Below are 52,385 nucleotides of genomic sequence, written 5' to 3' on the forward strand. Positions count from 1 at the left end.
GTCGGTGTGGCCGCGGTCGAACCGGAGGGAGGAACTCATGTTCTTCACTGTAACCAGGCCCGGCCCGGACGATTCACCGTAGTGCCTCCAGGGCCGCCGCTATCCTCCCGCGACGGCGGCGGAGGGCTTCTCACCGTTCTGCGCCTGCTGGGCGCGCTCGGCGAACACGGCGGCGAACTCCTTCACCTCCTGGTCGGAGACGGCCTCCTTGCCCCGGTTCCCGGTGCTGATACCGAGCACGGTCGTGCCGACCCGGAGCTGGGTGATGGTGGCGGGCCCGCCCATCGTTCCCATCTCGGCGCGGTTGGCCTCGCGTGCGTCGCCGGGCTCGCCGATGTCGACCGGCACCGCGCCCACACCGACCCGGTCCCCGCCGTAGTACTCGGCGATCGCGTCATAGGCGGCGCCGGCGGTCTTCTCGTCCGGGTAGGCGAGCACCCAGTAGTTGAGCGAGGTGACGTCGGGTTTGCGCACGTAGGCGGCGACGCCGTAGTAGGCGATCTTGCCGCAGGCCGTGGCGCGCTTCGTCCTGTCCGTCGTCAGGCAGACCGTCGGCGGGTACTCCGGGACCGGCTTCTGGGCATCGGGCTCCAGCTGCGTCCGCCAGCCCGGCATGGCCTTCGCGTCGGGCAGGACCGAGGAGACCTCCGCCTTGCCGAGCGCCTTCGCGGCTCCGCCGCCGTCTTCCCCGCCGCCGCAGCCTGCGAGCAGCAGCAGGGCCGCCCCCGCTGCCGCGCCCCGTATGTACCTGTGCCCGTCCACTCGGCTCATGCGCCGGCCTCCCCCTCGTCAACGAGGTCCGATCATAAGGAAGAAGGCCCGCGCGCGGTGGCTGCCGCGGCGCCGCCCGTACGACACGGCACCGCCACCCGACAGCGTGTCCGGGTGGCGGTGCCGTGTGGGCGATCGTGAGTGGTGAAGCCTAGAACGCGGCCTCGTCCAGCTCCATCAGCGAGTTGTCGACGGCCTCGGCGAGCGCGCGCTCGGCGCCGACGCCCGGCAGGACGTTCGCGGCGAAGAACTTCGCGGCGGCGATCTTGCCCTGGTAGAAGGCGACGTCCTTGGCGGAGGCGGTCGGCAGCTTCTCGGCGGCCACGGCCGCGCCCTTCAGCAGCAGGTAGCCGACGACGACGTCGCCGGAGGCCAGCAGCAGGCGGGTCGAGTTGAGGCCGACCTTGTAGATGTTCTTGACGTCCTCGCCGGTCGCGGTGAGGTCGGTGATCATCGTGCCGACGATCGCCTCCAGGTCCACGGCCGCCTTCGCGAGGTGGTCCAGCGCGCCGGACAGCTCCTCGTTGCCCTGGGCGCCCGCGAGGAACTTCTTGATCTCCTCGGAGAGCGCGTTGAGCGAGGCGCCCTGGTCGCGGACGATCTTCCGGAAGAAGAAGTCCTGGCCCTGGATCGCCGTCGTGCCCTCGTACAGCGTGTCGATCTTGGCGTCACGGATGTACTGCTCGATCGGGTACTCCTGGAGGTACCCGGAGCCGCCGAACGTCTGGAGCGACTGCGCCAGCTGCTCGTACGACTTCTCGGAGCCGTAACCCTTCACGATCGGGAGCAGCAGGTCGTTGAGGCCGTGCAGCGCCTTCGCGTCCTCGCCCGCGGCCTCCTTCTCCTGGATCGCGTCCTGGACGGAGGCGGTGTACAGCACGAGGGAGCGCATGCCCTCGGCGTACGCCTTCTGCGTCATGAGCGAGCGGCGCACGTCGGGGTGGTGCGTGATGGTGACCTTGGGGGCCGTCTTGTCCATGAACTGCGACAGGTCGGTGCCCTGGACGCGCTCCTTGGCGTACTCCAGCGCGTTGAGGTAGCCCGTGGAGAGCGTGGCGATGGCCTTCGTGCCGACCATCATGCGGGCGAACTCGATGATGCGGAACATCTGGCGGATGCCGTCGTGCTTGTCGCCGATCAGCCAGCCCTTGGCGGGGTGCTGGTCGCCGAACGTCATCTCGCAGGTGTTGGAGGCCTTGAGGCCCATCTTGTGCTCGACGTTGGTCGCGTACACGCCGTTGCGCTCGCCCAGTTCGCCGGTGGTCCAGTCGAAGTGGAACTTCGGGACCATGAAGAGCGAGAGGCCCTTGGTGCCGGGTCCCGCACCCTCGGGGCGGGCCAGCACGTAGTGGATGATGTTCTCGGACATGTCGTGCTCGCCCGAGGTGATGAAGCGCTTCACACCCTCGATGTGCCAGGAGCCGTCCTCCTGCTCGACGGCCTTCGTGCGGCCCGCGCCGACGTCGGAACCGGCGTCCGGCTCGGTCAGCACCATCGTCGAGCCCCACTGCTTCTCGACGGCGATCTCGGCGATCTTCTTCTGCGCCTCGTTGCCCTCGTCGAAGAGGATGCCGGCGAAGGCCGGGCCGGAGGAGTACATCCACACGGCCGGGTTGGCGCCGAGCAGCAGCTCCGCGTAACCCCAGATCAGGGAGCGGGGCGAGGTGGTGCCGCCGATCTCCTCGGGCAGGCCCAGACGCCAGTACTCGGAGTCCATGAAGGCCTGGTACGACTTCTTGAAGGAGTCCGGGACCGGTGCGGTGTTGGTCTCCGGGTCGAAGACCGGCGGGTTGCGGTCGGCGTCGGCGTAGGAGTCGGCAAGCTCGTTCTCCGCGAGGCGGGTGACCTCGTCGAGGATGCTCTTCGCGGTCTCGACGTCCATCTCCGCGAACGGTCCGGTGCCGTACAGCTTGTCGCGCCCGAGGACCTCGAAGAGGTTGAACTCGATGTCGCGGAGATTCGACTTGTAGTGCCCCATGGGAAGGCTCCGTAATCAATAGCAGTGGCGCGCAGCGCCCCGTGGAGGGGTGGCCCCGGACTTACGGCCTCACCCGGCCGTCATCACCTGACCCTTACGATGATGCTACCCGTCAGTAATAAGACGCAACCCCTCAAGGGGTGGATGTGTCCGATTACTCTTTGCTCCATGTACGGCTACGACCAGAACCAGGGCGCACAGCAGCCGATGGGTGGCGGCTACGGCGAGCAGCCGCTGTATCCCGAACCCTCGCCGCCCTCGCTGGGCGACGCGGTACGGGCCTTCACGACCGGCTCGCTGGCCGCCGAGGACTTCCAGCAGATCTTCGCGACGTCGAAGGTCTACTGTCCGCGCGGCGACAATCCGGGCTTTCTCGCGCTGCACAACACCCAGCAGCCCGTGATCCCGATGTTCACCACGCTCAAGGAGCTGAGGCTGTACGCGGGCAAGGAGTCCAAGTACTTCGTGATCACCGGGGCCGAGGTGATCGATCTGCTGCCCACGGGCTACGGCTTCGTCCTGGACATGGAGGGCGAGCACCGCATGGTCTTCGACGCCAAGGCCGTGGAGCAGATGGTGGACTTCGCGATGCGCCGTATGTACGGCTGATCCGCAGGCCTTCGAGAAGGGGTCCGTGCCGCTGGGCGGCACGGACCCCTTTCTGCTGCTCCGGCCGGCGCGGGAATGGATGACGCCTTGCAGGATGTTCACCATTCAACTAAATTGGTTCCAGAACAGTCCCCCGGAGGTGGCTCAGATGCCCGCAGTGACCGTCGAAAACCCGCTGACCCTGCCCAAGGTCGTCGCCGCCGGCGACGCCGCGGCCCGTCCCGTGCTCGCCGTGACCACGGCGCCGAGCGGGTTCGAGGGCGAGGGCTTCCCGGTCCGCCGCGCCTTCGCGGGGATCAACTACAAGCACCTCGACCCGTTCATCATGATGGACCAGATGGGTGAGGTGGAGTACGCGGCAGGAGAGCCGAAGGGCACCCCCTGGCACCCCCACCGCGGCTTCGAGACCGTGACCTACCTGATCGACGGCACCTTCGTTCACCAGGACTCCAACGGGGGCGGCGGCACCATCCAGAACGGCGACACCCAGTGGATGACAGCCGGTTCCGGGCTGCTCCACATCGAGGCGCCGCCGGAGTCCCTCGTCATGTCGGGCGGCCTGTTCCACGGCCTCCAGCTCTGGGTGAACCTGCCCAAGGCCGACAAGATGATGGCCCCGCGCTACCAGGACATCCGCGGCGGCCAGGTCCAGCTGCTCGCCTCGCCGGACGGCGGCGCGCTGCTCCGGGTGATCGCGGGCGAGCTCGACGGCCACGAGGGCCCGGGCGTCACCCACACCCCCATCACGATGATCCACGCCACCGTGCGCCCCGGCGCCGAGGTGACGCTGCCCTGGCGCGAGGACTTCAACGGCCTCGCGTACGTGCTCGCCGGCCGCGGCACCGCCGGCGAGGAGCGCCGTCCCGTCCACATGGGCCAGACCGCGGTCTTCGGCGCCGGCTCCTCGCTGACCGTCCGCGCGGACGAGCAGCAGGACGGGAACACCCCGGACCTGGAGGTCGTGCTGCTCGGCGGCCGTCCCATCCGGGAGCCGATGGCGCACTACGGCCCGTTCGTGATGAACAGCCAGGCCGAACTGAAGCAGGCCTTCGAGGACTTCCAGGCCGGCCGCCTCGGCACCGTGCCCGCCGTCCACGGAATGTGAGCCCCGCTGCCGCCGTATGACGGTTCATCACTCGTACGGCGGCGCGGGCGGGACACCGGTGCCTCGGCGTGATCGGGTGGGAGGGTGCAGACCCAGAAGCCCCTCCTGCCCGATGCCGCCCGGCGTACGGCCGCGTGGTGCGGAGTCGTCCTGCTGGTCGCGGGTGTCGCCGCCGTCCTCGTCTTCCTCTGCATCGTCTTCAAGACCGCCGTCACCCCGGTCCTCCTCGCACTGCTCGGTACGGGGCTGCTCGGGCCGGTCCACCGCCGGATGACCGACCACGGGGTGAACCGCTCCGTGGCCGCCGGGCTCACCTGCGCCGTGCTCGTCGCGGTGGTCGGCGGTGCGGGTTACATCGTCGTCACCGCGCTCGTCGACACGGGCGCGCAGATCGTCGAGTCGCTGAAGGACGCCGGGCAGTGGGTCATCGACCACTTCGGCATCGAGGGCGGCGCGAACGTGGACGACCTCGCGGCCAACGCCAAGACCCTGGTGGAGAAGTTCGGCGCGAGCGCCGCGGGCGGGCTCCTCTCCGGCATCAGCCTGATCGGCTCGCTCGTCGCCACCGCGGTCCTCGCCCTGCTGCTGACCTTCTTCTTCCTGCGCGACGCCGACCGGGCCGGAAGACTGGCGCACTCCGTCGCCCCGCGCGGCTGGGGAGACCTGGTCGAGGCGATGGGCCGGCGGGCCTTCGAGGCCATCGAGGGCTTCATGCGCGGGACGACGCTCATCGCCCTGATCGACGCGGTCTGCATCACGGTCGGCCTGCTGATCCTGGGCGTGCCCGGCGCCGTGGGGCTCGGCGCGCTGGTTCTGGTCGGCGCCTACATCCCGTACCTCGGCGCCTTCATCTCCGGGGCCGTCGCGGTCCTGGTGGCGCTGGCGGACCGGGGGCTGGTGATCGCGCTCTGGGCGCTCGGGGTCGTCCTCGCCGTCCAGGTGCTGGAGGGACACGTCCTCCAGCCGATGATCCAGAGCCGCACGGTCCAGATGCACCCCGCCATGATCCTGATCGCGCTGACGGCCGGCGCGAGCGTGGCGGGGATCCTCGGGATGCTGCTCGCGGTCCCGCTGTGCGCGGCGGCCTTCGGCATCCTGGGCGAGATGCGCAAGGGCGGCCCGGACTCTCCGGAGGCGCCCGAAGCGGCGGCCGGGGAACCGTCGGCGTAACGCCCGCGCGTAGCCGCTTACGGCTCCGAGGGCTCCGCCGACTCGTACAGCTCGAACCAGATCGACTTCCCCGAGCCCCGTGGGTCCACCCCCCACGCATGGGCGAGCATCTCCATCAGCACCAGGCCGCGCCCGCTGGAGGCCATCTCGCCGGGCCGGCGCTTGTGCGGCAGTTCGTCGCTGCCGTCGGACACCTCGACCCGCAGCCGCCGCTTCCCGTTCTCACCGGTCGCCTGCGCGACCATCAAGGCGTCGCCGTCCGTGTGGACCAGCACGTTCGTGGCCATCTCGGACACCATCAGCACCGCCGAGTCGACCTGCTCGGCGTCCGCCCAGTCGTGCAGCATCTCGCGCAGCAGCGACCGGGCGGCGGCGATCCGTTCCGGTTCGGCCTGGGCGATGGTCAGCGCGGTCCGGCGGGGCGCGGCCGGGTGCGTCGTGGAGGCCTCGCGCCGCAGCAGCAGGAGCGCTATGTCGTCCTCGCGCCGGTCGGCGAGCGGCCCCGTCGTGTGGTGCGAGGCCGGTCCGTGCACGGCCTGCACCAGCTCGTCCGCGAGCTTCTCCAGATCGTCGGTGTGCCGCTCCAGGATCGGCCGGAGCCGCACCCAGCCGGTGGCCAGGTCGTGCCCGCCGGTCTCGATCAGGCCGTCCGTGCACAGCATGATCGTTTCTCCGGCCTCCAGCGTGATCCGGGTCGCCGGATAGTCCGCGTCGGCCTCGATCCCGAGCGGCAGTCCGCCCTCCGTCCGGCGGATCACGGCGGTGCCGTCGCCGGTCATGACCACGGGGTCCGGATGACCGGCCCGCGCGATGTCGAGGGTGCCGGTCTCCGGGTCCGCCTCCGCGTACAGGCAGGTCGCGAAGCGGGCCTCCGGCTGCTCGCCGTCCTCGTACGCGTCGGTGAGCCCGGACAGGAAGCGCGAGGCGCGCGAGAGCACCGCGTCCGGGGGGTGGCCCTCGGAGGCGTACGCGCGCAGGGCGATCCGCAGCTGGCCCATCAGCCCCGCGGCCCGCACGTCGTGCCCCTGGACGTCGCCGATGACGAGGGCGATGCGGCCGCTGGGCAGCGGGATCATGTCGTACCAGTCGCCGCCGACCTGGAGGCCGCCCCCGGTCGGGACGTAGCGGGCGGCGACCGTCATCCCCGGGATGTCGGGTCCCAGGGACGGCATCATCGAGCGCTGGAGCCCCAGCGACAGCTCCCGCTCCGTCTCGGCGACCCCCGCCCTGGTGAGTGCCTGGGCGAGCATCCGGGCCACGGTCGTCAGCACCGACCGCTCGTCCGGGGAGAAGGAGACCGGGTGGCGGAACCCGGCCATCCAGGTGCCCATCGTGCGTCCTGCCACGATCAGTGGCAGAAAGGCCCAGGAGCGGCGCCCGAACCGCCGGGCCAGCGGCCAGGTGGCCGGATAGCGGTCGCGGTAGTCGTCGGGGGTCGGCAGATAGACGGCCCGCCCGGTCCGGACGACCTCGGCGGCCGGGTAGTCCGTCTCCAGCGGCATGTCGCTGAACGGACCCTCGTCGCCCATGTTGTGCCCGTGATGGCCGACGATCGTCAGCCGGTCGCCGTCGACCCCGAAGACCGCCAGCCCGTCCGGCGAGAAGCCGGGCATGGAGAGCGAGTAGGCCACCCGCAGCACCTCCGCCGTCGACCGGGCCTCGGCCAGCGCCCGTCCCGCGTCGAGCAGGAACGCCTCGCGGGAGCGCCGCCAGTCGCCGGTGATCGGGGTGTGCGCGCCCGTGGTGCCGGGCTGCGGTTCGGCGACCTCCTGGAGCGTGCCGACCAGGACGTAGTCGGACGCGGAGCCGTCCTCGGGCAGCATCGGCTTGGAACGGCTGCGGACGGTCCGCAGCACCCGGCCGCGCTCGTCCACGATCCGTACCCGGGCCTCGGCGAGGGTGCCCTCGGCGACGGCGAGGTTCACGACCCCGTAGATCTCGTTCCAGTCGACGGGATGGAAGCGGGAGCGCACCTCCGACTCCCGGAAGACGCTGTGCTCGGCGGGCAGGTCCAGGAGCCGGGCCGCCTCCGCGTCGAGCGTGACCGTCCCGGCTCCGTTGTCCCAGCGCCAAAGGCCGGTCGCCGTCGCGGCCAGGACTTCCTCGGTGCGCATTGCCCCACTTTAGACCGGCATGTGTACGCAAGGCAGCGCCAGGAGCGCACCGACGATCTTGGTGCGGACAATGACAATGAAACGGTCCGGTCGCGGGCGGTAGCCTGGGGTGGCTGAATCATCCCCAACCGCGAAGACTGGATGAACGACGATGCATCGGTACAGGTCCCACACCTGCGGCGAGCTCCGCGCCTCTGACGTCGGCACCGACGTCCGGCTGAGCGGCTGGCTGCACAATCGCCGAGACCTGGGTGGCATCCTCTTCATCGATCTGCGCGACCACTACGGTCTGGTGCAGCTCGTCGCCCGTCCCGGCACCCCCGGCAACGAGGCCCTGGCGAAGCTGACCAAGGAGACCGTCGTACGGATCGACGGCAAGGTCTCCGCCCGCGGCGCCGACAACGTGAACCCGGAGCTGCCGACCGGCGAGATCGAGATCGAGGTCACCGAGGTCGAGGTGCTCGGCCAGGCCGCCCCGCTGCCCTTCACGATCAACGCCGAGGACGGGGTCAACGAGGAGCGGCGCCTGGAGTACCGCTTCCTCGACCTGCGCCGCGAGCGCATGCACCGCAACATCATGCTGCGCTCGTCCGTCATCGCCGCGATCCGCTCCAAGATGGTGGCCCTCGGCTTCAACGAGATGGCGACCCCGATCCTGGCCGCGACCTCTCCCGAGGGCGCCCGTGACTTCGTGGTCCCGTCCCGGCTGAACCCGGGCAAGTTCTACGCCCTTCCGCAGGCGCCGCAGCAGTTCAAGCAGCTGCTGATGATCTCGGGCTTCGACCGCTACTTCCAGATCGCGCCCTGCTTCCGCGACGAGGACGCCCGCGCCGACCGTTCGCCGGGTGAGTTCTACCAGCTCGACGTCGAGATGTCGTTCGTCGAGCAGGAGGACGTCTTCCAGCCGATCGAGAAGCTCATGACCGAGCTCTTCGAGGAGTTCGGCAACGGCCGCCCGGTGACGTCGCCGTTCCCGCGCATCCCGTTCCGCGAGTCGATGCTGAAGTACGGCAACGACAAGCCGGACCTGCGGGCCCAGCTGGAGCTCGTCGACATCTCCGACATCTTCGTGGACTCGGAGTTCAAGGCCTTCGCCGGCAAGCACGTGCGCGCCCTCCCGGTGCCGGACACCGCGGGCCAGTCCCGGAAGTTCTTCGACGGCCTCGGCGCGTACGCGGTCGAGCACGGCGCCAAGGGCCTCGCCTGGGTCCGCGTCGGCGAGGACGGCACGCTGGCCGGTCCGATCGCCAAGTTCCTCACCGAGACGGACATCAAGACCCTCACCGAGCGTCTGTCCCTCGTCCCCGGCCACGCCGTCTTCTTCGGCGCGGGCGAGTTCGACGAGGTCTCCAAGATCATGTCCGTCGTCCGCGTCGAGGCCGCCAAGCGCGCCGGCCACTTCGAGGAGGGCGTCTTCCGCTTCTGCTGGATCGTCGACTTCCCGATGTACGAGAAGGACGAGGACACCGGCAAGATCGACTTCTCGCACAACCCGTTCTCCATGCCCCAGGGCGGCATGAAGGACCTGGAGGAGAAGGACCCGCTCGACATCCTGGCGTGGCAGTACGACATCGTCTGCAACGGCATCGAGCTGTCCTCGGGCGCCATCCGTAACCACGAGCCCGATGTCATGCTGAAGGCCTTCGAGATCGCCGGCTACGAGGCGGAGACCGTCGAGCGGGAGTTCGCGGGCATGCTGCGCGCGTTCCGTCTCGGCGCCCCGCCGCACGGTGGCATCGCCCCGGGCGTCGACCGCATCGTGATGCTGCTGGCCGACGAGCCCAACATCCGCGAGACCATCGCCTTCCCGCTCAACGGCAACGCCCAGGACCTGATGATGGGCGCCCCGAGCGAGCTGGACGAGACGCGCCTGCGCGAGCTGAACATCCAGCTCCGCAAGCCGGTCGCGCAGGCCAAGGAGAAGGCCGAGGCCAAGGACTCCGTGGCGAGGGACACCGGCGCGAAGTAGGCGTCCGTCTCCCCGCCGAGACGAAGGGCCCGGCACCGGACATCCACCCCGGTGCCGGGCCCTTCGTGCTGCCCACGGACACATGGCTGCGTGCATACAAGTACACGAATCACCCGAACGGTGTGACCCGGATGGCCCCCGCGCCGGATTGGCGGACGGCGACTGCGGCAAAGACTGCCTGGGCCGACCCCGGCGCAGAGCGGACCCCGGCCCGTGTCCGCTGAGCCCCGGACCGGCCACCTACCGCTGAGGAGCCCTCCGTGCCCGTGCCCCGTCCGCGCGTTCCGCTGCGCCTCCCGTACGTCGTCTGCGCCGCCCTCCTGCTGCTGCTCGCCGGGTGCGGGGCGGGTCCGCTCGCCGGGATGGACGGGAGCGGCGCCACCACGAAGGCCGCCGGCGCCTCCGGCGTACCGGGACCGCCCGGGGCCGCCGGCGCACCCGGCGCCCCCGCACCGTCCCGGGCCGCCGTGCCGCCCGCGCCGCCGCGGGAGATCCCGGGGCTGGGGCCGCAGACCCGGGCGCAGATTCCGGCCGGGGCCCACCAGGCGTTCGTCGTCACCGGCCAGTCACCGGACTCCAACCGCTCCACGGCCGTGCTCTACACGCGGGACGACCCGGCCGTCGGCTGGCGGGCGGCCCTGGCGCCCTGGCCCGCGCACAACGCCCTGAACGGCTGGACGGCCGAGCACTGGGAGGGCGACCTGCGCTCGCCCGTCGGCGTCTTCACCCTGACCGCGGCGGGCGGCCGCCTCGAACCGCCGGACACCGCCTTCCCGTACGACCTGAGCCCGGACTTCAAGGTGGAGGGCGAGGGCTTCCACGGGGAACCGCTGGAGGGCTCCTTCGACTACGTGATCGCCATCGACTACAACCGCGTCCCCGGCACCTCGCCCCTGGACCACACCCGCCCCCTCGGCCAGGAGCGGGGCGGCGGCATCTGGATCCACGTCGACCACGGCGGCCCCACCCAGGGCTGCGTCTCGGTCACCGAGGACCGGATGAAGGAGCTGCTGGGAGTCCTCGACCCGGCGAAGGAGCCGGTCATCGTGATGGGGGACGCGGCGTCGCTGAGCCGCTGAAAGGGACGACGCGCCCGGTCCGTGGCCCGTAATCTGGACCTTGCCCGACCGATTCCGAGGAGGCAGGCGTGACCGTGGTCGACGAAGGTGTGCTGACCCAGGAGGTCTTCGAGGACTTGGCCCGTCATGCCATACGCGCGGACGAAGCGCTGCGTCTGGAATTCGTGAACGGGAAACTGGGAGTCAAGGCTGTGCCGGACGGGGACCACGCGCAGATCATCGAGTGGCTCACTCGGCAGTGCATGCAGGCAGACCCCGGTCGCTGGCTCTACGCCGAACAAGGGCTGCGGATCGAGACGTATCGCAAGGGGAACGCCAGGCTGGATGGGGCGTTCGCTCGCAGTGGTACCTTCGCCGGCCAAGGCGAATGGGCAAACCCTGACGGCGTTCTGATGGCCGTCGAGGTGACCTCGTACGACGCGGACACCGACCGCCGGGACCGTGTCGAGAAGCCGCGCGCGTACGCGGAGACGGGCATCCCCGTCTACCTGCTCATCGACCGCGAGACCTGTGAGGTCAAGGTGCACTCGCAGCCCGACGGGGTGCGGTACGAGACCGTGGTGACCGTGCCGTTCGGCAAGACGGTCCGGCTCCCCGACCCGGTGGGCTTCGAGCTGGACACCGAGCCGCTCAAGAACTGGGTCCGCTGACAGGAGCCACTAGGGAGGGGCGGGATCGCGTGCACGCGATCCCGCCCCTCCCTAGTACGCGGACCCGTTTACGCGGGCTTCTCCTCCAGGCGCGGGAACAGCACCGCGCCCTTCGTCACCGTCGCACCCGCGGGCAGCCGGCCCCAGGTGGCCGCGTCCTGCACGCGCTGGTCGGACAGCGCGCCCAGGGACTCCTCGGCGCCCAGGGACTCCCAGAGCTTCTGAGAGGTGTCCGGCATGACGGAGTTCAGCAGGACCGCGACCCCGCGCAGCGCCTCGGCGGCCGTGTACAGGATGGTCGCGAGGCGGGCCTTGCCCTCCGGCGACTCGTCCTTGGCGACCTTCCACGGTTCCTGATCCGTGATGTAGCCGTTGACCTGCTTCACGAAGTCGAAGACCGCCAGGATGCCCGCCTGGAAGTCCAGCTCCTCGCCGATCTTCTGGTCGGCCGTGGCGACGGCCTTGGCCAGCCCTTCCCGGACCGCCTGCTCGGCCTCGCCCGAGGCCGTGGCCTCGGGGAGCGCGCCGCCGTAGTACTTGCCGACCATGGCGGCGAGGCGCGAGGCCAGGTTGCCGTAGTCGTTGGCGAGCTCGGAGGTGTAGCGGGCGGTGAAGTCCTCCCACGAGAACGAGCCGTCGCTGCCGAAGGCGATGGCGCGCAGGAAGTACCAGCGGTACGCGTCCACGCCGAAGTGCGAGGTCAGGTCCTGCGGCTTGATGCCCGTCAGGTTCGACTTCGACATCTTCTCGCCGCCGACCATCAGCCAGCCGTTGGCCGCGACCCGGCCCGGCAGCGGCAGGCCCTGCGCCATCAGCATCGCCGGCCAGATCACCGCGTGGAAGCGCAGGATGTCCTTGCCGACCAGGTGCACGTTCGCCGGGAACGTACCGTCGAACTTCTCCTGGTTGGCGCCGTAGCCGACCGCCGTGGCGTAGTTGAGCAGGGCGTCGACCCACACGTAGATGACGTGCTTCTCGTCCCACGGGACCGGGACGCCCCAGTCGAACGTCGAGCGGGAGATCGAGAGGTCCTGGAGACCCTGCTTGACGAAGTTCACGACCTCGTTGCGCGCGGACTCCGGCTGGATGAAGCCGGGGTTGGCCGCGTAGAACTCCAGCAGCTTCGGGCCGTACTCGCTCAGCTTGAAGAAGTAGTTCTCCTCCTTGAGGATCTCCACCGGCTTCTTGTGGATCGGGCACAGCTTGACGCCGGCCTCGTCCTCGATGAGATCGCCGGGGAGCTTGTACTCCTCGCAGCCCACGCAGTACGGGCCCTCGTACCCGCCCTTGTAGATCTCACCCTTGTCGTGCAGGTCCTGCACGAACTCCTGCACACGGTCCGTGTGCCGCTTCTCCGTCGTACGGATGAAGTCGTCGTTCGCGATGTTGAGGTGCTCCCAGAGGGGCTTCCACGCCTCCTCGACGAGCTTGTCGCACCACGCCTGGGGCGTGACGTTGTTCGCCTCGGCCGTGCGCATGATCTTCTGACCGTGCTCGTCCGTGCCGGTGAGGTACCACACCTTCTCGCCGCGCTGGCGGTGCCAGCGCGTGAGCACGTCGCCTGCGACGGTCGTGTAGGCGTGGCCCAGGTGAGGAGCGTCGTTGACGTAGTAAATGGGGGTCGAGACGTAAAACGCCGTCGCCGCCTGCTTCTCGGATCCAGTGGCCGCCATGGTCGAAATCCTAACGGTCCGGGGGAGATCCACTCACACCGATAAACCCGGCCGGGAGTGCGGAGACCTTTGCGAAACATCTGTTCCGGTAGCAAAGACGCATCCTGGGAGGGAGTGGACACGCGTGCACGAGGCAGGGGACATCACGATGCGGGTACTGGTCGCCGAGGACGAGGAGATTCTGGCGGAACTCGTCGCCACCGGACTGCGGCGGGCCGGGTTCGCCGTCGACACGGTGTACAGCGGTGACGCCGCCCAGGCCTACCTGGGGCTCCACGACTACGACGTCGTCGTTCTGGACCGGGACCTGCCCCGGGTGCACGGCGACGACGTGGCCCGCGGACTGGTCGCCTCCGGCTCCCGGACCAGGATCCTGATGCTGACGGCCGCCGGGTCCATGGAGGACCGCGTCTCCGGGCTCGACCTGGGCGCCGACGACTACCTGGGCAAGCCGTTCGAGTTCCCCGAGCTCGTGTCGCGGGTCCGCGCCCTGCGCCGGCGCAGCGCCCGCCCCGTACCGCCGCAACTGGTGCGGCATGGCATCCGGCTCGACACCGTGCGCCGCACCGCGACCCGGGACGGCCGGGAGCTGGACCTCTCGCCGAAGGAGTTCACCGTGCTCCAGCTGCTGCTGGAGGCCGACGGCGGGACGGTCAGCGCCGAGGAGCTCCTGGAGCGGGCCTGGGACGCCAACGCCGACCCCTTCACCGGAGCCGTCCGCGTCTGCATGAGCAAGCTGCGCGGGAAGCTCGGGGAGCCGGCTGTCATCCGCACCGTGCAGGGCGTGGGGTACGCCCTGTGAAGCGGTTCCGGGTCCGGGTGCCGCACGCCACGATCAGGACCCGGATCGCGCTCGTGTACGGGGGCGTCTTCCTGGTTCTCGGGACGGCGCTCCTGGCCACGGTCAACCTCGCCTCCCGGGCCGGTACCGACTCCCAGGCCCGCGCCATCGCCCGTACCGCCGCGGTCGTCCAGCCCGGATACGCCGTCAACGGGCCCCTGGTCACCCGGCGCAGCCTCGGGCCGCCGACCGTCTACGACCTCACCGACGATGTCAGCAACGCGGCCGGGGACCAGCTCCTCAACTGGTCCGCGGCCGCCCTGCTCGTGATGACGGCGTGCGCGGTGGGCGTGGGGTGGTGGACCGCCGGGCGGCTCCTGCGGCCCGTCCACGAGATGACCGCGAAGGCGCGCCGGCTGTCCGCGCACACGCTGCACGAGCGGATCGCCTCCAGCGGGCCCGACGACGAGCTGAAGGAGCTGGGCGACACGCTGGACGCGCTGCTGGCCCGGCTGGAGAAGGCCTTCGACAGCCAGCGCCGGTTCATCGCCAACGCCTCGCACGAGCTGCGCACCCCGCTGGCCACTCAGCGGGTCGCGATCCAGGTGGGCCTGGAGGACCCGACTCCGGACGATCTCGTACGCACCCGGCAGACGCTCCTGGACAACAACCGGCGCAGTGAGCGGCTCATCGAGGGCCTGCTGGTGCTGGCGCGCAGCGAGCGCGGCCTGGAGCGGAGCGAGCGGGAAGCCGTGGACCTGGACCGGGTGGTGGCGGAGGAGGCGGGCCGGTATCCGGGGGTGGCGGTCGGCGCCGAGCCCTGCGTGGTGCGGGGGAGCCGGCTGCTGCTGGCCCAGCTGGTGGCCAATCTGGTGGCCAACGCGGCGACGTACAACGTGCCCGGCGGGAGCGTGGCGGTGTCCTTGGTGCCGGCGGGCGCGGGGGTGCTGCTGGAGGTGCGCAACAGCGGTCCGGTGGTGGAGGCGGCCGACATCCCGGGCCTGTTCGAGCCGTTCCGGCGCGGCGAGGGCAGGGACCGGATGGGGGCGGGCTCGGGGCTCGGTCTTTCGATCGTCCGCTCCATAGCCCTGGCGCACGGCGGTACGGTCACGGCGGTGCCGGGCCCGGAGGGCGGGCTCGCCGTGACCGTACGACTGCCGGTGGATCAGGCGTTGGCGGCGACCCAGGCGGGCAGTGCGGCCAGCACCTCGCGGTAGAACGCGGCGTCCGCGACCTCGCGCGGGGCGGGGCCCGCGTGGAAGAAGCCGGCGTTCGGGGCGTTCAGCTTCCGCAGGAAGTCGAAGCCCTTCGCGTCCTCGTCGCCGAACGCGACGAACTGGAAGAACAGCGGCAGCCGTGCCGCGTCGTCGATCGCCTGGCGGGCGGCCTGCTTGACGTCCGGCGGGCCGTCCGTCTGGAAGACCACCAGGGCCGGGCCGGTGGCCCCGGACTTCTCGTAGTGCGCGACGACCTCCTCGACGGCGCGGTGGTAGTTCGTCCGGCCGAGCCGTCCGAGGCCCGCGTTCAGCTCGTCGATGCGGCCCTCGTGGCCGTCCAGCCCCACCGTGCCGGTGCCGTCGATGTCCGTCGAGAAGAACACCACCTGGACGGTGGCGCTCTCGTCGAGGTGCGCGGCGAGCGCGAGCGTGCGGTCGCCCAGGTGCTGGGCGCTGCCGTCCTTGTAGAACGGCCGCATGGAGCCGGAGCGGTCCAGGACCAGGTAGACGGTGGCGCGCAGGCCGGTGAGCCCGTGCGCCTTCAGCCCGGCCTGGGCGGCCTTGTACGCCCCCACGAGCTCGGGCGCGCGGGCCTTGACCTTGGCGAGGGTGAGCGCGGGCTTGCCGGCGGGCGCGGCGGGGGCCGCCTCGGCCCGGGGCTCGGGGACCGGTTCGGGTTCCGGTTCCGGGGCCGGGTCCATGTCGATCGTGATCGGCTCGGGCTCGGCGACCGGCTCTGCGACGACCGGCTCGGGCTCGGCGACCGGCTCTGCGACGACCGGGGCCTCGGCCACGGCCGGCTCGGGCTCGACCGCTGCGGCAGGGACCTCGGCCGGCGCCTCCTCGGGCTCCGGCGTCACGGCCACGGCCTCGGGCGTCAGGGCCTCCGCTTCCGCCGCCACGACCGCCGCCACGGGCTCCGCTTCGGCCTCCGGAGCGGACGCGGCCTCCGGCTCAGCGGCCACCGGCTCCTCAGCCTTCACCGTCTCCTCGGCCACCGTCTCCTCGGCCCCGGCCTTCACGGGCTCAGCGGCCTCAGCGGCCTCAGCAGCCTCAGCGGTCTCCGTAGCCTCCGCCGTCTCCACGGGCTTCGTCCGGGACCCCGATCCCTGTGACGGCACCGTGGGAGCGGTCTTGGGAGCGGGAGCGGCGGCCTTGTCGAAGGCCGCGGCCACCAGGTCCGCCGCCACCCCGCCGTCGTCCTTCGTGGACCGGGACGTGGTGGACGGGACCGGCTCCGAAGAGGCCGGGGCCGGTACCGACACCTTGACGGCCGGGGCGGGCTCGGCCGCGGGCTCGTCCACGGTCACCGGCTCCGGGGCCAGGGTGCGCTCGCCCTGGGCCGGGACCGTGGCCGTCGTCGGCTCGTCCTGCTCCGTGCGGTCACGGCCGAACACCTTGCGCAGCAAGCTCCGAATGCCCATGGGCGAGGCCTTTCGCATGAGTTGGGTGCGATGAATGTCCGTACTGCGGGAATTGATCCCTGGCCAGGGCGGATACGTAAGGTTAGCGGCCGGATCCGGCCCTTCGTCGGCGCGGCCCGCCCGTGGGAGAACTGAACCGCAACCGATCCCGTACCGAGTCCTGTGATGGGGGTGTGCGGACCTCATGGATGTCATCGGCAAGTCGTTCGCACACGCCTCCGAGGTGCCCGTTCGCATTGCTAGCGTGAGCGGCCGGTGCGTCTGACGAGCAGTCAGGGGCACCGTTTCCGTTATCCGCAGATGTGAAAAGAAGGGCTCTCGTATGACGAACCCATCCCGCCGAATACGTCTCGCGGCCTGCGCGGTGGCGGCCGGGGCGATGCTTTCCGGCCTCACGCCCATGGCCGGTGCGAGTGCGGCGCCCCTCGCCGGACCGGCCACGGGGGTTCCGTCCGCGGATGATCCCGTACCGGATCACGAAGGCATGCCGGACGACGGCTTCGAGGACGAACCCGAAAGCGAACAGGACGACTTGGCCGGGGCCGCGACGTCCGGCGCGAGCAGGAGCGCCGTCGCGGCAGCCCCGGTGCCGGGGCGCCCCGCCGACTTCAAGCTGGCCAAGGGCACGGACCTGTCCGGGCTTGTGACGAAGCTGGACGCGGGACTCCCGAAGCAGGGCCTCACGGAACTGCTGGAGCAGGCCAACCGGCCGGCCGCGGACTGCGGAAACACCGGTATCTACGGCCCCGACCTGGCCGTCAGCCACCGCATCTGCTGGAAGGCCGACGACGACGCCACGTCCAAGGAGTGGGTGCCGCAGGCCATCTCGGGTGTCTCGGACGCGCAGGAGGACGAGGACTGGGGCACGTCGAACGCCGAGCCGGTCGCCGTGGGCGGCTACGACGCGGTGAACCCGGGCCGCAGCGACTACATCGCGGGGCGCGACAACTGTCTGGAGAGTTCCGCCTCGGACGCCTGCAACGAGAAGGGCATCCGGGTCACCTTCTTCAACCAGGCGACCAAGATGTACCGGCATGTGCTGCTGGTGTGGCCGTACATGAACTCCAAGGACCACATCTCCTTCGACGCCCTGCACGCGCGCGAGGGCCGGTGCAACCCCGTCATCGTCACGGGCTGCGCCGCGCAGAACGGCATCCACGCGGGCGGCATGGTCTGGTACGGCAACTACCTCTACGTCGCCGACACCGCCAACGGCATGCGGGTCTTCGACCTCCGCAGGATCATGGACCTCAACCCGGACAACGACGCGGCCGTCAACGACCCCACGCCGGACGGCCTCGAGAGCGACGTCCAGGACAAGAAGCAGATCGGCAGGCAGAACAACGTCTGGTACGGATACGGCTACCGCTATGTGATGCCGCAGGTCGCCACGCTGAAGTTCACCACGGCGAAGAACGGCGGTACCACCAGCGGGAACCAGTGCTACGCCACCGGCCGGCCCAAGGCCTCGTACATCTCGCTGGACCGCACCGGGACCGACCACATGGTCCTCGGCGAGTACTGCAACACCAACAACGGCGGCAGCAGTCCCGGCCGGGTGGGCGCCTATCCGATGAGCGCGCTGACCGCCGCGGTCGATGGCGCCACGGGCACGGCCGCGAGCGCCGACGAGGCCTACGGCCTGCCCACCGGGGCCGCGTTCGGCAACGAGGACCTGTGGCACAAGATCCAGGGCGCGATGCGGTACGAGGGTAAGTGGTACTTCCACCGCAGCAACGCCTACGACAACGGCCGGCTGCTCCAGGCCACCCCGGGCACGGTCGGCGGAACGACGCAGTTGGTCGGCAACGCGAAGACCCTGCAGTCGTCGTTCGGGCCCGAGGACCTCTACCTCGCCCACGGGCGCGGTGACGGCTTCGCGCCGCAGCTCTGGTCGCTGAGCGAGCACGCGCCGGACGCCGAGAAGTGCCCGGTGTGCAAGCGGGAGGTCTACCGCTACGACATGGCGGAGGTCATCAGCGACTTCGGCTGAGGGGCCGGGCGTCCGCCGCACTACAGTCGGACCCATGGTTTCCGGTGAGGCGCCGCAGGCGGCAGGCAGCGTTCGGGTCGATGTCTGGATCTGGTCGGTCCGGCTCACGAAGACCCGGGCGCAGGCCGCCGCCGCCTGCCGCGCGGGTCATGTGAAGGTCGCGGGCGAGCGGGCCAAGCCGGCCCAGGCGCTGCGCGTCGGCGACGAGGTGCGGCTGCGGCACGACGGCCGCGACCGGGTCGTGGTCGTCTCGAAGATCGTGAAGAAGCGGGTCGGGGCGCCGGTGGCGGCGGAGTGCTTCGTCGACAACAGCCCGCCCCCGCCGCCGCGCGAGGCCGCGATCCAGGTTCCGGTACGGGACCGGGGCGCGGGACGGCCGACGAAGCGGGACCGGCGCGAGATGGACCGGCTGCGGGGCGCGGGGCCCGAGTCCGCGGAGTAGCGGCCGCGGCCGCGCGGGGCCGTGCCCGGACCGGGCCTACGGCTCGGGCGAGGCGATGGCCCGTGCGGCCGCCACTTCCTGGCGCAGGGGCGCCAGGACGCCCTCCTCGTCGCCGGGGAGTTCGGTGCGTACCGCGACCAGGACCTCGCTCGCCCGCACTCCGTCGGCCAGTTCGCGGAGCTGGGCCTGGACCGCGGCGACCTCCGCCGGATCCGGTTCCTCGGCCCCGTGGTTGACGCGGACACGGGCCGCCGTCGTGGCGTCGACGATGCGTTCCACGGCCACGACCAGCGGCCACCACGCCGCGGCGCGGGTTCCGGTGGGGGGCGGCTCGGTCAGGGCCCGCTGGAACTCGGAGCGCACGGACGACAGATCGCGGTAGATGCGGCGGCGGGCGCGGACCCGTTCGGCCCGGTCGCCGTCGCCGCCCGGCTCGAACGCGACCCCCACGTAGTCCGCGATGTCCGCGACCGCGTCGGCCAGCCGGCGGCCGATGCGGGAGTGCCAGCTCTCCGGCCACAGCAGATATCCGGCCACCAGCACGATTGCGCAGCCGATCAGGCTGTCCAGGAAGCGCGGCCAGACCAGGTGCACGCCCTCGTGGTTCAGCAGGTCCGACAGGAGCAGGATGACCGGAGTGACGGCCGCCGTCTGGAAGGCGTACCCCTTCGCCGTCAGCGCCGGGATCAGCGCGGCGAGCAGCACCATCACCGGCACGTCCCACCAGCCGACCGGCACCTCCGCGAGCACCGGGGCCGCGATGACGAGCCCCGCGGCCGTGCCCACGGAACGCAGCACGGCCCGGGAGAACACCGAACCGAAGTCGGGCTTCAGCACGAAGGTGACGGTCAGCGCCACCCAGTACGAGCGCGGCACGTCGATCAGCGAGGTCAGCGCCTGGGCCAGCCCGATGCAGAGCGCGAGGCGCAGCCCGTACCGCCAGGAGGGCCCGGACAGCACGACGTTGCGGGTGGCGCGCCGGACGCGGACCCCGAGGGCAGCCGGCCGGCCGAGCCGGTCGTCGACGTTGTACGGGTCGGGGTCGGCCTTGTGCACGACGGCGGCGGCATGGCGCAGCGCGCTGTCCACCGCCCGGGTGGCGGGTGAGCCGGGCGGTGGCAGGCGGGGTTCCTCGCCGCCGGTGCGGGTCTCCTCGATGTCCTCGGCCAGTGCCCGGACCGCGGCCGGGATCTCGTCGGGCAGCGGGATCCGTCGTACGTGCACCGCGGGCGCGGCCTCGACCAGCGGGATCACCACGTTGAGCTGGGAGAGCATCCGCACCATGGTGCCGCTGCGGCCGTGATAGCGGGCGCGGCGGGCGAGGACCAGGTCGTAGGAGGTGTTGAGCGAGTCGGTGACGGCCTGCCGCTTCTCCTCGTACGCCTGGGTGCCGGCGGCGGCGAGCAGATCGGCGACCGCGAGATAGGTGTCCGCGACCGCGACGCGTTCCGGCAGTTTGCGGCGCAACGGCCAGGCCAGCAGCGTCAGGGCGAGGACGAACAGTCCGCCCAGCGTCAGCAGCAGCGGCGCCACCCACCACGGGTCCGGCATCGGGAGTCCGGCGCCCACCACCGAGTTGAGCAGGAGCAGCAGGCCGGACACGGAGGCGACCGCCCCGATCGTCGACATCATCCCGGAGACGAGGCCGACGACCGTGAGCACGGCGACGGCCGCCCAGCCGGTCCCGTACACGAGCGTGCCGGTCATGATGCCGAGAGCGCCGAACAGCTGCGGCACGGCGATGTTGAGGATGCGCATCCGGTACGCGTCGGCGGTGTCGCCGATGACGCCGGAGAGCGCGCCCATGGAGGCCAGCGCCCCGTACATCGGCCGGTCGGCGGCGAATCCGGCGGCGAGCGGCGCGGCCAGGGCGATGCTCGCGCGGGCGACGGCGGCCCAGGGCACGGGCGTGGGCAGGGGGCGCAGTCCGTAGCGCAGCCAGACGGGCGGTGTTCCGCGCCGGTGTGCCGCGGTGGCGGAGGAGCCGGTTCGGTCGGCCCTGCTGCCGGTCAATGCGTCCCCCTCCGGGCAGCGGTCAGCTGCGGTACCCCTCGACCTCGTCGGCCGGGCGGACCCGGGCCTGTGCCGGGTCCTCTCCGTACTCGCTCAGGGCCCGGCGTTGCCGCAGCAGGTCCCAGCACTGGTCGAGCCGGACCTCCACGGTACGCAGTCGTGCCTTCTCCCCGTCGGTCAGGCCGGGTTCCCGGCCGTTGCGGTCGCGCAGGGCGCGTTCCTCCGCGACGAGTCCGTCGATGCCGCCGATGATGTCGCGTTCCTGGTCGTCCATGGCGTGTCCTTCCCGGCCGTGCCGGACTCAGCAGTGCCCGTGCTCCTTCAGCACGATGACGGTCTTGCCGCGTGCCCCGCCGGTCCGGTTGCGGTCCAGGGCCTGCGGGGCCTTCTCCAGGGGCAGTTCGATGTCGATGGGGACGCGCAGGACGGCGTCCGCGGCGCCGGCGGCCAGCACGTCCAGCAGGACCGGGCTCGGGTCGAGCCGGAAGTCGACGCCCCGCACCGTCGCGGGGAGCGCCGCCCCGGCCGCGACACCGCGGGTGGAGAGCGCGACCGCGCCCGGCCGGAGCGTCGCGGCGTACGCGGCGAACGCCCCGGGCGTCGCGGACGCCAGGTCCGCCAGCGCGTCGACGCCGTCCGGGCATGCCGCCCGTATCGCGTCGGCCGCCGGGTCCTGTGTGACGTCGATCGTGACGGCGGCGCCCAGCGACCCCATGCGGGAACGCTCGTCACCGCGCACCGCGGCGATCACGCGCACGTCCCGGGCCTTGGCGAGCTGGGTCAGACAGCTGCCGATCCCGCCCGCCGCGCCGACGACCAGCAGGCTCTCGTGGCCCCGGAGCGACACCGCCTCCAGGATCTGCGCGGCGGCCATCCCTGCCGACGGCAGCGCGGCCGCGATCCGGGCGTCCAGCCCGCGCGGGACGAGGGCGATGGCGGAGTCCTGCGGCACGCAGACGTAGTCGCCGTACGTCCCCGCACCGGCCGCCGGCCCGCCGGCCCGGCCGAAGACGTGGTCGCCGACCCGGAAGCGGTTGTCGCCGCTGCCGATCATGTCCACCCGGCCCGCGTAGTCCACGCCGATGACGAGGGGGAACGCCTGGGGCGCGAGGCCGTCCAGGGTGCCGTCCGCGAGCTGCCAGTCACCGGGGTTGAGCGAGGCGTACTCGACCCGCACCCGGACCTCGCCGGGTCCCGGATCCGGCTTCGGGACGACGACGAGGGCGGGATCGGCCCGGAGTGAGCTGACGGCGATGGCTCGCATGCGCACGACCTCCCAGTAGCCCCCGCGGTCACCTCTTCCACTCTTGCCCGGCCCGGCGGCGCCCGCACGTCGGCGAAGGCGCGCCCGGACAGCGCCCGGCTCAGCCCCCGGTCGACGGGGCCGGCAGCACCCGCCCGGCCCAGATCCGTGCCGCCATCGCGCACACGGCCAGCGCCAGGCCCGTACCGAAGACGATCCACACCGTGGTGCGCAGCGACCCCGTCAGCGCGTCGTACACCGCCGCCGCCCCGTCCGTCTCGCTGCCGGGCACCTCGTCCAGCACCCGGTCGCGCGCCAGCGCGATCGCCCCGCGCAGCACCAGTGCGCCGAGCGCGAAGCCCGCCCCGGCGACGGCGGTGGCGGCGAGCGCGGCCAGGGCGGAGCCGCGGCGTCCCGGCCCGCCGCGCACCCAGGCCAGGACGACGGAGAGCAGCGCGAACACGAGGGTGCCGACGGCCGGCCAGATACTGGCGGCCCGCAGCCACCGGAAGCTCTGGCGCATCTGGTCGGCGCGGTCCGCGGAGATGATCCGGATGTCGGTGTGCTGGACGGGGATCTGGTCGGCGAACGGCACCCCGTTGTCCACCAGGTTCTGCTTCACCTTCTCCGTCACGGGGGCCAGATCGATGGTGACGCTCTCGCCGCTGTCCCCGTCCAGTGCCGCGGTGACGGCCTCGTGGGCGGTGCGGTTGGCGGCGTTCCAGGCGGCCTGGAAGGCGTCGGTGGTGGTGAAGGACAGCACGGCCTCGTGGAGGAAGTCGCGGATGGTGCCCTGGAGCGGGCCGACGTCGATCTGCTTCATCGCCTCGTCGGTGATCAGGTCGGCGACGGTGTTCTGCACATCGGGGTCCGAGGCGAGCGGCGCCACCGCGGCCACGTAGCGGTCCGTGTCGTCGATCTCCAGATCGACCCAGGCGGACAGCGCGCTCACCGGCACCAGGACGGCGAGCAGCACCAGCAGTGCCACCGAGAGAGCCGCCGAGAAGTAGGTCCGCACCTCACCAGGGAACCGCGGATGGCGGGGCCGCGCCCCGGGCGGTGGGCCATCCGAGTTGCCGGGGCCGACGGCCGGGTGTGCCCTGGAAGAGAACGTGCACAGACAGCGGGGGCGACGGAAGGAGCTTCCTGCCATGGCCGCACACGCTTCGGTGCAGGCACGCGGAACGCGTGCGCGTGCTCAGCACCATTCCCGTTCCACGATGAGCTGGGCCGTGCCCGTCACGCTCGGTGTGATCCTCGGCTGGTACGCGACGTCCATCGTCCGGGGCGGCGGTGTGCTCACCGGCACGCAGCTCGCGCTCGGACTGGTCTCCGGCGCCGTGCTCGCGGCGCTCTGCTTCGGCCTGGGCCGGGTGCAGATGCGACTGCCGGCCCAAGCCGCAGCGGCCGCGTACGGTGCGCTGTTCGGCGGCTCGGTCGGCTTCCTCTACAGCCTCTCCGGCAAGAGCGTGCTGGCCGCATCGGTGCTGGGTCTGCTGACCGGAGCGGGCATGCTGATCCTCGCGTTCTACTACTTCTACACGCGGGGGGACTGAGTCCGCCGCTGTGCCGGTACGGGCCCGCGCGGGCCCGTACCGCTGTGTGCGGGGTCGTCGTCAGCCGCGGACCACGGTCACCGGGCACGGGGCGTGCTGGGTGACGTGCAGGCTGACCGATCCGAGCAGGGTCGCCTTGAGGGCGCTGCGTCCGCGCGCTCCGACCACCAGCAGATTCGCGCCCTCGGACCGGTCGAGCAGGGCCTGGGCCGGGTTGCCGATCACGACGACCTTGCTGATCTCGGCCGCGCGCGCACCGCCGACGGCCTCCTCCAGCGCCTCGGTCAGGGAGACCGTGGCCAGGGCCTGCGGATCGAAGTCCTCCGGCATCCCCGGCATCATGGACGCCCAGCTCGTCGCGGGGTACTCCCAGCTGTTGACGGCCTCCACCGTGTCCCCGGTCAGCTCCGCCTGGCGTACGGCCCAGTGCAGTGCCTTGATCGACGACTCCGAGCCGTCAACGCCCACCACGATCCTGCCCATCTCTGCCTCCCGCTCGCTTGCGCTCGGTCATGCCGGTGCGTCGTGCGGGATGCCCGCAGGACGCACCTTCTCGTGCAACTGTAGTCAAACCGGACGAAAGCACAGCCGCTGGGTCGGTCAGGCCGTCCGGAGACCGGCCAGCTGCTGCTCGAAGGGGACCACCTCGTCGTCCAGGCCGAGGGCCTTGGCGGCCCCGGAGACCGCCCGGCCGCCCGTGACCGCCTGGGCGAGCTCGCCGCCCGCGCGCCGGATCCGGGCCGGCAGGCCCTCGGTGTACTCGTCGCCCGACGAGCCCCAGTCCTCCGAGGCCGCGTACACCGACGTCGGCAGTGTGACGGCCCGCAGATAGGCGAAGAGCGGCCGCATCGCGTGCTCCAGCACCAGCGAGTGCCGGGCGGTGCCGCCGGTCGCCGCGACGACGACGGGCTTGCCGGTCAGCGCGGTGTTCTCGACCAGATCGAAGAACGACTTGAACAGGCCGCTGTACGAGGCGGTGAAGACCGGCGTGACGGCGATCAGTCCGTCGGCCCCCGTCACCGCGCCGATCGCCTCCTCCAGCGTGGCCGACGGGAAGCCGGACACCAGGTGGCCGGCGATGTCGACGGCCAGATCGCGCAGCTCGATCACACGGACCTCGACCGGGCGGTCCTGCTCGTGCTCCAGCCGCTCCCGGGTGGCCGCGGCCAGCCGGTCGGCCAGCAGCCGGGTCGAGGAGGGGCTGCTCAGGCCGGCCGCGACGGCGACGATCCTCAGCGGTTCGGTGGTGAACACGGTCAGCTCTCCTTCGCGGCAGTGGCGGTGGTGGCGGCGGCGGTGACGGCCGGGTGCAGCGGCGCGGACTCGGGCACCCCGGCGGGCCGCAGGCCGGCGAACTCCTTGCGCAGCACGGGCACGACCTCCTCACCGAGGATGTCGAGCTGCTCCAGGACCGTCTTCAGCGGCAGTCCCGCGTGGTCCATCAGGAACAGCTGGCGCTGGTAGTCACCGACGGCGTCCCGGAAGGACAGCGTCCGCTCGATGACCTCCTGCGGGGAACCCACGGTCAGCGGGGTCTGCTGGGTGAAGTCCTCCATCGAGGGCCCGTGCCCGTAGACCGGCGCGTTGTCGAAGTACGGGCGGAACTCCCGTACCGCGTCCTGCGAGTTCTTCCGCATGAACACCTGGCCGCCCAGACCCACGATGGCCTGCTCGGCGGTGCCGTGGCCGTAGTGGGCGTAGCGCTGCCGGTAGAGGTTCACCATCTTCTTCGTGTGCTCGATGGGCCAGAAGATGTTGTTGTGGAAGAAGCCGTCGCCGTAGTACGCGGCCTGCTCGGCGATCTCCGGGGAGCGGATCGAGCCGTGCCAGACGAACGGCGGGACGCCGTCCAGCGGACGCGGGGTCGCGGTGAAGGACTGCAACGGCGTACGGAACTTCCCTTCCCAGTCCACGACGTCCTCGCGCCACAGCTTGTGCAGCAGGGCGTAGTTCTCGATGGCGAGCGGGATGCCCTGGCGGATGTCCTTGCCGAACCAGGGGTAGACCGGTCCGGTGTTGCCGCGGCCCATCATCAGGTCGACGCGGCCGTCGGCGAGGTGCTGGAGGGTGGCGTAGTCCTCGGCGATCTTCACCGGGTCGTTGGTGGTGATCAGGGTCGTCGAGGTGGACAGGATGATGCGCTCGGTGCGGGCGGCGATGTAGCCGAGGGTGGTCGTCGGCGAGGACGGCACGAAGGGCGGGTTGTGGTGCTCGCCGGTCGCGAACACGTCGAGCCCGACTTCCTCGGCCTTCCGCGCGATGGCGACGGTGGCCTTGATCCGCTCGTGCTCGCTCGGCGTCGTGCCGGTCGTGGGGTCGGTGGTGAGGTCCCCGACGGTGAAGATCCCGAACTGCATGGCGCCCGCCTCCAGGCTCATATGGTTGAACGTTGAACTATCTGAACACACCCTACAACGGAGTGCCCCTCCTCCCTATTCCGCGGCCCCCGCCGGGCTCGGAGCCCGTACCGGAAGAGGGCAGAGAAGAGGGCCGTCCGTAACGAACGGCCCTGGTCCCGCGCTGAAGGGACGCCGGCCGTCACCCCGGACCCCGCTGCGTACGCTGGACGGGGACTGAGGCCGCCCGAGGCCCCGGGCGGACGGAGGCGCGCATGAGCGGGACCGGAACGGGGAGCGGCGGCGGAGCCGTGCCCGGGCAGGGGCGCGAGGGCGGGGGCGGCGGGAGCGAAGGGTGGAAGGAGCGCGGCGTCGCGCTGCGCGTCTTCGTCTACGTCTTCGCCACGCATATGTTCGCGGGCTTCGTCTGGATCCTCTTCTACGTGGGCGAGCACGCGAAGAAGTAGCCGGGCGGGCACGGCCTGGCGGGGGAACGGCATCCGGCGAGTGGCGGAAAGTCCTCGTGCCTCCGCCCCGGCGTCCCGCTAAGCTCGCCCCATGACCTCCGTACCGTGCCGCAACTGGTGGCGCTCCTCCTAGGAGCGGCCACCTCTTCAGCGCGGGACCAGGGCCGTTCGTTACGGACGGCCCTCTTCTCTGCCCTCTTCCGGTACGGGCTCCGAGCCCGGCGGGGGCCGTCCTCCACGCACACACCATCGCGAGGAGAGACCAGCCATGACCACGACCTGCCCCGGCAGCACCGCCACGCTCGACGAGCGGATCCACGCGGACCCGGCAGCCTTCCGGGTCCTGACCGGCGACCGGCCCACCGGGGCGCTGCACCTCGGGCACTACTTCGGCACGCTCCACAACCGGGTGCGGCTCCTGGAGCTCGGGGTGGAGGTGTTCGTCCTCGTCGCCGACTACCAGGTGCTCACCGACCGGGACGTGGCGGAGCGGCTCACCCCGGTCATGGAAGGGCTGCTGCTGGACTACCTGGCCGCCGGCATCGACCCGGAACGGGCGGTGATCTTCAACCACAGCGCCGTACCCGCGCTCAACCAGCTGCTGCTGCCGTTCCTGAGCCTGGTCTCCGTCGCCGAGCTGGGCCGCAATCCCACGGTCAAGGACGAGATCGCGCACTCCCGGCAGGCGGCCGTCAGCGGTCTGATGTTCACCTACCCGGTCCACCAGGCGGCCGACATCCTGTTCTGCAAGGGCAATCTGGTGCCGGTCGGCCAGGACCAGGTGCCCCATCTCGAAGTGACCCGGACCGTCGCCCGGCGGTTCAACGAGCGCTACGGGCCGCTCTTCCCGGAACCCGAGGCGCTGCTCTCCGCCGCGCCCCTGCTGCTCGGCACCGACGGCACGAAGATGAGCAAGAGCCGCGCCAACTCCCTTGCCCTGAGCGCCGACGAGGACACCACCGCCCGGCTGATCAAGGGGGCGACGACGGACGCCGAGCGGCACATCACGTACGACCCCGAGGGCCGGCCCGGGGTGTCGGGTCTGGTGCGGCTCGCCGCGCTCTGTCTCGACCGGGACCCGCATGACGTGGCCGAGGAGATCGGGGGCGGCGGCGCGGCGGCCCTCAAACGGACCGTGACCGACGCGGTCAACAGCCGGATGGCGCCGATGCGGGCCCGGCGCGCGGAGTACGCACGGGACATGGGCTACGTCAGGTCCGTGCTGCGGGCCGGCAACGAGCGCGCCAACCACATCGCCGACGCGACGCTCGCCGAGGTCCGGGAGGCGATGGGCGGCCTGCTCTAGAGCCCGTCGCCCGGCGGCGCGTTCCGGATATCGCCGTGCGGCCGGGTTCGGCCGCTGTCACTGCCGGGTCAACGAGCCGCGTCTGCGCAGGAGTTCGGCGAGGCCGCGGCGGGTGGCGGCGATGACGACGCGGTCGGTGGGCCGGAGCACGTACCCCGGGTGCAGGTTCCAGACCAGCCCGGCAGGCCGGCCCTCGGCGCCGTCGGCCGTGACCGGCGTGGCCAGGTCCGGCCGGCGGTCGGCGGGCCGGGCCACGTCCAGGGCGAGGACCCGCCAGGCCCCGGCCCGGAACGCCTGCTCCACCGTCCGGCCCTCCAGCTGCGGGTGCCCGGCCACGTCGACCGCGGCGAACAGCATCACCTTCCGCTCGACCGGCACCGCCCCGAGGATCTGCCGGCCCATCATCGCGACGGCGAACGAGGGCGCCGCCAGATGCGAGACCGACCGGGAACGGGTCAGCGCCTGCGGGTGGGCGGTGCGCAGGGTGCGGTAGACGGCGGTGGCGAACTCGTCGTCGAAGAGCCGCAGCGTCACCCGCAGGTCCGGCTTGACCGAGCGGGCGTACAGCGCGGCCTCCAGGTTCGTGGTGTCGACGCTGGTCAGGGCGAGCAGCGCGCGGGAACGCCGGATCTTCGCCGCCTCCAGGACGCCCTCCTGCGTGACGTCCCCGAGCACCACCGGCACCCGCAGCCGCCGCGCCACGGGGATGCCGCGGGCGTCCGGGTCGTCCTCCACGCACACCACGGGGATGCCGAGTTCACGGAGCTGGACGAGGACGCGCGTACCGATCTTGCCGAGACCGAGCAGCACCACGTGCCCCGACAGGCCGCGCGGCGGTCTGCGCAGGGCGGAGGCGGTGCGCAGCGAACCGAACGCCTCCAGCACCCCGGCCACCAGCAGGGGCAGCAGCATCAGCCCGGCGACCCCGGACAGGATCTGGATGACCTGGCGGGCGGTCGGGTCACCGATCGCCGGGTCGCCCATCGCGAACAGGTCCAGCAGGGTCAGATACGCGGCGTGCACCGGCTCGTCGCCCGTGGTGAACGTGGAGGCCACCGCGAGCCCCAGGACCGCCGTGCCGACGCCCAGCGCGGACCAGCGCAGCCGCCGCGAGAAGACCTGGCCGAGCGGGGCGCCCCTGCCTCCCATCCGGCGCACGCGGCCGGTGGGGCCCGGCCGGCTGACGGCCTCCAGGACGATCGTCCCGCGCCCGGTCGCGGCGGCCACCTCTGCCTGGTCGGGCAGGAGCCGGGGGCCTTCGTCGCCGCTGCTGTCGGAGCCCTCGGTGCCGGCCGGGTCATGGGTGGTGGAGGAGAGCAGGGCCAGCGTGCACAGGGCCGGGCGGACGGTCTGGCCGTCCCGGGGCGGGGTGCGCTCGGCGGCGCGCAGGAGCAGGCCCTCCGCCTGGATCACCTTGCTGGAGCCGGAGAGGGCGGTCGCGGCGAGGGCGGGCGCCGCGGTGTCGGCGTCGGACAGGACCGTGGTGGAGGCGTCGAGCACGGTCTGGTCGATGCCGGGCGAGGCGACGGCCGCCGCCTGGTCCAGCAGGGTCTCCAGATGCTGGCCCAGCTTGCGGTTGTAGAGCCGGATCACCAGCCGGACCCGGGGATTGAGCCTGCGGGCGGTCAGCGCGGCACGGATGTTGCGTTCGTCGTCGTCGTAGACGAGGGCCAGCGCGGCGGCCGTGGTGACGCCGGCCTCCTCGAAGGCCTCGTCGGAGGGTTCGGCGGCCTGGAGGATACGGACCGCCTCCACGCCGGCGTTGGTGTCGCCGTCCCCGTTCCCGGCGCCGTTGCCCCCGTTGCGGCTCATCGCCGACGACATCCGCCCGAACAGGGCCGCCGCCCGCCCGCGTCCGGTCAGCGGCAGCTCCGGCCCGCTCCTGCGGGGCTCCGGTGGCAGGACCAGGGTGACCCGCTCGCCGTAGACATACCGCAGCTCGACGGCGAGCCGCTGGGCGAGCGCGTCGTCGCCGCAGACGACCATGTGTCCGGAGACCGGGGAGCGTTGGGGCTGCTGGGGAAGAGGAGGCACATGTCCCAGCATGCCCTGCTCCCTTCTGATGATCCGTCGGGTCAGTGGCCCTCGTGTGGTGCGGACGGCGGGCGGGAGAGCAGATGGCGGGGGTCGGCGGCCCTGCTGATCGCCGTCTCGACGGCCGCGATCCGGTCCGCGAGCAGCCCGAGCGCGGCGACCGCGCGGGTCAGCGGATCGCCGTCGGGACCGCCGAGCGCCTGGGTGCGGACGTACGAGGCGGTGACGGCGGCCCAGCGCTCGGCCTGCTCGGCGGTGAGCGTTCCGCGCAGGGCGGCGAGCTTCAGCAGCGCGGCCTCGGCGCCCGTGGTGAGCGTCTGCGCCTCGCCCGTGTAGTGGTCGTCGATGACGGCGGACAGTTCGGCGTCGTTCATCACGGGCACGATGCGCTCGGCGATGCGGTTCAGGTTGCGGTACGAGCCCTGGAGGCGGAACGGCGGCTCGGTGCGCGTCGCGTCGGTCTGCGCGGCCGAGGCGATGTACGCGGCGTTGACGGCGAGCACGGTGTCGCGGGCGTGCAGCAGATGGCGGAGGACGGCGGTGATCCGCTCCACTTCGGGTGCGGTGTACGGGTGTCGCAGCCGGTCGACGCGGGCGTCGGCGCCGGAGGCGAGCCGCAGCAGCAGGGCGAGGTCCTCGCGGGACCGGCCGGCGAGCGGCGCCAGTACCGGGTTGGCGGTCAGCGCGTTCTCGACGAAGCTCAGCGCGAAGACGTCCTCGCGCCCGCTCAGTACCTCACCCAGGTTCCAGACGTCGGCCCGGTTGGCGAGCATGTCCGGGACCTGGAAGCGCGCCCCGGACTCGGTGTACGGATTGCCCGTCATGCACACCGCGAAGCGCTTGCCCCGCAGGTCGTAGCTGCGCGGCTCGCCGTCCCGTACGCCTTCGATCCTGCGGGTGGCGTCGCAGAGCGGGATGAACTTCTGGAGCAGTTCCGGCGAGGTGTGCTGGATGTCGTCGATGTGGAGCAGGGTGTTGTTGCCCGCCTCCAGCGCGAAGTTGATCTTCTCGATCTCCTGGCGCGCGGTCGCGCTGCGGGCCTGCGCGGGGTCCAGCGAGGTCACGTCGTGGCCGAGGTTCGGCCCGCTGACCTTGACGAGGACCAGGCCGAGCCGGTCGGCCACGTACTCCATGAGCGTCGTCTTGCCGTAGCCGGGCGGCGACACGAGCAGCAGCAGGCCCTGCGAGTCGGTACGCCGGCCGGCGTCCGCGGTGCCGAGCTGCTTGGCGAGGCTGTCGCCGACCAGCGGCAGGTAGACCTCGTCGAGCAGCCGGTTGCGGACGAACGCCGACATCACCCGGGGCCGGTGGTCGTCCAGCCGGAGCCGGGTCCGCTCGGCGGCGACCAGGGAGGTGCGCCGGCGCTGGTAGGCGCGGAAGCCGGGGACGGTCGTGGTGCGGAACTCCTCGGTGCGGGCCAGGAGTTCGTCGATCCGGATGCCGATGCTGCCCCGCTCGATGCGCGGGTGGACGCCGAGGAGGCCGTCCACGGTCGCGGTGAGCGGGGCCTCGTCCTCGTAGCGGGCCAGGACCGGCTCCGGGCAGAGCTCGACGGCGACGGCCTCCGCGAGATCGCCTTCGTCGAGGTCGGATCCGCTCGCCCGGGCGTACGCGGTGAGCCAGCCCTCCACGAGCTGGCGGCGGGCCGGCAGGTCGTCGGCGAGGGCGGCCAGGTCCTCGTCGTACGCCGGAGTGCCGGTCGTGCGGCGGAACTTGTCCAGGAACGTGCGGACGTGGGCGGCGGTGACGAAACCGTCGGGGCCGCTCGTCAGCTCCTCGAAGAGATACGCGGCGACGGCCCGGGAGCCGGCTCCCGTGATGGCCGACGCCCACTCCTCCTGGAGCGCGTCGACGGCCGCGCCGAGACCGAACGTCTCACGGGCGCGCGCCAGGGAGCGGGCCCGGAGCGTCCAGGACGTCCGGCGGGCCTCGTCCGTCCCGTACGCCCAGAACAGCTGGGCGGCGGCCCGTACGGCGGGCGGGCAGCGCAGAAGCCCGGCGGTCGCGTGCAGCCGCAGCAGGACGGTGAGGATGGCCGTGGCGTCCTCGTCGTGGACCCCGCGCTGATAACCCTCGTCGTAAGCGGCGGCGGCCGACTCCCGTACGAGTGAGGCCAGTTCGCCGTCGCCCAGTGAGCTCAGCCGGTCCGCGCCGTGTGCGGCCAGCAGCCGGGCGGCCAGATGCTCGCCCCGGTAGACGGCCGGTGACTCGGAGGGCAGCAGCTGCTCCCAGTACGGGCGGGTGCCGGCGAAGTCCGGGTCCGTGACCGGCGCCCGGTAGTCGGTGCCGGTCACGGCGAACGCGAGCCCGTCTCCCTGCGGCACCAGCGTCAGCTCGAACGGCTGGGTGTTCACCGCGAACCGGTGCCGGCCCAGCCGGATCGTCGCCCCGCCGTCCGCGAACAGCTCGTTGCGGTCGCGCAGCGCCCGGCCCGCCTCCTGGCGGGCGGCCAGCAGCTGCCCGTCGAGCTCCTCGGCCCTGACCGTGTCGCCGAGTCCGCGCAGCTCGTCGGCGGTGCGGCGGACCTTGGCGACCATCGGGTCGGAGGCGAAGTACGTGTGCACGGCGTCCGCGTCGGCCAGCGCGGAACTGCGGCGTGCGACGGTCTCCAGGACCCGCGCAGCGGAGGCCGCGAGGCGTTCCGTCCGGCGGGCGAGGGCGTCCTGAAGGGTCTGCCTGCGGGCCGAGAACGCCTCGTACACCTCCGTCCGCCGCTCGCCCAGCTCGGCGAGGAAGTCGTCGAACTCGGCGAACCGCGCCTCCAGGTTCTCCAGCTGGAGGAGCAGTCGCGCGAGCTGGTCGTCGCAGGCGTCCGGGGTGTCCGCGGCGGCCAGCGCGGCCGTGACGGCCTGCCCCAGCAGCGCGGACTCGGCGGCGAACCCGGCCCGTCCCTCTTGGTCGAGCAGGGAGCGGCGGCGGGCGTCGAGCGTGGCGCGGGCCCGGTTCACCCCGCCGAGGACGCCCGCGATCCGCTCCAGGATCGAGGTGCGGACCACGCCGTCCCCGATGTCGAGCCCGGCGACGACGTCCGTCACCGTGCTCAGCCCGTCCGTCATCCCCGCCAGCCGCTCGCCGAGCGCGGTCGCGTCGGTAACGGTGGCGAGGGCGGCGGCCTGCTCGGTGAGCCGGGCGACGTCCTCGTGGTAGCCCGTGAACGCGTCGTTGCCGGACAGGAACGCGACCGCCCGCCGGCCCGCCGAGGCGATGTCGTCGGCGGTGGCGGCGGTGAGTTCGGCGATCCGCCGGGTGTCCGCGTACCGCATCTCGGCGAGGCCCGCCAAGTGGCCGTGGGCGGCGCGCAGTTCGGTCAGGCGGTCGACCCAGTCGGCAGCCGTGCGGGGCGCCTCGCCGCGGACCCGGCGGACGAGGACGGTGATCCGGTCCGCCGTCTCGGTGAGGGCGTCCGCGGCGCTCCGCATCTGCTCCTGCACGGCGTCGAACTCGGCGAGCACCTGCTGAGCGGTGTCGCGGAGTGCGGCCAACGGAGCGCCGAGCGAGCCGAGTTCGTCGTCGTCCAGCCAGTGGTAGCGGTCGGTGGCGCGGGAGCAGTCCGCCACCAGCCGGCCGTAGACGGCGGCCGTCGGGGCCGTCGCTTCGGCGCTCCGCGCGAGCGCGAGGCAGTCGGAGATGCCGCGCACGAGATCGGCGTTGCCCACGCGGGCGAGCGGGCCCGTGCCGGGCGGGCGGGAGGCGGCGAAGGTGTCGGAGACGTACGGCGTCCGCCAGCGCCGCACCGGGTGAACGCGCGCCGGGCCGGCGTCCCGGCCCTCGACCGGGTCGCGCAGGAGCACGAGCGTGCCGTCGTCGAGCAGCGCGTGGCCGCGGCCCTGGAGCGGGGTGGCGACCTCCTGCCGGATCACGTTGTACGGGAGCAGCAGGCTGCGCCCGTCCTCCCGCGAACGGAACGCGTACAGGACGTCCTCGCCGTTGGGCGAGCGGACGGCACCCTCGAAGACGGGGTCGGTGAGGGGCTCGGCGATGTCGAAGGTCTTCGCGGTGCCGGCGGTCAGGTAGTAGCCGCCGGGGAAGATGATCCCCTGGTCCTCGGGGAGCAGATGGCAGGAGGGCCCGATGCCGTCCAGCCGCTGCACGGTGCCGAGGAGCCCGTTGAAGACGAGATGGCGCCAGGCCTCCTCCTTGTACGGCCGGACGCGGAGCAGGACGAGCGGCCCGCACTCCGCGTACGCGACCTCGGCGTCGGCGAGCGACTGGAGGGGTTCGGTGACCGGTTCGCGGTAGATCCCGTCGGGGGTCTCCGTGTCGTCGACGGTCTTGAGCGTGAGGTGTCCGCCGAGCGTGGAGAGGTAGAGCGGGGCGCGGTCGCCGTCCTCGGCGCGGCGTGCGCCGATGGCGATGTGCGGGTGGCGGCCGGCGACGTGGGCCTCGCGGCCCGCGACCGTCCAGGTGAAGTCGTGCGACGGCGGGAACACGTGGTCGCGCTCGCCGCGGGCGTCGAGGAACGCGCCGGGCGAACCGTCGGCGTTCAGCGCCCAGCGCAGGACACGGATGTCCTCGGCGTTCTCGCCGGTACGGAAGACGGCGAGGAGCCGCCCGTTGGTACGGCGCAGCCGCAGGAGGCGGGCGTCGCGGTAGTAGCGGTGGAGGCCGGCGAACTCGCGCACGAAGGGTTCGCCGGCGAGGAGCGGGGCGGTGGCGGGAGCCAACTCGGGGGTGAACGCCGCGAGTACGTCGTCGACCGCGGGCTCGTCGCGCCGGCCGGGGCCGCGCTCGAAGCCGAACAGGAGCTGTCCGCCGATGGCGACGAGGTCGCGGGGAACGGACGGCTGCGCCGTCCGGACCTGTTCGCTGCCGAGCAGCTGGAGGCCGGTGGAGCCGAACTCCTCGGTCCGCCGGGCGTTGAGTGCCTCGGCGCGGTGGGCGAGCTCGGCGGCCTGGGTGCGGAGCCGCCGCCGCAGCACGTCGTACGCCCCGTCCTCGGGGGCGTCCAGGGGCGGCGGGGTGGCGGTGTCCATGCGGGCGGCTCCTCGGGGCGGTGGTGTGGCCTGCGGCCGGCTTTTTCCTCAAGCGCCGGACGGGCTTGGTTGTGGCCTCGGATTCCGGTGCGCGGGGCTGTCCTCAAGCGCCGGRCGGGCTTGGCCGGCGGCCGTTGGTTGTGCGGTGCGGGCGTTGGTTGTGCGGTGCGGGTGGGCCCGGGGGGCCGTCCGTCCTCAAKCGCCGGACGGGCTTGGTTCGTTCGGGTCCGGGTCTGTCGTGTGTGCGGGTTGCCGGGCGGGCCGTCCGTMCTCAAGCGCCGGACGGGCTTGGATGTGCCTGCCGTTGCTGTGAGCCCGCGGGTGAGCGATCCGGGCCGGCCGCATCCCGGCAGTGCGGCCACTTCCGGCCCGTCCGGCGCTTGAGGACGGACCGTGCCCGCAGACGCGTCCAGTGGGCTGGTCCGGCCCGAACCAGCCCGTCCGGCGCTTGAGGACAACGTGCCCCGGCTACGCCACCGGCGTACCGTTGCGCGAAGGCGAAGGCGAAGGCGAAGGGCTCGGCACGGTGCCGACCGGTACGTCCGCCAGGCCCAGGGACCTCGCGTGGTCCAGGAGCTGGCGGACCTGGTCCGCGCCGGCGCCCCCCGCCCCCGGCGCAGCCATCATCCGCATCAGCAGCGCCGACACCGTCAGGTTCTGTACGTCACCCGACGACACCGACCCCAGCACCCGCGTCACGTCGTCCGTGAACGACGACGTGCCGTTCAGCCACGCACCGCCCAGCGCCTTCGCCGTGTCGGAGTTCTCGACGAACCCGTCGAGGCTCTTGCCCATGGAGATGGACGAGACCAGCCGGTCGAAGAAGACCGACTCCCCGCCGACGATGTCGATGTCGGCGTTCTCCAGACCCGTGGCCAGCACCGTCGCCTGCGCCTCGGCGACCTGGCGCTGGACCTCAAGGCCCGCGAGCCGGATCTCCTTCTCCGCGGCCAGCCGCAGCCGGTACTCCTCGTGCCCGCGCGACGCGTCGTCGAGCGCCGCCATCGCGGCCGCCTTGTCCGTGAGCCCCGCCGCCTCGGCCTTCAGCTTCTCGCCGATCATCGCCGCATCGGCCGTCGCCTGGGCGCGGGTGCCCTCGGCCGTCGCGAGCGCCTTGAGCCGGGAGCCCTCCGCCTCGGCCCTGAGCCGGGCGGACGTCGACTCGGCCTCGGCCCGGCCGGTCTTCTCGATGACCTCGGCCGCCGCGTCCCGTACCTGCACGTCCGCGAGTCCGGGCGCCGCAGACTCCGCCTGGACCCCCTCGGCCAGCCGCAGCTTGGCCCGGGCGTCCAGGTCCGCGGTCTTCAGCCGGGCCTCCGCGAGCGTCAGCTGCTCGGCGGCCCGGTGCGTCGCCGCCGCCTCGGCCGCCTCCGCCGCCTTGATGTCCTTGACCAGCTGCTCCTGCGCCTCCGCCTCCGCCGCGATGATCACGGACTTGCGGGTGCGCTCGGACTCCTCGACGGACCGCAGGGTCTTGATGGACTCCTCCTGCTCGGCCACCGTACGGTCCACCGCGATGCGTTCGCGGATCACGTCGGCGACCTCGCGGCGCTCCGCCTCGACCTCCTTCGTCGCGGCGATGCGGTTGAGTTCGGTCTGCCGCTCGCGCCCGATGACCTCGATCATGCGGTCCTTCTCGATGCGCTCGTTCTCCACGGCGATGACCCGCTCGCGGTTCTTCTGCGCGACGGCGATCTCCCGGGCCTGGTTCTCCCGCTGGATGCCGAGCTGTTCCTCGGTCTTGATGAACGCGGCCTGGGCGCCCAGGCGTTCCTCCTCCTGGACCCGGGCGGTGACCGCCTCCTCGCGGGCGCGCAGCGTCTCCACCTCGCGGCGCTGCTTGATCTCCGCCTCGGCCTGCCGGCGCTCCAGCTCCAGGATGGTCTCCCGGGCGTCGACGTCCTGCCGGGTGATCTCCTTCTGCTCGGTGCGCTGGAACTCGTTGGTCCGCACGTGTTCGATCGCCGTCAGCTCGGTGATCTTCCGAATGCCCTGCGCATCGAGGATGTTGGCGCCGTCCAGCTGCACCATCGGGGTCTGCTCGAGGAAGTCGATCGCCGCGTCGTCGAGGTGGTAGCCGTTGAGGTCGGTGCCGATGACCCGGATGATCCGGTCCCGGAACTCCTCGCGCTTGGTGTAGAGGTCGACGAAGTCCAGCTGCTTGCCGACGGTCTTGAGCGCCTCGGAGAACTTCGCGGCGAAGAACTCCTGGATCGCCACCTTGTCGCTGGCCCGTTCCGTACCGATGGCCTGGGCGACCTTGATGACGTCCTCGACCGTCTTGTTGACCCGGACGAAGAACGTGATGTGGATGTCGGCGCGGATGTTGTCCTGGCAGATCAGGCCCTCGCGCCCGGTGCGGCGGATCTCGATGGTCTTCACCGAGATGTCCATGGACTCGGCCTTGTGGAGCACCGGCAGGACGACGGCACCCGTGAAGGTCACGTCGACCTTCTTGGTCTTGGAGATGATCAGGGCCTTGCCCTGCTCCACCTTGCGGAAGAGCCGGGTGACGACCAGGAGCAGGGCGATCGCGATGAGCAGGACCACGGCGACGATCAGGCCGAGGCCCAAGGAGATGGCTTCCATGACAGTCCTTGGCGGCTGGTGGTGCGGACAGGAGAAGTAGGGAGAGGCATGCGGGCCGCGCGCGGGCCCGGGCAGCACGGAGCTGCTCGGGGCACGTGGTGGGACGTGGCGGGGACGTGTGCCCGGATCAGGCGGTGCGGCGGGGACGCGTACGGCGGGGCGTACGCGGCGGGGCCGGCGGCGGTCCCGGGTCGAGCGCACGGTCGTACGGGGAGACCCAGAAGAACTCGCCCGCCTCGTCGTACGCGTACAGCAGGCCCGGACTCCCGGCCGACAGCGCGTCGTCGGCCGGTGCCAGTTGGCGTACCTGCACGATCGCGGTGGATCCGTCGGCCGCGGCGACCTCGGCCTGACCGAAGTCCGTGCCGACCGAGCCGGTACGGATCGTGCAGACGCGGCCCAGGAAGTCCTGGCGCGATGGAGGAGGCTGGTCCGCGAAGAAGCGGCGGAAGTGGCGCACCAGCAGCCGGACCACGGCCCAGGCGATCAGCAGCGCGCCGACGAGGATGCCGCAGGCGAGCGCGGCCCGGACGGTTCCGGTGGTGTGGCCGCGGTGGAGCAGGACCGAACCGGTCAGCGCGGAGAACCAGCCGACGGCCACCATCACGGAGACCGAGACGGTGACGGGCACGCCGCCGATCCCGGCGAGACCGGTGTCGAGGTCCGCGTCGAAGGAGTGGTGGTCGGCCGCACCGGCCAGGACGAGCAGCCAGAAGGCGATGACGACGACCAGGGCCGCGGAGAAGAGCACGGTGGGGAAGGACTGCGTCGCGGTCAGAAACTCCTGCATCGGTCCACCCCCTGCCCGCTCTCCCGACGGCTCCGCCGGTGCGTGTCACGGGGCCCGGTGGTGACCCCGGAGCCGCGGCGCCGTCCCAACGGCACCGCGGCAGCCGGGCCTTCCCCCGTCCCCCTGCACCCCCGTGTTCCCCCCGTGGTCCCCCGGTTGGTGCTGACAGGATCGTGTCATCCACAGCCGGCCGGCCGCATTGCCGGAATCCGGCAATCTTTCCCGGTGCTCGATGCCGGGCACCGGCATGCGCGCGTATGCGTTGTGTAAATATCAGTGACGCATCAGAAGGGGAGGTGGGGGCGTGGCGGAACCGGTGATTCCCGACAGTTTTCTGGAGGGCTACGCCCAGATCCTGGGCGAGGTCGCGGTCTCCGGCCGTCGGCTCACCCGGGAGGAGCTCGACACCCGCCGCACCCTGGGCAGGCAGGCGGCCGAGGCCGGACACCAGCTGCGGGCCCTGGTCCGTATGCATCTGGCCGAGACCCGCACCACCTGGCCGTCCGCCGTCCCCGGAGCGACGGCGGCCGCCACCGCCGCGTCCACCGAGAGCGTGCTGGCCGCGGTGGAGCAGACGGTCGACGCGTTCGCCGAGGGTTTCGAGCGGGCCCAGCGCCTCACCGTCCGGCGGGAGGAGGCGGCCCGCCGGGAGTTCATCGACGACCTGCTGTACGGACGCAGCGACCTGGGCCGGCTCGCCGAGCGCGCCACCCGGTTCGGGCTGCGGCTCTCCCGCGCGCACGCCGTCGCGGTGGCGGCGGGCCCGGAGGCGTACACGGAGACCGACGCCGTGCCGCGGCAGGTGGAGTCGGCGCTGCTGGCCCGGTTCAGCGGCCGCAAGATCCTGCTCACGACGAAGGACGGCCGGCTGATCTGTATCGCGCCCGGCAACCAGCCCGATGTCCTGCGGTACTTCGCCAAGCAGGCGCACGCGGCGACGGACGGCGGCCGGGTGGCGGTCGGCCGGGCCCACCGGGGGCCGGGCGGTGTCGTCCAGTCGTACGACGAGGCGCTGGACGCGCTCGACCTGGCGGACCGGATGGGGCTGGACGACCCCGTGCTGTACGCCGCGGATCTGCTCGTGTATCCCGTGCTGACCCGGGACCGGCAGGCGATGGCCGATCTGGTGCGCAGCGAGCTCGGCCCGCTCCAGCAGGCGCGAGGCGGCGCGGAGCCGCTGCTGAAGACGCTCTCCGTGTACTTCGACGCCGGCTGTGTCGCGGCCGAGACGGCCCGGCGCCTCGCGCTGAGCGTCCGGGCGCTGACGTACCGGCTGGAGCGCATCCACCAGCTCACCGGCTCCGACCCGTCCGACCCGATGCACCGCTACACCCTGCAGACCGCGGTGATCGGGGCCCGGCTGCTGGACTGGCCCGCCAAGGAGATCTGAGCCCGGCACCGCGGGGAGCGGCGGCCCGCGGACGGTGTTCCGCCGCATCCCGTACGCACGGCCTCGGGCACCGGCCGGACCCGGGCCGGGCCCGGCCCGGGCACCGTCGGGCCTCTCACACCGCGCTCACCGCTGCCGGGTTCCGGCAGCGTTTCCCGTCGGCGGCTCTCCCCGCATGCGAGGAGGCCGAGCTCCGCCTAGCGTGATCACCCGGGGGGTCCGGTGTCGTGTGCAGTGAGGGAGATCCGCACCATGGCCCGTCATTCACGTCAGGCAGGGGAACCGTCCGAGACCGGCGGACGGGGGCGGGCGGCCACCGAAGCGGCGTCCCGGGCCGCGCCGGGACAGGAGCGCGGGCCCTCCCACCGGTGGTGGGTGCTGGGCGTGATCGGGCTGGCCCAGCTGATGGTGGTCCTCGACGCGACGATCGTGAACATCGCGCTGCCCTCCGCCCAGCAGGACCTCGGTTTCAGCGACGGGAACCGGCAGTGGATCGTGACGGCGTACGCCCTCGCCTTCGGCTCGCTGCTGCTGCTCGGCGGACGCATCGCCGACCTGGTCGGCCGGCGGGTGGTGTTCCTGACCGGACTGGTCGGCTTCGCGGTCGCCTCGGCCATCGGCGGCGCCGCCCCGAGCTTCGAGGTGCTGGTGCTGGCCCGCGCCCTCCAGGGCATGTTCGGGGCGCTCCTCGCCCCGGCCGCGCTCTCGCTCCTCACGACGACGTTCACCGTGCCCAAGGAGCGGGCGAAGGCGTTCGGGATCTACGGCGCCATCGCGGGTGCGGGCGGTGCGGTGGGGCTGCTGCTCGGCGGGGTGCTCACCGAGTACCTGGACTGGCGCTGGTGCCTGTACGTGAACCTGCTGTTCGCGCTCGTCGCCTTCGTCGGCGGCGCGCGTCTGCTCACCGCCGGTGCGCCGGCGAACCGGCCGAAGCTCGACATCCCGGGGACCGTGCTGGTCTCCTCCGGGCTCTTCTGCATCGTGTTCGGGTTCTCCAACGCCGAGACCCACGCCTGGAGTTCGGTGCAGACCTGGGGATTCCTGCTGGCCGGTGCGGTGCTCCTCGTCGCGTTCGCGTGGTGGCAGACCCGGGCGGAGCACCCGCTGCTGCCGTTGCGCGTGGTGCTGGACCGGGACCGTGCGGCCTCGTTCCTCGGCATGTTCATCTCCGGCGCCGGGATGTTCGGCGTCTTCCTGTTCCTGACGTACTACCTCCAGAAGAGCCTGCTGTACTCGCCGGTCTCCACGGGCGCCGCCTTCCTGCCGATGGTCGCCGTCATGATCGTGGCGTCCGTGACGACGACCAACACGCTGGTGCCGCGGTTCGGCGCGAAACCGATCGTGCCGCTCGGGATGGGCCTCGCGGCGGCCGCCATGATGTGGCTGACCACGCTCAACCTGAGCAGCAGCTATCTCGCCCATGTGCTGCCGCCGTTGCTCTGCATGGGCCTCGGGCTCGGCATGGTCTTCGCCACGGCGATGAACCTGGCCACCGCCGGAGTCGGGGCGCGGGACGCCGGAGTGGCCTCGGCGATGGTCAACACCAGCCAGCAGGTGGGCGGCTCCATCGGTACGGCGCTGCTCAACACCCTGGCCACCAGTGCCGCCACCGACTACATGGTGGGCCGCAAACCGACGCCGGACGCCCTGGCCCAGGCCCAGCTGGAGAGCTACTCGACCGCGTACTGGTGGTCGGCGGGCTTCTTCGCCCTCGGTCTGCTGATCACGGCGATCCTCTACCGCCGGGGCGCGCCCCGCCCCCACCTGGTCGAGGAGACCGGGGCCGCGCCGGCCTGAGACGCCGCCCGGCCGCCGGGCCTCAGCGTCCCGCCCCAGCGCTCTCCACCAGCCGGACGAACGGGACCGACTCGCCGACCCGCCGGTAGTCCTCCGTGCCACCGTCGACCGTGAACCCCATGAACGCGGAGAGCCGGTGGGCGGTCCTCGGGTGGCGGGGCGCGTACCGTGCCATCAGCTCGCCGCCCTCCGCGGCCGGCAGGAAGTGCGCCGTCACGGCGTGGAACCCGCGCCCGGCCTGGACGGTGGCATGCGGCGTACGGACCAGATTGCGGTACCAGTCGGCGCCGGGGCCGAAGCCGGAGGCCACCGTCCAGCTCCGCCGGCCGTCCGCCGTCGTGGACTCGACGACCTCGATCACCGTCCGCCGGGCCAGGCCCGAGGTGCGCCCGGTGTGCACGAGCAGCAGCAGACGGCCCCGGAACAGCGGTCCGAGCCCGGCCCGGAACATGTGGACGGGCAGCCGGGCCGCGGCGCGCCGCACTCCGGTCGGCAGGGGCGGACGCCGCGGTCCGGGCGTAGGTACGGGTTCAGGCATCACGGTGCAAACGTTGCACAGTCCAAAGGTGGGTGTCATGGTCCTGAGTCAAGGATTCGGTGACGGTTCGACACCGTTTCGGCCTCGATGCGCCCGGACAGCCCTTAGGGTCGCGGCCATGGTGGAACACGATGCCCTCACGACGACCCGCGAAGCGTACGACGCCGCCGCCCCCGCCTACGCCGAGCTGTTCGGCGACGAGCTGCGCCACCGGCCGCTGGACCGCGCGATGCTGGGCGCCTTCGCCGAGCATGTAAGCGCGCACGGAAACGGGCAGGTCGCGGATCTGGGATGCGGACCCGGGCACGTCACCGCCCATCTGGACTCCCTGGGCCTCTCCACGTTCGGCGTGGACGCGTCCTCCGCGATGATCGAAGCGGCGCGGCAAGCCCATCCGGAGCTGCGGTTCGACCTCGGCTCCATGGCCGCGCTGGACATCGCCGACGGCGTGCTGGGCGGCGTGCTCTCCCGGTGGTCCGTCATCCACACACCACCGCCGGAGCTGCCCGGCATCCTGGCGGAGTTCCACCGGGTCCTGGCCCCCGGCGGTCATCTCCTCATCGGCTTCTCCGCCAGCGAAGGACCCACCCACCCGACGCAGGTCTTCGACCACGCGGTCGCGCCGGCCTACCGGTGGTGGCCCGATCACCTCGCCGCGTCGCTGCGCACGGCCGGGCTGGCCGAGACGGCCCGGATGGTGCGCGAACCCCAGCCGGCCGACCGGCGGCAGTTCCGGGAGGTGTACCTGCTGGCCCGGAAGGGCTGACGGGCCCGCGCGTCACGGGCGGCACCGGATTCGAGTACGGCCGTCGCGCACGGTACAAAGAAGCATGGCCGCGCACGAACAGTCCTCCGAGGAACGACCGTCCGCCCCGGGCCGGGACGACGTCGACGCGGTGACGCGCGCGGTGCTCACGGCATCGCGGCTGCTGGTGGCGGTGTCCGCCCGCTCGCTGGCGACGGTCGAGGACCGGGTGACGCTGCCCCAGTTCCGGCTGCTCGTGGTGCTCGCCACGCACGGGGACGCCAAACTGGTCTCGCTCGCCGAGCGCCTCGGCGTGAACCCGTCGACCGCGATGCGCATGGTGGACCGGCTGATCGCCGCGGGTCTGGCGGAACGACAGGTCAACCCGGCCAACCGCCGGGAGACCTCGCTGCGGGTGACTCCCGAGGGCTTCCGGCTGGTGGAGGACGTCACCTCCACCCGCCGCCGGGAGGTCGCCGCCATCGTCGAACGCCTCGCGCCGGAGCAGTGCACCGCGCTGATCGAGGCGCTGACGGCGTTCACCGCGGCGGGCGGCGAACCGGCCGTGCGCGGGGGCGGCGCGGGCGCCTACCCCCTGGGCTGGGCGCCCGACCTCCCCGCGCCCGGGGAGACCGCTTAGGGCCTCGGGGCCTCAGGGCCTCAGGGAGTGTCCGCGGACGCGGCCAGCTCCGGCTCCTCCTGCGGGGCGGGGACCGGTGCGGCGGGCACCGCGCCGGTCCTGCCGGCCGGGCCGCCGTCCTTGCCGCGCCACTTCCGGATCTGCTCGACCGCCGGCTGGGTCCAGCGCGCGGTGAGCGGGCCCACGATGACGAGGATGAGGACGTACGCGGTGGCGATGGGCCCGATCCGGGGCTCGGTGGCCACGGCCAGGCCGGCGATGACGATGGAGAACTCGCCACGGGCCACGAGCGTGCCGCCCGCCCGCCAGCGCCCGCGCGACCCGATGCCGGCCCGCCGGGCCGCGTACCAGCCGGTGGCGATCTTGGTGAAGACGGTGACGACGGCCAGCAGCGCGGCCGGCAGCAGGACCGGCGGGATCTCCGCGGGATCGGTGGAGAGGCCGAAGAACACGAAGAAGACGGCAGCGAAGAGGTCCCGCAGCGGGGTCAGCAGCTTGCGCGCACCCTCGGCGACCTCACCGGAGAGCGCGATGCCGACGAGGAACGCCCCGACGGCCGCCGACACCTGCAACTGCTGGGCCACGCCGGCGACCAGAACGGTCAGGCCGAGCACGACGAGCAGCAGCATCTCCGGGTTGTCGGAGGACACCGCCCGGCTGATCAGCCGCCCGTGCCGCAGCGCCAGGTAGAGCACGAAGCCGACGGTGCCGAGCGCGACGAGCAGCGCGACGCTGCCCCCGGCGAAGCCGACACCGGCGAGCATCGCGGTGAGCAGCGGCAGGTAGACGGCCATCGACAGGTCCTCGATGACCAGCACGCCGAGGATGACGGGCGTCTCCCGGTTGCCGAGCCGGCCCAGGTCCGCGAGGACCTTGGCGATCACCCCGGACGAGGAGATCCAGGTGACCCCGGCCAGGGCCACGGCGCCCACCGGTCCCCAGCCGAGCAGCAGGGCCGCGACGGCGCCGGGGGTCGCGTTGAGGACGAAGTCCACGGCGCCGGACGGGTACTGGGTCTTCAGACTGGTGACGAGTTCGGAGGCGCTGTATTCGAGGCCCAGCAGGAGCAGCAGCAGGATGACGCCGATCTCGGCGCCCACGGCGGTGAACTCCTCGCTCGCCCCGAGCGGCAGCAGCCCGCCCTCGCCGAAGGCGAGCCCGGCCAGCAGGTACAGCGGGATGGGCGAGAGCCCTACGCGGCCGGCGAACCGGCCGATGATGCCCAGTCCCAGGATGACGGAGCCGAGCTCCACCAGCAGTGCGGTCGTGTCGTGCACGGTCAGCCCTCCGCAATGATCTCGGAGAGCGTGTCGACGCCCTCCCTCGTACCGACGGCGACGAGCGTGTCCCCGATGGCGAGCCGGAAGTCCGGCCCGGGTGACGGATGTGCGCTGTGGGTCCGCAGCACCGCCACGATGGACGCCCCGGTCCTGGTCCGTGCCCGGGTGTCCCCGAGCAGCCGGCCGCCGTACGGGGAGCGCGTCCCGAGCGGGATGTGCTCGGTGACCAGGTCGATGCCCTCGGTCCGCACGGCGTCGATGGGCGCCGCGTCGATGAGGTGGGCGAGGCCGGTCGCCTCCTGTGGGGTCAGGGGTACGGAGAGTTGACAGGAATCGGGGTCGTCCTGGTCGTAGAAGCCGATGAACCGGCGCCCGTCGTGGTGGACGACGACGGAGATGTGCTGTCCCGACTCGGTGGTGTAGTCGTACTGCACACCGACTCCGGGCAGCGTGGTGCGGTGGGTTCCCATGGCTTCCTCCCGAGGAGCGCGATGTGCGTCTCTGACGTACTTGGTGATCTCTTTAGCTGCCCATGACCCTATCCGGAGGGTCCCGCCGCCTCCGTGGCCGGTCTTCCGGGCCCGCACACACGCGTGCCCGGCCGGTGCGCAACCGGCCGGGCACGCGGGGGTCGACGCGGGGCGTCAGTCGCTGATCTCGATCTTGCCGTTCGGTGCCGCGGCCGCGGTGTCCTGCTGGGCCGGGACCTCCGGCTTCGGGCCCGCGCCCTTGAGGTTCCTCAGCAGCGCGGCGAGGTCGACCCCCGTGGTGGAGCTGAGCAGTTCCATGCCCTGGGCGACGTTGTCCGTGACCGTGCGCGACAGCTGGCTCGCGCCGTCCGTCGAGATGACCGTCAGCTTGTCGATGGCGCTCAGCGGCTCGGACGCCTTGGCGACGACCTGCGGGAGCACCTCGACGAGCATCTGGAGGACGGCCGCGTCGCCGTACTGCTTGAATGCGTCCGCCTTCTTCTGCATGGCCTCGGCCTCCGCGGCGCCCCTGGCGGCGATGGCGGCGGCCTCGGACTCGCCCTCGATGCGTACGGCGTCGGCGAGCGCCGAGCGGTGCAGCTTCTCGCCCTGACCGGTCAGCCGGGAGCGCTCGGCGTCCGCCTCGGCCTCCTTGACCTGGGCGATGCGGCGGGCCTCCGCCTCCTGCTCGGCCTGGTAGCGCGCGGCGTCGGCGGGCTTACGGACGCGGGTGTCGAGCTCGCGGTCGGTCAGGGCCGCCTGACGCTGGGCCACCTTCTCCTGCTCGGTGAGGACTTCCTGCTGACGTGCGGCCTCGGCGAGCGGACCGGCGGCGGCGGCCATCGCGGCCGCGGCCTCCGTCTCGGCCTTGATCTCGGCCTGCTTCAGGTAGAACGTCCGCTCGGCGATGGCGATCTCCTCGGCCGCCTTCAGCCGGGCCTGCTCCGAGGCGCGCCGGGCGATCGCCTCGGCGATGTCCGCCTCCTGCTTGGCACGGGCGGCCTCGGGGCGGCCGAGGTCCTCCAGGTACGAGCCCTCGGTGGTGATGTCCTGGATCTGGAAGGCGTCCAGGATCAGGCCCTGGCCGGACAGGCTGGCCTCGGCCTCCTCCGCGACCTGACCGGCGAACGCGGCCCGGTCGCGGATGATGTCCTCGACCGACATCCGGCCCACGATGGCGCGCAGCGCACCGGAGAGCACTTCCTGGGTGAAGCCGACGATGCCGTCCTGCTGCTGGAGGAAGCGCTGGGCGGCGGCCCGGATGGCGTCCTCGCTGCCGCCGACCTTGACGATCGCGACGCCTTCGAGGTGGGACTTGACGCCGCGCAGGGTGACGGCCCCGCGCACGGCGACGGGGATGTGCCGGCTGGAGAGGTCCAGGGTGAACTTCTGCTGGACGAACGGCACGACGAAGACGCCGCCGCCGACGACGACCTTCTGGCCGCTGTTGTCGATGCTGGACCGTCCGGTCACCGGGTCCACGGACTTCTTGCCGCGGCGTCCGGTGATGATGAACGCCTGGCTGGGGCCCGCGACCTTGTAGCGCGTGATGACGGCGAGGGCGAGCAGGAAGAGGAGTACGACGACTCCGACGATGGCGATCAGGACTGGACTCATAAGGATGTCCCCCTCTGCCTCCCGACAGGGGGACGGCAGTTCTGTGGCGAGCGGTGGCGTACGGGCCGGTGGGCCGGCTCAGCGTTCGACGGGACGGACCGAGACCGAGGTGGTCGAGAGCGTGGCCTCGACCCAGATCTCGGCGCCGCGTGCGACCGGTACCGGACTCTTCGCCGAGAGCTTCACGGGCTGGCCCCCGAGCTGCACCAGCACCTCCCCGTAGCCGTCGGCCGGAATGGCCGTGACCACGGACCCCGACGTGCCGACGAGGTCCTCGTCCCGCGGGGTGGCGTCGGTCTGATCCCGCATCAGGGCCCGGCTGAACTTCCAGGTCAGCCAGGCCGCGACCAGACCGGCGAGCGCCCCGGCCGCGGTGGCGGCAATCGTGCCGGCACCGGTCGTACCGAGCACGATGGCGCCGCCGAAACCGAGCATCGAGAGGAATCCGGCGATCACCGGAAGGGAGACCAGCCCGCTGAAGAGGCCTTCCAGCAGACCCCCGAAGAGTCCTTCGAGGATCCCGTCGAAGATCAGTGACAGGGCGAGAAGCGCGATGCCCGCAATTCCGAGACCGAGAAACAAGGTCACGCGGTCACTCCTCCCGGCTGCCGGAAATCCCCCGAGGTTTTCCGTCGAACTGGCTGGATGGTCCCATACATCCCCGACCGCCGGAACTGCCGTATCCCGGCAGTGTTCTACCTGTTACCCATGCCGGACAAACGCTTCGCCAGCGTGGCCGGCGACTGGAAGGTGGCACCCAGCAGCGCCACGTGCTTCCAGCGGAGCACCCCCTCGGCGTCGATCAGGAACACCGAGCGCCGCACCCCGATCCCGGGCGCCGCCACTCCGAACGCACGGGCCGTCGCACGGCCGGTGTCCGCCAGCAGCGGCATCCGCAGCAGGTGGGCACGGGCGAACGACTCGTGGCTGTCCACGTCCTGCGGGCTGATCCCCCAGACCTCCGCGTCCAGCCCTTCGAAGGTCTCCAGGCCCGAGGAGTACGAGCAGAGCTGCTTGGTGCACACCGCCGTGTTGTCGCCGGGGTAGAAGGCGAGGACGAGGGCGCGGCCGCGCGCGGCGGAGAGCGTGTAGTCGCGGCGTTCGAAGGAGTCCCCGTCCAGGACGCCTCCCGGGAGCGTGAAGTCCTGGATCTGCTGGCCGATCTGCGGTGAGGATCCCATGTGATGTCCTTTGTGGGTCCGGCAATTGGGGGAGCGGCGCTGCGTGCGGGTGCTGCCCGTGCCCGTACAGCATGCTCGGTACGGATCCGATCACCGCACCCGGAGGTACACATGACGCCACCACGCCCGCCGGCCGCCGCGGTGCTCCTGTTGCACGGCGGCCGGGAGACCGGACTCGGGGTGCCGCCGCCCGGCCCGTTCAACCTGCCCGCGGTGCGGATGCGGCCGTTCGCGCGCGCCCTGCGGGGAGCGCTGCTCGGGGAGGTGCTGGTGCGGGCGGTCCGTTACGGACACCGGGGGTGGAACGGGGACCGGGCGGATCCGCTGCACGATGCCGTACGCGCCCTGGACGTGCTGCGGCGTACGGCGGGCGAGGTCCCGGTCGTGCTGCTCGGGCACTCGATGGGCGGCCGGGCGGCCCTGGCCGCCGCCGGGCACCCGCTGGTACGGGGTGTGGTCGGCCTCGCCCCGTGGTGCCCGCCGGGCGACCGGACCGGCCAGCTCGCCGGACGGGACGTCATCCTGGTGCACGGCACCGACGACCGGGTCACGAACCCGGCGGACTCCCGCGCGCTCACCGAACGGGCGAGGAAGGGCGGCGCCCGGACCTGCCTGGTCACCGTGGAAGGCGGCGACCACGCGATGCTCCGGCGCGCCCGGGCCTGGCACCGTCTGACGGCCGCTCTGGTCGCCGGGCTGCTGGACCGCGCGCCCATGCCCGGGCCCGTCGCCGAGGCGTTGCGGCTGCCTCCGGGGGCCACGGCCGAGGAGGGGACGGTGGAGCTGGACCGGGTGCTCCCGCCGGGGTCCTACGCCTCGGGCGGTACGGGCGGGGCGTAGTAGTCCAGGAACATGTCCACGCCGTGGGTGATCAGCCGGTCGGTGGCGTCGTCGTCGATCGTCGTGCCGTACGAGCCGAAGACCAGGTGCGGGAAGACCAGCAGCGCGTACAGCTGGATGATCGCCGTGTCCAGGTCGGGGACGACCAGCCGGCCGCGGCCCGCCAGTTCGCGCAGGGCGTCGGCGACGGCGGGGTGGTGGCCCTCGGGGCCGTGGCCCTGCCAGGCCTGAGCGATCTCCGGGAAGCGGTGCAGTTCGGCGGCGACCAGGTTGCGCAGCGCGATCACGTCCGCGTTGCCGCGGACGGCCGCCACCCAGGTGCGGGCGGCGTCGACGAACGCGGCCCGCAGGTCGGGGGCGTCGGCGAGCGCGGCGAGCGCCGTCGTGGACGCGCCGTCGAGCGGCTCGTCGAGCGCGCCCGCGACGACCGCGGTGAACAGCGCTTCCTTGCTGCCGAAGTGGTTGTAGACGGTCACCTTCGAGACGCCCGCCCCGGCGGCGATGGCGTCCATGCCGACGCCGAACCCGTCCCGGAGGAACGCCTCGCGGGCCGCCTTCACGATGGCCTGCCGTTTGGCCTCGGCGCGGGGTCCCGCGGGGCGGGGCTTGATGTCCATGAGGCGATGCTAACAGCGACCTGAACTGAACAGTTGAGTTCAACTGAACTGAGCCGTACAGTTCAGTTCATGGCTCATGACGCGTCACCGAAGACCTCCGCCCACGGCGCGGTACCTCCGCGCGGCGGCCACCCCGACCACCACCGTCCGCCCGAGGCCCGCAGGCCCGGGGCGATGCTCGCGCTCATCTGCGCGGCCCAGTTCATGCTGGTGCTCGACGTCACCGTGGTGAACGTCGCGCTGCCGGGCATGGCCGCCGAMCTGCACCTCGACCGCACCGCGCTGACCTGGGTGGTCACCGCCTACACCCTCTGCTTCGGCGGCCTGATGCTGCTCGGCGGACGCCTCGCCGACGCCCTCGGCGCCCGCCGCACCCTGCTGGCGGGCCTCGCCGTCTTCACCGCCGCCTCGCTGGTCTCCGGGCTCGCCGGCAGCGCCTCCGTACTGATCGGCGGCCGGATCGCGCAGGGCGTGGGCGCCGCCCTGCTGTCACCGGCGGCGCTCTCGCTCGTCACCACGTCGTTCCACGGCCCCGCACGCACCAAGGCGCTCGGGGTGTGGGCCACGATCGGCGGCACCGGATCGGCCATCGGGGTACTGGTGGGCGGCGCCCTGGCCGCCGGGCCCGGATGGAGCTGGGTCTTCTACGTCAACGTGCCCGTCGGACTGGCCCTGCTGGCCGCACTCCCCGCCTTCGTACCGCCGCGCGCACCCCGGCCCCCGGCCGGCACGGCCCGGCTCGACGTTCCCGGGGCGGTGCTCGTCACGGCCGGTACCGGTGCGCTGATCTACGGACTGGTCGAGGCCGGGGACGGCGGCTGGGGCGCCCCCGCCACCCTGCTGCCGCTCACCGCCGCCGCGCTGCTGTACGCGGGGTTCGCGGCGGTCGAACGAACGGCCCGGGAGCCGCTCATGGACCTGCGGATGTTCACCCGGCGCCCGGTGCTCGCCGGGGCCTTCCTGATGCTGATCGCGACCGGACTGCTGATCGCGTTCTTCTTCCTCGGCTCGGTCTACCTCCAGCACGGCCGCGGCTTCGGGGCCATGCGGACCGGCCTCGTCTTCCTGCCGGTGGCGGTCGCCGTCGGCGTGGGCGCGCACCTGGGCTCGCGGCTCGTCACGTCGGCGGGAAGCCGGGCCACCGCCGTCGGCGGGATGCTCGTCGCCACCGCCGCCTGCGTCCCGCTCACCCGGATCGACGGGGACAGCAGCGTGTACGGGGTGCTGCTGCCGGGTCTCGCGGTCGCCGCTTCCGGGCTCGGGGCGGTGTTCGTCACCGCCACCACGACGGCCCTGGGCATGGTCGCGCACGAGGAGGCGGGGCTCGCGTCCGGCGTGGTCAACACCTTCCACGAGGTGGGCGGCTCGGTCGGCGTCGCGGTCGTGTCCACGGTGGCCGCCGCCGGAATCGGCGGCGCGGCGGGCACCGTGACCGGCTTCGCGGACGCCTTCCTCGTGTGCGCGGTGGCGGCGGGCGGCTGCGCGGTGGTGTCCGCGGCGCTGGTGCCCCGGGGGAAGCCGGAGACGGGGGGCGCGATGCCGTCGCACTGACGGTGGGGCGGGCGGTCTGCGGATGCGGTGGCGGTGCGGCCGTCCGACGATGAAGGGCCGGGCAGTCGGGCGGCCCGCGCCCTGCCCCAGGAGGTACGCCTTGCCGGTCCCCACCGACCGTCCGCGGTCGATCGACGCGACGGCGCTCGCCGCCGTGCTCGAAGGCACGACCGCGGGCGTGGCCGTGTTCGACACCGAGCTGCGCTATCTGTACGTGAACCCGGCGCTCGTCCGCCACAACGGCCTCCCGAGCGCCGCGCACCTGGGCCGCCGCCCCAGCGAGGTCATGCCCGACATCGACGCCCGCGAGGACCTCATGCGCGTCGTGCTCTCCGACGGACGGGCGCGCGAGTTCACCTCCAGCGGCCGGCTGCCCGCCGAGTCCGGCACCGCCCGCTGCTACTGGCACGGGGTGTACCACCGCCTGGAGGTGGCCGGCCGGATCGTCGGCGTCGTCGGGATCGTGCTGGAGGTCATGGCGTCCGACACCGAACAGCAGCGGCTCGCCCAGGCCCAGCGCCACCTGAGCCTCCTGGACAGCGCGAACACCCGCATCGGCACCACGCTCGACATGGACACCACCTGCGCCGAGCTGACCGAACTCGTCGTCCCCGGCCTCGCCGACGTGGCCACGGTCGAGGTCTTCCCGCCCGACGTCGCCCCGCCGGTCCGGCCCGCACCGCCCGACGTGATCCGGATGCGGCGTGCGGCGATCGCGTCGGTGCGCGGGCTGAGCCGGGGGATCGCGCAGTTCGGGGTGGCCGGCGACTACATCGACTACCAGGAGGACGCTGCCGTGCCGCGCTGCCTGGTCACCAACCAGCCGGTCGTGGAGAACCTCACCGGCGACGAGCCGCTGAGCCGTGCCGCGCCCAACCCGGAGCGGGTCGCCGCCTACCGGGAGCTCGGACTGCACTCGGCGATCGCCGTGCCCATCGCCGTGCGAGGGGCCCCGATCGGCGTGCTCGGCCTACTCAGGGCCGGCGGCTCGCCCGTCTTCACGGACGACGACGTGATGGTCGCCCGCGAGCTGGCCGTACGGGCGGCCGTCCACCTCGACCACGCGCGCCGCTTCACGCACGAGCACACCATCGCCCTGGAGCTCCAGCGCTCCCTGCTCTCGGAGCCGCGCCCGCCGCACCCGCACATCGAGGTCGCCACCCGCTATCTGCCGGCCGACCGGAGCGTGCTGGTCGGCGGCGACTGGTTCGACGTCATCCCGCTGCCCGACGGCCGCCACCTCAAGGCGATGGGCGATGTGATGGGGCACGGCGTCGAGGCGGCCGTCGCGATGAGCCACTACCGCTCGCTGCTGCGGCTGCTGGCCGACGAGGAACTGCCGCCGCACCGCATCCTGGAGCAGCTCGACCGGATGGTCGAACGGTCCGGGCTCGACCGGGCGGCGACCTGTCTGCTCGCCGTGGTCGACCGGTCCGG

General features: G+C 72.3%; 43 protein-coding genes. 20 read left to right on the forward strand and 23 right to left on the reverse strand.

Annotation, left to right across the window (positions count from 1 at the left end; translation table 11 throughout):
• Positions 1-99: 99 nt before the first annotated feature.
• Positions 100-771: a hypothetical protein gene (locus EAO72_RS42220; RefSeq protein WP_187285232.1), complete on the reverse strand. Its 672-nt coding sequence runs from the start codon at positions 769-771 to the stop codon at positions 100-102.
• A 151-nt stretch (positions 772-922) separates the two neighbouring features.
• Positions 923-2,749, reverse strand: a complete 1,827-nt coding sequence (locus tag EAO72_RS27195) for an acyl-CoA dehydrogenase (RefSeq protein ID WP_148019822.1) — start codon at positions 2,747-2,749, stop codon at positions 923-925.
• Between the two features lie 168 nt (positions 2,750-2,917).
• Here EAO72_RS27195 and EAO72_RS27200 point away from each other — a divergent pair, with 168 nt between their 5' ends.
• The 3 genes from EAO72_RS27200 to EAO72_RS27210 all read left to right on the forward strand — a co-directional run bounded on the left by EAO72_RS27200 (position 2,918) and on the right by EAO72_RS27210 (position 5,633).
• The gene (locus EAO72_RS27200; protein WP_018522179.1) at positions 2,918-3,358 is read left to right on the forward strand and encodes an SseB family protein; all 441 of its coding nucleotides are present in this window, start codon (positions 2,918-2,920) and stop codon (positions 3,356-3,358) included.
• A 148-nt stretch (positions 3,359-3,506) separates the two neighbouring features.
• Positions 3,507-4,463 (forward strand): pirin family protein, encoded by a 957-nt coding sequence (locus EAO72_RS27205; protein WP_148019823.1) that lies wholly within the window; start codon positions 3,507-3,509, stop codon positions 4,461-4,463.
• Between the two features lie 84 nt (positions 4,464-4,547).
• Entirely contained in the window at positions 4,548-5,633 is a 1,086-nt protein-coding gene (locus EAO72_RS27210; RefSeq protein ID WP_148019824.1) for an AI-2E family transporter, read from the forward strand.
• Positions 5,634-5,650: 17 nt separating this feature from the next.
• Here EAO72_RS27210 and EAO72_RS27215 read toward each other — a convergent pair whose 3' ends face one another.
• Entirely contained in the window at positions 5,651-7,747 is a 2,097-nt protein-coding gene (locus tag EAO72_RS27215) for an ATP-binding SpoIIE family protein phosphatase (protein ID WP_148019825.1), read from the reverse strand.
• Positions 7,748-7,898: 151 nt separating this feature from the next.
• On the opposite strand from EAO72_RS27215, the gene aspS reads away from it, so the two are divergent.
• From aspS to EAO72_RS27230, 3 genes are all read left to right on the forward strand, one after another.
• Positions 7,899-9,716: an aspartate--tRNA ligase gene (gene aspS, locus EAO72_RS27220; RefSeq protein WP_148019826.1), complete on the forward strand. Its 1,818-nt coding sequence runs from the start codon at positions 7,899-7,901 to the stop codon at positions 9,714-9,716.
• A 260-nt stretch (positions 9,717-9,976) separates the two neighbouring features.
• Positions 9,977-10,795: a L,D-transpeptidase family protein gene (locus tag EAO72_RS27225; RefSeq protein WP_148019827.1), complete on the forward strand. Its 819-nt coding sequence runs from the start codon at positions 9,977-9,979 to the stop codon at positions 10,793-10,795.
• Positions 10,796-10,863: 68 nt separating this feature from the next.
• Positions 10,864-11,445 (forward strand): Uma2 family endonuclease, encoded by a 582-nt coding sequence (locus EAO72_RS27230; RefSeq protein WP_410090507.1) that lies wholly within the window; start codon positions 10,864-10,866, stop codon positions 11,443-11,445.
• A gap of 68 nt (positions 11,446-11,513) precedes the next feature.
• Here EAO72_RS27230 and metG read toward each other — a convergent pair whose 3' ends face one another.
• Positions 11,514-13,118, reverse strand: coding sequence for a methionine--tRNA ligase (gene metG, locus EAO72_RS27235; RefSeq protein WP_148019828.1), 1,605 nt, complete (start codon positions 13,116-13,118; stop codon positions 11,514-11,516).
• A 148-nt stretch (positions 13,119-13,266) separates the two neighbouring features.
• On the opposite strand from metG, the gene EAO72_RS27240 reads away from it, so the two are divergent.
• Both EAO72_RS27240 and EAO72_RS27245 read left to right on the forward strand, forming a co-directional pair.
• On the forward strand, positions 13,267-13,920 hold the full coding sequence (locus EAO72_RS27240; RefSeq protein ID WP_222724155.1) for a response regulator transcription factor: 654 nt from the start codon (positions 13,267-13,269) through the stop codon (positions 13,918-13,920).
• Positions 13,917-15,116 (forward strand): sensor histidine kinase, encoded by a 1,200-nt coding sequence (locus EAO72_RS27245; protein ID WP_148019830.1) that lies wholly within the window; start codon positions 13,917-13,919, stop codon positions 15,114-15,116. The genes EAO72_RS27240 and EAO72_RS27245 overlap by 4 nt, the downstream gene beginning before the upstream one ends.
• Here EAO72_RS27245 and EAO72_RS27250 read toward each other — a convergent pair.
• Positions 15,065-16,540 carry a VWA domain-containing protein gene (locus EAO72_RS27250; protein ID WP_187285233.1) on the reverse strand — a complete coding sequence of 492 codons (1,476 nt, stop codon included), beginning with the start codon at positions 16,538-16,540 and terminating at the stop codon, positions 15,065-15,067. The genes EAO72_RS27245 and EAO72_RS27250 overlap by 52 nt on opposite strands.
• 322 nt (positions 16,541-16,862) lie before the next feature.
• Here EAO72_RS27250 and EAO72_RS43365 point away from each other — a divergent pair, with 322 nt between their 5' ends.
• A complete protein-coding gene (locus tag EAO72_RS43365; RefSeq protein ID WP_148019831.1) occupies positions 16,863-18,533 on the forward strand; it encodes a hypothetical protein in 1,671 nt (556 codons plus the stop codon).
• Positions 18,534-18,567: 34 nt separating this feature from the next.
• Positions 18,568-18,975, forward strand: a complete 408-nt coding sequence (locus EAO72_RS27260) for an RNA-binding S4 domain-containing protein (protein ID WP_148019832.1) — start codon at positions 18,568-18,570, stop codon at positions 18,973-18,975.
• A 36-nt stretch (positions 18,976-19,011) separates the two neighbouring features.
• Here the strand turns inward: EAO72_RS27260 and EAO72_RS27265 are convergent, their stop codons facing one another.
• From EAO72_RS27265 to EAO72_RS27280, 4 genes are all read right to left on the reverse strand, one after another.
• Positions 19,012-20,988: an FUSC family protein gene (locus tag EAO72_RS27265; RefSeq protein WP_410090508.1), complete on the reverse strand. Its 1,977-nt coding sequence runs from the start codon at positions 20,986-20,988 to the stop codon at positions 19,012-19,014.
• A 22-nt stretch (positions 20,989-21,010) separates the two neighbouring features.
• The gene (locus EAO72_RS27270) at positions 21,011-21,262 is read right to left on the reverse strand and encodes a DUF2630 family protein (protein WP_148019833.1); all 252 of its coding nucleotides are present in this window, start codon (positions 21,260-21,262) and stop codon (positions 21,011-21,013) included.
• Between the two features lie 27 nt (positions 21,263-21,289).
• On the reverse strand, positions 21,290-22,252 hold the full coding sequence (locus EAO72_RS27275) for an NADP-dependent oxidoreductase (protein WP_148019834.1): 963 nt from the start codon (positions 22,250-22,252) through the stop codon (positions 21,290-21,292).
• 100 nt (positions 22,253-22,352) lie between these two features.
• Positions 22,353-23,249, reverse strand: a complete 897-nt coding sequence (locus tag EAO72_RS27280; RefSeq protein ID WP_148019835.1) for a hypothetical protein — start codon at positions 23,247-23,249, stop codon at positions 22,353-22,355.
• A 133-nt stretch (positions 23,250-23,382) separates the two neighbouring features.
• On the opposite strand from EAO72_RS27280, the gene EAO72_RS27285 reads away from it, so the two are divergent.
• Positions 23,383-23,787, forward strand: coding sequence for a hypothetical protein (locus tag EAO72_RS27285; RefSeq protein ID WP_148019836.1), 405 nt, complete (start codon positions 23,383-23,385; stop codon positions 23,785-23,787).
• Positions 23,788-23,847: 60 nt separating this feature from the next.
• Here the strand turns inward: EAO72_RS27285 and EAO72_RS27290 are convergent, their stop codons facing one another.
• The 3 genes from EAO72_RS27290 to EAO72_RS27300 all read right to left on the reverse strand — a co-directional run bounded on the left by EAO72_RS27290 (position 23,848) and on the right by EAO72_RS27300 (position 26,144).
• Entirely contained in the window at positions 23,848-24,270 is a 423-nt protein-coding gene (locus EAO72_RS27290; protein WP_148019837.1) for a universal stress protein, read from the reverse strand.
• Positions 24,271-24,387: 117 nt separating this feature from the next.
• Positions 24,388-25,041 (reverse strand): FMN reductase, encoded by a 654-nt coding sequence (locus tag EAO72_RS27295; RefSeq protein ID WP_148019838.1) that lies wholly within the window; start codon positions 25,039-25,041, stop codon positions 24,388-24,390.
• A 2-nt stretch (positions 25,042-25,043) separates the two neighbouring features.
• The gene (locus EAO72_RS27300) at positions 25,044-26,144 is read right to left on the reverse strand and encodes an LLM class flavin-dependent oxidoreductase (RefSeq protein ID WP_148022064.1); all 1,101 of its coding nucleotides are present in this window, start codon (positions 26,142-26,144) and stop codon (positions 25,044-25,046) included.
• Positions 26,145-26,434: 290 nt separating this feature from the next.
• Between EAO72_RS27300 and EAO72_RS27305 the strand changes: the two genes are divergently transcribed.
• Positions 26,435-26,590 carry a DUF6126 family protein gene (locus tag EAO72_RS27305; RefSeq protein WP_261991817.1) on the forward strand — a complete coding sequence of 52 codons (156 nt, stop codon included), beginning with the start codon at positions 26,435-26,437 and terminating at the stop codon, positions 26,588-26,590.
• 268 nt (positions 26,591-26,858) lie between these two features.
• On the forward strand, positions 26,859-27,896 hold the full coding sequence (gene trpS, locus EAO72_RS27310) for a tryptophan--tRNA ligase (protein WP_148019840.1): 1,038 nt from the start codon (positions 26,859-26,861) through the stop codon (positions 27,894-27,896).
• Between the two features lie 57 nt (positions 27,897-27,953).
• Here trpS and EAO72_RS27315 read toward each other — a convergent pair whose 3' ends face one another.
• The 4 genes from EAO72_RS27315 to EAO72_RS27330 form a co-directional block, all read right to left on the reverse strand.
• Positions 27,954-29,942 (reverse strand): NAD-binding protein, encoded by a 1,989-nt coding sequence (locus EAO72_RS27315; protein ID WP_148019841.1) that lies wholly within the window; start codon positions 29,940-29,942, stop codon positions 27,954-27,956.
• A gap of 29 nt (positions 29,943-29,971) precedes the next feature.
• Positions 29,972-34,903 (reverse strand): DNA repair ATPase, encoded by a 4,932-nt coding sequence (locus EAO72_RS27320; protein WP_148019842.1) that lies wholly within the window; start codon positions 34,901-34,903, stop codon positions 29,972-29,974.
• Between the two features lie 468 nt (positions 34,904-35,371).
• Entirely contained in the window at positions 35,372-37,492 is a 2,121-nt protein-coding gene (locus EAO72_RS27325; RefSeq protein WP_148019843.1) for a flotillin family protein, read from the reverse strand.
• A gap of 127 nt (positions 37,493-37,619) precedes the next feature.
• The gene (locus EAO72_RS27330; protein ID WP_148019844.1) at positions 37,620-38,282 is read right to left on the reverse strand and encodes a hypothetical protein; all 663 of its coding nucleotides are present in this window, start codon (positions 38,280-38,282) and stop codon (positions 37,620-37,622) included.
• Positions 38,283-38,586: 304 nt separating this feature from the next.
• Between EAO72_RS27330 and EAO72_RS27335 the strand changes: the two genes are divergently transcribed.
• Both EAO72_RS27335 and EAO72_RS27340 read left to right on the forward strand, forming a co-directional pair.
• Positions 38,587-39,672, forward strand: coding sequence for a PucR family transcriptional regulator (locus EAO72_RS27335; protein WP_148019845.1), 1,086 nt, complete (start codon positions 38,587-38,589; stop codon positions 39,670-39,672).
• A gap of 252 nt (positions 39,673-39,924) precedes the next feature.
• Entirely contained in the window at positions 39,925-41,469 is a 1,545-nt protein-coding gene (locus tag EAO72_RS27340; protein WP_148019846.1) for an MFS transporter, read from the forward strand.
• A 22-nt stretch (positions 41,470-41,491) separates the two neighbouring features.
• Here the strand turns inward: EAO72_RS27340 and EAO72_RS27345 are convergent, their stop codons facing one another.
• Complete coding sequence (locus tag EAO72_RS27345; RefSeq protein ID WP_148022065.1) at positions 41,492-42,007, reverse strand: nitroreductase family deazaflavin-dependent oxidoreductase; 516 nt, start codon at positions 42,005-42,007, stop codon at positions 41,492-41,494.
• A gap of 118 nt (positions 42,008-42,125) precedes the next feature.
• On the opposite strand from EAO72_RS27345, the gene EAO72_RS27350 reads away from it, so the two are divergent.
• Both EAO72_RS27350 and EAO72_RS27355 read left to right on the forward strand, forming a co-directional pair.
• The gene (locus tag EAO72_RS27350; protein WP_148019847.1) at positions 42,126-42,773 is read left to right on the forward strand and encodes a class I SAM-dependent methyltransferase; all 648 of its coding nucleotides are present in this window, start codon (positions 42,126-42,128) and stop codon (positions 42,771-42,773) included.
• A 64-nt stretch (positions 42,774-42,837) separates the two neighbouring features.
• A complete protein-coding gene (locus EAO72_RS27355) occupies positions 42,838-43,392 on the forward strand; it encodes a MarR family winged helix-turn-helix transcriptional regulator (RefSeq protein ID WP_148019848.1) in 555 nt (184 codons plus the stop codon).
• 20 nt (positions 43,393-43,412) lie between these two features.
• On the opposite strand, the gene EAO72_RS27360 is transcribed toward EAO72_RS27355, so the two are convergent.
• The 5 genes from EAO72_RS27360 to EAO72_RS27380 form a co-directional block, all read right to left on the reverse strand.
• Positions 43,413-44,669, reverse strand: coding sequence for a cation:proton antiporter (locus EAO72_RS27360; RefSeq protein ID WP_148019849.1), 1,257 nt, complete (start codon positions 44,667-44,669; stop codon positions 43,413-43,415).
• Positions 44,670-44,671: 2 nt separating this feature from the next.
• Positions 44,672-45,142, reverse strand: coding sequence for a cation:proton antiporter regulatory subunit (locus EAO72_RS27365; protein WP_148019850.1), 471 nt, complete (start codon positions 45,140-45,142; stop codon positions 44,672-44,674).
• A gap of 174 nt (positions 45,143-45,316) precedes the next feature.
• On the reverse strand, positions 45,317-46,759 hold the full coding sequence (locus EAO72_RS27370) for a flotillin family protein (protein ID WP_148019851.1): 1,443 nt from the start codon (positions 46,757-46,759) through the stop codon (positions 45,317-45,319).
• A gap of 78 nt (positions 46,760-46,837) precedes the next feature.
• Complete coding sequence (locus EAO72_RS27375) at positions 46,838-47,347, reverse strand: hypothetical protein (protein ID WP_148019852.1); 510 nt, start codon at positions 47,345-47,347, stop codon at positions 46,838-46,840.
• 107 nt (positions 47,348-47,454) lie between these two features.
• Positions 47,455-47,940, reverse strand: a complete 486-nt coding sequence (locus EAO72_RS27380) for a peroxiredoxin (RefSeq protein WP_148019853.1) — start codon at positions 47,938-47,940, stop codon at positions 47,455-47,457.
• A 111-nt stretch (positions 47,941-48,051) separates the two neighbouring features.
• On the opposite strand from EAO72_RS27380, the gene EAO72_RS27385 reads away from it, so the two are divergent.
• Positions 48,052-48,780 (forward strand): alpha/beta hydrolase, encoded by a 729-nt coding sequence (locus EAO72_RS27385; RefSeq protein ID WP_148019854.1) that lies wholly within the window; start codon positions 48,052-48,054, stop codon positions 48,778-48,780.
• Here EAO72_RS27385 and EAO72_RS27390 read toward each other — a convergent pair.
• Positions 48,750-49,397, reverse strand: a complete 648-nt coding sequence (locus EAO72_RS27390; protein ID WP_148019855.1) for a TetR/AcrR family transcriptional regulator — start codon at positions 49,395-49,397, stop codon at positions 48,750-48,752. The genes EAO72_RS27385 and EAO72_RS27390 overlap by 31 nt on opposite strands.
• A gap of 69 nt (positions 49,398-49,466) precedes the next feature.
• On the opposite strand from EAO72_RS27390, the gene EAO72_RS27395 reads away from it, so the two are divergent.
• Both EAO72_RS27395 and EAO72_RS27400 read left to right on the forward strand, forming a co-directional pair.
• Complete coding sequence (locus tag EAO72_RS27395; protein ID WP_148019856.1) at positions 49,467-50,948, forward strand: MFS transporter; 1,482 nt, start codon at positions 49,467-49,469, stop codon at positions 50,946-50,948.
• Positions 50,949-51,048: 100 nt separating this feature from the next.
• Positions 51,049-52,385 (forward strand): SpoIIE family protein phosphatase (locus tag EAO72_RS27400; protein WP_187285234.1); only part of this gene is annotated, 1,337 nt, incomplete at its 3' end.

It is taken from the genome of Streptomyces sp. OR43, from assembly GCF_008042275.1.
Taxonomy (GTDB): domain Bacteria; phylum Actinomycetota; class Actinomycetes; order Streptomycetales; family Streptomycetaceae; genus Streptomyces.

What these genes read in the sequence shown, in the direction of transcription:
- EAO72_RS42220 (WP_187285232.1), bottom strand. Translation starts at nt 771, where the DNA reads ATGAGCCGAGTGGACGGGCACAGGTACATACGGGGCGCGGCAGCGGGG.
- EAO72_RS27195 (WP_148019822.1), bottom strand. Translation starts at nt 2,749, where the DNA reads ATGGGGCACTACAAGTCGAATCTCCGCGACATCGAGTTCAACCTCTTC.
- EAO72_RS27200 (WP_018522179.1), top strand. Translation starts at nt 2,918, where the DNA reads ATGTACGGCTACGACCAGAACCAGGGCGCACAGCAGCCGATGGGTGGC.
- EAO72_RS27205 (WP_148019823.1), top strand. Translation starts at nt 3,507, where the DNA reads ATGCCCGCAGTGACCGTCGAAAACCCGCTGACCCTGCCCAAGGTCGTC.
- EAO72_RS27215 (WP_148019825.1), bottom strand. Translation starts at nt 7,747, where the DNA reads ATGCGCACCGAGGAAGTCCTGGCCGCGACGGCGACCGGCCTTTGGCGC.
- aspS (WP_148019826.1), top strand. Translation starts at nt 7,899, where the DNA reads ATGCATCGGTACAGGTCCCACACCTGCGGCGAGCTCCGCGCCTCTGAC.
- metG (WP_148019828.1), bottom strand. Translation starts at nt 13,118, where the DNA reads ATGGCGGCCACTGGATCCGAGAAGCAGGCGGCGACGGCGTTTTACGTC.
- EAO72_RS27240 (WP_222724155.1), top strand. Translation starts at nt 13,267, where the DNA reads ATGCGGGTACTGGTCGCCGAGGACGAGGAGATTCTGGCGGAACTCGTC.
- EAO72_RS27250 (WP_187285233.1), bottom strand. Translation starts at nt 16,540, where the DNA reads ATGGGCATTCGGAGCTTGCTGCGCAAGGTGTTCGGCCGTGACCGCACG.
- EAO72_RS43365 (WP_148019831.1), top strand. Translation starts at nt 16,863, where the DNA reads ATGACGAACCCATCCCGCCGAATACGTCTCGCGGCCTGCGCGGTGGCG.
- EAO72_RS27260 (WP_148019832.1), top strand. Translation starts at nt 18,568, where the DNA reads ATGGTTTCCGGTGAGGCGCCGCAGGCGGCAGGCAGCGTTCGGGTCGAT.
- EAO72_RS27270 (WP_148019833.1), bottom strand. Translation starts at nt 21,262, where the DNA reads ATGGACGACCAGGAACGCGACATCATCGGCGGCATCGACGGACTCGTC.
- EAO72_RS27275 (WP_148019834.1), bottom strand. Translation starts at nt 22,252, where the DNA reads ATGCGAGCCATCGCCGTCAGCTCACTCCGGGCCGATCCCGCCCTCGTC.
- EAO72_RS27285 (WP_148019836.1), top strand. Translation starts at nt 23,383, where the DNA reads ATGGCCGCACACGCTTCGGTGCAGGCACGCGGAACGCGTGCGCGTGCT.
- EAO72_RS27290 (WP_148019837.1), bottom strand. Translation starts at nt 24,270, where the DNA reads ATGGGCAGGATCGTGGTGGGCGTTGACGGCTCGGAGTCGTCGATCAAG.
- EAO72_RS27300 (WP_148022064.1), bottom strand. Translation starts at nt 26,144, where the DNA reads ATGCAGTTCGGGATCTTCACCGTCGGGGACCTCACCACCGACCCCACG.
- trpS (WP_148019840.1), top strand. Translation starts at nt 26,859, where the DNA reads ATGACCACGACCTGCCCCGGCAGCACCGCCACGCTCGACGAGCGGATC.
- EAO72_RS27315 (WP_148019841.1), bottom strand. Translation starts at nt 29,942, where the DNA reads ATGCTGGGACATGTGCCTCCTCTTCCCCAGCAGCCCCAACGCTCCCCG.
- EAO72_RS27320 (WP_148019842.1), bottom strand. Translation starts at nt 34,903, where the DNA reads ATGGACACCGCCACCCCGCCGCCCCTGGACGCCCCCGAGGACGGGGCG.
- EAO72_RS27325 (WP_148019843.1), bottom strand. Translation starts at nt 37,492, where the DNA reads ATGGAAGCCATCTCCTTGGGCCTCGGCCTGATCGTCGCCGTGGTCCTG.
- EAO72_RS27330 (WP_148019844.1), bottom strand. Translation starts at nt 38,282, where the DNA reads ATGCAGGAGTTTCTGACCGCGACGCAGTCCTTCCCCACCGTGCTCTTC.
- EAO72_RS27340 (WP_148019846.1), top strand. Translation starts at nt 39,925, where the DNA reads ATGGCCCGTCATTCACGTCAGGCAGGGGAACCGTCCGAGACCGGCGGA.
- EAO72_RS27345 (WP_148022065.1), bottom strand. Translation starts at nt 42,007, where the DNA reads ATGCCTGAACCCGTACCTACGCCCGGACCGCGGCGTCCGCCCCTGCCG.
- EAO72_RS27350 (WP_148019847.1), top strand. Translation starts at nt 42,126, where the DNA reads ATGGTGGAACACGATGCCCTCACGACGACCCGCGAAGCGTACGACGCC.
- EAO72_RS27355 (WP_148019848.1), top strand. Translation starts at nt 42,838, where the DNA reads ATGGCCGCGCACGAACAGTCCTCCGAGGAACGACCGTCCGCCCCGGGC.
- EAO72_RS27365 (WP_148019850.1), bottom strand. Translation starts at nt 45,142, where the DNA reads ATGGGAACCCACCGCACCACGCTGCCCGGAGTCGGTGTGCAGTACGAC.
- EAO72_RS27370 (WP_148019851.1), bottom strand. Translation starts at nt 46,759, where the DNA reads ATGAGTCCAGTCCTGATCGCCATCGTCGGAGTCGTCGTACTCCTCTTC.
- EAO72_RS27380 (WP_148019853.1), bottom strand. Translation starts at nt 47,940, where the DNA reads ATGGGATCCTCACCGCAGATCGGCCAGCAGATCCAGGACTTCACGCTC.
- EAO72_RS27385 (WP_148019854.1), top strand. Translation starts at nt 48,052, where the DNA reads ATGACGCCACCACGCCCGCCGGCCGCCGCGGTGCTCCTGTTGCACGGC.
- EAO72_RS27390 (WP_148019855.1), bottom strand. Translation starts at nt 49,397, where the DNA reads ATGGACATCAAGCCCCGCCCCGCGGGACCCCGCGCCGAGGCCAAACGG.